Origin of the sequence: Actinoplanes sp. NPDC051343 (assembly GCF_044455125.1) — a bacterium.
Classification (GTDB): domain Bacteria; phylum Actinomycetota; class Actinomycetes; order Mycobacteriales; family Micromonosporaceae; genus Actinoplanes.
The window spans coordinates 57,478-113,180 of record NZ_JBITEL010000014.1; the positions used below are offsets into that span (position 1 = coordinate 57,478).

At 68.7% G+C, this 55,703-nt stretch carries 54 protein-coding genes and 3 pseudogenes; 24 read left to right on the plus strand and 33 right to left on the minus strand.

Features of this window, described 5'->3' with window-relative positions:
- Positions 1-15: 15 nt before the first annotated feature.
- On the minus strand, positions 16-825 hold the full coding sequence (locus ACIA5C_RS37230) for an SDR family oxidoreductase (protein WP_396063621.1): 810 nt from the start codon (positions 823-825) through the stop codon (positions 16-18).
- Between the two features lie 432 nt (positions 826-1,257).
- Between ACIA5C_RS37230 and ligD the strand changes: the two genes are divergently transcribed.
- The gene (gene ligD, locus ACIA5C_RS37235) at positions 1,258-2,475 is read left to right on the plus strand and encodes a non-homologous end-joining DNA ligase (RefSeq protein WP_396063623.1); all 1,218 of its coding nucleotides are present in this window, start codon (positions 1,258-1,260) and stop codon (positions 2,473-2,475) included.
- A gap of 92 nt (positions 2,476-2,567) precedes the next feature.
- Positions 2,568-3,965 (plus strand): MFS transporter, encoded by a 1,398-nt coding sequence (locus ACIA5C_RS37240; RefSeq protein ID WP_396063625.1) that lies wholly within the window; start codon positions 2,568-2,570, stop codon positions 3,963-3,965.
- 215 nt (positions 3,966-4,180) lie between these two features.
- On the opposite strand, the gene ACIA5C_RS37245 is transcribed toward ACIA5C_RS37240, so the two are convergent.
- The 6 genes and pseudogenes from ACIA5C_RS37245 to ACIA5C_RS37270 all read right to left on the minus strand — a co-directional run bounded on the left by ACIA5C_RS37245 (position 4,181) and on the right by ACIA5C_RS37270 (position 10,363).
- Positions 4,181-4,594: an SgcJ/EcaC family oxidoreductase gene (locus tag ACIA5C_RS37245; RefSeq protein ID WP_396063627.1), complete on the minus strand. Its 414-nt coding sequence runs from the start codon at positions 4,592-4,594 to the stop codon at positions 4,181-4,183.
- 337 nt (positions 4,595-4,931) lie between these two features.
- Positions 4,932-5,974 (minus strand): annotated as a pseudogene (locus ACIA5C_RS37250) (M20/M25/M40 family metallo-hydrolase); the annotation flags it as partial.
- 10 nt (positions 5,975-5,984) lie between these two features.
- Positions 5,985-7,445 (minus strand): aldehyde dehydrogenase family protein, encoded by a 1,461-nt coding sequence (locus ACIA5C_RS37255; RefSeq protein ID WP_396063629.1) that lies wholly within the window; start codon positions 7,443-7,445, stop codon positions 5,985-5,987.
- A 38-nt stretch (positions 7,446-7,483) separates the two neighbouring features.
- A complete protein-coding gene (locus tag ACIA5C_RS37260) occupies positions 7,484-8,686 on the minus strand; it encodes a zinc-dependent alcohol dehydrogenase (RefSeq protein WP_396063631.1) in 1,203 nt (400 codons plus the stop codon).
- Positions 8,683-8,895, minus strand: coding sequence for a hypothetical protein (locus ACIA5C_RS37265; protein ID WP_396063633.1), 213 nt, complete (start codon positions 8,893-8,895; stop codon positions 8,683-8,685). The genes ACIA5C_RS37260 and ACIA5C_RS37265 overlap by 4 nt, the downstream gene beginning before the upstream one ends.
- A 58-nt stretch (positions 8,896-8,953) precedes the next feature.
- Positions 8,954-10,363 carry an NADP-dependent succinic semialdehyde dehydrogenase gene (locus tag ACIA5C_RS37270; RefSeq protein WP_396063635.1) on the minus strand — a complete coding sequence of 470 codons (1,410 nt, stop codon included), beginning with the start codon at positions 10,361-10,363 and terminating at the stop codon, positions 8,954-8,956.
- A gap of 333 nt (positions 10,364-10,696) precedes the next feature.
- Between ACIA5C_RS37270 and ACIA5C_RS37275 the strand changes: the two genes are divergently transcribed.
- Positions 10,697-11,095 (plus strand): ChaB family protein, encoded by a 399-nt coding sequence (locus ACIA5C_RS37275; RefSeq protein WP_396063637.1) that lies wholly within the window; start codon positions 10,697-10,699, stop codon positions 11,093-11,095.
- Positions 11,096-11,523: 428 nt separating this feature from the next.
- Here the strand turns inward: ACIA5C_RS37275 and ACIA5C_RS37280 are convergent, their stop codons facing one another.
- Positions 11,524-11,757, minus strand: coding sequence for an alpha/beta fold hydrolase (locus tag ACIA5C_RS37280; protein WP_396063639.1), 234 nt, complete (start codon positions 11,755-11,757; stop codon positions 11,524-11,526).
- A gap of 123 nt (positions 11,758-11,880) precedes the next feature.
- On the opposite strand from ACIA5C_RS37280, the gene ACIA5C_RS37285 reads away from it, so the two are divergent.
- The 5 genes from ACIA5C_RS37285 (at position 11,881) to ACIA5C_RS37305 (ending at position 16,228) form a co-directional block, all read left to right on the plus strand.
- Positions 11,881-14,094 (plus strand): xanthine dehydrogenase family protein molybdopterin-binding subunit, encoded by a 2,214-nt coding sequence (locus ACIA5C_RS37285; protein ID WP_396063641.1) that lies wholly within the window; start codon positions 11,881-11,883, stop codon positions 14,092-14,094.
- On the plus strand, positions 14,091-14,948 hold the full coding sequence (locus ACIA5C_RS37290) for an FAD binding domain-containing protein (protein ID WP_396063643.1): 858 nt from the start codon (positions 14,091-14,093) through the stop codon (positions 14,946-14,948). Before ACIA5C_RS37285 ends, ACIA5C_RS37290 begins: the two co-directional genes overlap by 4 nt.
- A gap of 4 nt (positions 14,949-14,952) precedes the next feature.
- Positions 14,953-15,405, plus strand: coding sequence for a (2Fe-2S)-binding protein (locus tag ACIA5C_RS37295; protein WP_396063645.1), 453 nt, complete (start codon positions 14,953-14,955; stop codon positions 15,403-15,405).
- Between the two features lie 71 nt (positions 15,406-15,476).
- Positions 15,477-15,974 carry a DUF2231 domain-containing protein gene (locus ACIA5C_RS37300; protein ID WP_396063647.1) on the plus strand — a complete coding sequence of 166 codons (498 nt, stop codon included), beginning with the start codon at positions 15,477-15,479 and terminating at the stop codon, positions 15,972-15,974.
- Positions 15,975-16,027: 53 nt separating this feature from the next.
- Positions 16,028-16,228 carry a hypothetical protein gene (locus ACIA5C_RS37305; protein ID WP_396063649.1) on the plus strand — a complete coding sequence of 67 codons (201 nt, stop codon included), beginning with the start codon at positions 16,028-16,030 and terminating at the stop codon, positions 16,226-16,228.
- Between the two features lie 46 nt (positions 16,229-16,274).
- Here ACIA5C_RS37305 and ACIA5C_RS37310 read toward each other — a convergent pair whose 3' ends face one another.
- From ACIA5C_RS37310 to ACIA5C_RS37325, 4 genes and pseudogenes are all read right to left on the minus strand, one after another.
- Positions 16,275-16,463, minus strand: coding sequence for a hypothetical protein (locus tag ACIA5C_RS37310; RefSeq protein ID WP_396063651.1), 189 nt, complete (start codon positions 16,461-16,463; stop codon positions 16,275-16,277).
- Between the two features lie 384 nt (positions 16,464-16,847).
- Positions 16,848-17,552 (minus strand): DUF899 domain-containing protein, encoded by a 705-nt coding sequence (locus ACIA5C_RS37315; protein WP_396063653.1) that lies wholly within the window; start codon positions 17,550-17,552, stop codon positions 16,848-16,850.
- 115 nt (positions 17,553-17,667) lie between these two features.
- A pseudogene (locus ACIA5C_RS37320) lies at positions 17,668-18,129 on the minus strand (DUF5134 domain-containing protein); the annotation flags it as partial.
- A 22-nt stretch (positions 18,130-18,151) separates the two neighbouring features.
- Positions 18,152-18,910 (minus strand): SDR family oxidoreductase, encoded by a 759-nt coding sequence (locus ACIA5C_RS37325; RefSeq protein ID WP_396063655.1) that lies wholly within the window; start codon positions 18,908-18,910, stop codon positions 18,152-18,154.
- A 293-nt stretch (positions 18,911-19,203) separates the two neighbouring features.
- Between ACIA5C_RS37325 and ACIA5C_RS37330 the strand changes: the two genes are divergently transcribed.
- A complete protein-coding gene (locus tag ACIA5C_RS37330) occupies positions 19,204-20,214 on the plus strand; it encodes a sigma-70 family RNA polymerase sigma factor (protein ID WP_396063657.1) in 1,011 nt (336 codons plus the stop codon).
- A gap of 263 nt (positions 20,215-20,477) precedes the next feature.
- Positions 20,478-21,452, plus strand: coding sequence for an alpha/beta hydrolase (locus ACIA5C_RS37335; RefSeq protein ID WP_396063659.1), 975 nt, complete (start codon positions 20,478-20,480; stop codon positions 21,450-21,452).
- Between the two features lie 350 nt (positions 21,453-21,802).
- Here the strand turns inward: ACIA5C_RS37335 and ACIA5C_RS37340 are convergent, their stop codons facing one another.
- From ACIA5C_RS37340 to ACIA5C_RS37370, 7 genes and pseudogenes are all read right to left on the minus strand, one after another.
- A complete protein-coding gene (locus ACIA5C_RS37340) occupies positions 21,803-23,479 on the minus strand; it encodes a hypothetical protein (RefSeq protein ID WP_396063661.1) in 1,677 nt (558 codons plus the stop codon).
- Between the two features lie 162 nt (positions 23,480-23,641).
- Positions 23,642-24,466, minus strand: a complete 825-nt coding sequence (locus ACIA5C_RS37345; RefSeq protein WP_396063663.1) for a GNAT family N-acetyltransferase — start codon at positions 24,464-24,466, stop codon at positions 23,642-23,644.
- Between the two features lie 230 nt (positions 24,467-24,696).
- Complete coding sequence (locus ACIA5C_RS37350) at positions 24,697-25,707, minus strand: hypothetical protein (protein WP_396063665.1); 1,011 nt, start codon at positions 25,705-25,707, stop codon at positions 24,697-24,699.
- Between the two features lie 236 nt (positions 25,708-25,943).
- Positions 25,944-26,798 (minus strand): N-acetyl-1-D-myo-inositol-2-amino-2-deoxy-alpha-D-glucopyranoside deacetylase, encoded by an 855-nt coding sequence (gene mshB / locus ACIA5C_RS37355; RefSeq protein ID WP_396063667.1) that lies wholly within the window; start codon positions 26,796-26,798, stop codon positions 25,944-25,946.
- Positions 26,799-26,960: 162 nt separating this feature from the next.
- Positions 26,961-27,200: pseudogene (locus tag ACIA5C_RS37360) on the minus strand (hypothetical protein); the annotation flags it as partial.
- A gap of 141 nt (positions 27,201-27,341) precedes the next feature.
- On the minus strand, positions 27,342-27,560 hold the full coding sequence (locus tag ACIA5C_RS37365; protein ID WP_396064072.1) for an SDR family oxidoreductase: 219 nt from the start codon (positions 27,558-27,560) through the stop codon (positions 27,342-27,344).
- Positions 27,561-27,575: 15 nt separating this feature from the next.
- The gene (locus ACIA5C_RS37370; protein ID WP_396063669.1) at positions 27,576-28,808 is read right to left on the minus strand and encodes a low temperature requirement protein A; all 1,233 of its coding nucleotides are present in this window, start codon (positions 28,806-28,808) and stop codon (positions 27,576-27,578) included.
- A gap of 131 nt (positions 28,809-28,939) precedes the next feature.
- On the opposite strand from ACIA5C_RS37370, the gene ACIA5C_RS37375 reads away from it, so the two are divergent.
- Positions 28,940-29,278: a hypothetical protein gene (locus tag ACIA5C_RS37375; protein WP_396063671.1), complete on the plus strand. Its 339-nt coding sequence runs from the start codon at positions 28,940-28,942 to the stop codon at positions 29,276-29,278.
- Positions 29,279-29,344: 66 nt separating this feature from the next.
- Positions 29,345-29,746 carry a DUF2690 domain-containing protein gene (locus ACIA5C_RS37380; protein WP_396063673.1) on the plus strand — a complete coding sequence of 134 codons (402 nt, stop codon included), beginning with the start codon at positions 29,345-29,347 and terminating at the stop codon, positions 29,744-29,746.
- 378 nt (positions 29,747-30,124) lie between these two features.
- Here ACIA5C_RS37380 and ACIA5C_RS37385 read toward each other — a convergent pair whose 3' ends face one another.
- Together ACIA5C_RS37385 and ACIA5C_RS37390 are read right to left on the minus strand one after the other, a co-directional pair.
- The gene (locus tag ACIA5C_RS37385) at positions 30,125-31,834 is read right to left on the minus strand and encodes a hypothetical protein (protein ID WP_396063675.1); all 1,710 of its coding nucleotides are present in this window, start codon (positions 31,832-31,834) and stop codon (positions 30,125-30,127) included.
- Between the two features lie 144 nt (positions 31,835-31,978).
- Positions 31,979-33,154, minus strand: coding sequence for an FAD-dependent monooxygenase (locus ACIA5C_RS37390; protein WP_396063677.1), 1,176 nt, complete (start codon positions 33,152-33,154; stop codon positions 31,979-31,981).
- 202 nt (positions 33,155-33,356) lie between these two features.
- On the opposite strand from ACIA5C_RS37390, the gene ACIA5C_RS37395 reads away from it, so the two are divergent.
- Positions 33,357-34,067: a phosphotransferase family protein gene (locus ACIA5C_RS37395; protein ID WP_396063679.1), complete on the plus strand. Its 711-nt coding sequence runs from the start codon at positions 33,357-33,359 to the stop codon at positions 34,065-34,067.
- 153 nt (positions 34,068-34,220) lie between these two features.
- Positions 34,221-34,514 carry a hypothetical protein gene (locus tag ACIA5C_RS37400; RefSeq protein ID WP_396063681.1) on the plus strand — a complete coding sequence of 98 codons (294 nt, stop codon included), beginning with the start codon at positions 34,221-34,223 and terminating at the stop codon, positions 34,512-34,514.
- Between the two features lie 261 nt (positions 34,515-34,775).
- Here ACIA5C_RS37400 and ACIA5C_RS37405 read toward each other — a convergent pair whose 3' ends face one another.
- Entirely contained in the window at positions 34,776-35,705 is a 930-nt protein-coding gene (locus ACIA5C_RS37405; protein WP_396063683.1) for a G5 domain-containing protein, read from the minus strand.
- A gap of 508 nt (positions 35,706-36,213) precedes the next feature.
- On the opposite strand from ACIA5C_RS37405, the gene ACIA5C_RS37410 reads away from it, so the two are divergent.
- On the plus strand, positions 36,214-36,474 hold the full coding sequence (locus ACIA5C_RS37410; RefSeq protein WP_396063685.1) for a hypothetical protein: 261 nt from the start codon (positions 36,214-36,216) through the stop codon (positions 36,472-36,474).
- 623 nt (positions 36,475-37,097) lie between these two features.
- Positions 37,098-37,580 (plus strand): CAP domain-containing protein, encoded by a 483-nt coding sequence (locus ACIA5C_RS37415; RefSeq protein ID WP_396063687.1) that lies wholly within the window; start codon positions 37,098-37,100, stop codon positions 37,578-37,580.
- 416 nt (positions 37,581-37,996) lie between these two features.
- On the opposite strand, the gene ACIA5C_RS37420 is transcribed toward ACIA5C_RS37415, so the two are convergent.
- The 5 genes from ACIA5C_RS37420 to ACIA5C_RS37440 all read right to left on the minus strand — a co-directional run bounded on the left by ACIA5C_RS37420 (position 37,997) and on the right by ACIA5C_RS37440 (position 42,976).
- Positions 37,997-38,449, minus strand: coding sequence for a TetR/AcrR family transcriptional regulator (locus ACIA5C_RS37420; protein WP_396064075.1), 453 nt, complete (start codon positions 38,447-38,449; stop codon positions 37,997-37,999).
- Positions 38,450-38,503: 54 nt separating this feature from the next.
- On the minus strand, positions 38,504-40,963 hold the full coding sequence (locus tag ACIA5C_RS37425) for a hypothetical protein (protein WP_396063689.1): 2,460 nt from the start codon (positions 40,961-40,963) through the stop codon (positions 38,504-38,506).
- Between the two features lie 97 nt (positions 40,964-41,060).
- Positions 41,061-41,648, minus strand: coding sequence for a DUF4360 domain-containing protein (locus ACIA5C_RS37430; protein ID WP_396063691.1), 588 nt, complete (start codon positions 41,646-41,648; stop codon positions 41,061-41,063).
- 121 nt (positions 41,649-41,769) lie between these two features.
- On the minus strand, positions 41,770-42,363 hold the full coding sequence (locus ACIA5C_RS37435) for a DUF4360 domain-containing protein (RefSeq protein ID WP_396063693.1): 594 nt from the start codon (positions 42,361-42,363) through the stop codon (positions 41,770-41,772).
- Between the two features lie 31 nt (positions 42,364-42,394).
- A complete protein-coding gene (locus ACIA5C_RS37440; protein ID WP_396063695.1) occupies positions 42,395-42,976 on the minus strand; it encodes a DUF4360 domain-containing protein in 582 nt (193 codons plus the stop codon).
- A gap of 538 nt (positions 42,977-43,514) precedes the next feature.
- Between ACIA5C_RS37440 and ACIA5C_RS37445 the strand changes: the two genes are divergently transcribed.
- From ACIA5C_RS37445 to ACIA5C_RS37455, 3 genes are all read left to right on the plus strand, one after another.
- Positions 43,515-44,573, plus strand: coding sequence for an ATP-dependent DNA ligase (locus ACIA5C_RS37445; protein ID WP_396063697.1), 1,059 nt, complete (start codon positions 43,515-43,517; stop codon positions 44,571-44,573).
- A 190-nt stretch (positions 44,574-44,763) separates the two neighbouring features.
- The gene (locus tag ACIA5C_RS37450; RefSeq protein WP_396063699.1) at positions 44,764-46,125 is read left to right on the plus strand and encodes a DNA polymerase IV; all 1,362 of its coding nucleotides are present in this window, start codon (positions 44,764-44,766) and stop codon (positions 46,123-46,125) included.
- The gene (locus tag ACIA5C_RS37455) at positions 46,122-46,343 is read left to right on the plus strand and encodes a hypothetical protein (RefSeq protein ID WP_396063701.1); all 222 of its coding nucleotides are present in this window, start codon (positions 46,122-46,124) and stop codon (positions 46,341-46,343) included. Before ACIA5C_RS37450 ends, ACIA5C_RS37455 begins: the two co-directional genes overlap by 4 nt.
- A 298-nt stretch (positions 46,344-46,641) precedes the next feature.
- Here the strand turns inward: ACIA5C_RS37455 and ACIA5C_RS37460 are convergent, their stop codons facing one another.
- The 3 genes from ACIA5C_RS37460 to ACIA5C_RS37470 all read right to left on the minus strand — a co-directional run bounded on the left by ACIA5C_RS37460 (position 46,642) and on the right by ACIA5C_RS37470 (position 49,046).
- Entirely contained in the window at positions 46,642-47,454 is an 813-nt protein-coding gene (locus tag ACIA5C_RS37460) for an SAM-dependent methyltransferase (RefSeq protein WP_396063703.1), read from the minus strand.
- A 177-nt stretch (positions 47,455-47,631) separates the two neighbouring features.
- Positions 47,632-48,030 (minus strand): VOC family protein, encoded by a 399-nt coding sequence (locus ACIA5C_RS37465; RefSeq protein ID WP_396063705.1) that lies wholly within the window; start codon positions 48,028-48,030, stop codon positions 47,632-47,634.
- An 11-nt stretch (positions 48,031-48,041) separates the two neighbouring features.
- A complete protein-coding gene (locus tag ACIA5C_RS37470; RefSeq protein ID WP_396063707.1) occupies positions 48,042-49,046 on the minus strand; it encodes a LysR substrate-binding domain-containing protein in 1,005 nt (334 codons plus the stop codon).
- 38 nt (positions 49,047-49,084) lie between these two features.
- On the opposite strand from ACIA5C_RS37470, the gene ACIA5C_RS37475 reads away from it, so the two are divergent.
- On the plus strand, positions 49,085-50,104 hold the full coding sequence (locus ACIA5C_RS37475; protein WP_396063709.1) for an aldo/keto reductase: 1,020 nt from the start codon (positions 49,085-49,087) through the stop codon (positions 50,102-50,104).
- A 167-nt stretch (positions 50,105-50,271) separates the two neighbouring features.
- Entirely contained in the window at positions 50,272-50,469 is a 198-nt protein-coding gene (locus ACIA5C_RS37480; protein WP_396063711.1) for a zinc-ribbon domain-containing protein, read from the plus strand.
- 378 nt (positions 50,470-50,847) lie between these two features.
- On the opposite strand, the gene ACIA5C_RS37485 is transcribed toward ACIA5C_RS37480, so the two are convergent.
- Complete coding sequence (locus tag ACIA5C_RS37485) at positions 50,848-51,570, minus strand: DinB family protein (protein WP_396063713.1); 723 nt, start codon at positions 51,568-51,570, stop codon at positions 50,848-50,850.
- A 159-nt stretch (positions 51,571-51,729) separates the two neighbouring features.
- Between ACIA5C_RS37485 and ACIA5C_RS37490 the strand changes: the two genes are divergently transcribed.
- A complete protein-coding gene (locus ACIA5C_RS37490) occupies positions 51,730-52,758 on the plus strand; it encodes a PQQ-binding-like beta-propeller repeat protein (RefSeq protein WP_396063715.1) in 1,029 nt (342 codons plus the stop codon).
- 10 nt (positions 52,759-52,768) lie between these two features.
- On the opposite strand, the gene ACIA5C_RS37495 is transcribed toward ACIA5C_RS37490, so the two are convergent.
- Positions 52,769-53,029 carry a YciI family protein gene (locus ACIA5C_RS37495; RefSeq protein ID WP_396063717.1) on the minus strand — a complete coding sequence of 87 codons (261 nt, stop codon included), beginning with the start codon at positions 53,027-53,029 and terminating at the stop codon, positions 52,769-52,771.
- A gap of 99 nt (positions 53,030-53,128) precedes the next feature.
- Here ACIA5C_RS37495 and ACIA5C_RS37500 point away from each other — a divergent pair, with 99 nt between their 5' ends.
- Together ACIA5C_RS37500 and ACIA5C_RS37505 are read left to right on the plus strand one after the other, a co-directional pair.
- The gene (locus ACIA5C_RS37500; protein ID WP_396063719.1) at positions 53,129-53,728 is read left to right on the plus strand and encodes a Crp/Fnr family transcriptional regulator; all 600 of its coding nucleotides are present in this window, start codon (positions 53,129-53,131) and stop codon (positions 53,726-53,728) included.
- Positions 53,729-53,764: 36 nt separating this feature from the next.
- The gene (locus ACIA5C_RS37505; protein ID WP_396063721.1) at positions 53,765-54,610 is read left to right on the plus strand and encodes an aldo/keto reductase; all 846 of its coding nucleotides are present in this window, start codon (positions 53,765-53,767) and stop codon (positions 54,608-54,610) included.
- A gap of 87 nt (positions 54,611-54,697) precedes the next feature.
- Here ACIA5C_RS37505 and ACIA5C_RS37510 read toward each other — a convergent pair whose 3' ends face one another.
- Positions 54,698-55,615: an NADP-dependent oxidoreductase gene (locus ACIA5C_RS37510; protein WP_396063723.1), complete on the minus strand. Its 918-nt coding sequence runs from the start codon at positions 55,613-55,615 to the stop codon at positions 54,698-54,700.
- Positions 55,616-55,703 lie beyond the last annotated feature (88 nt).

Consider the following 55,703-nt stretch of genomic DNA (forward strand, 5'->3'; position numbering starts at 1 on the left):
CGGGGCTGCGTGGCCTCAGCCGTTCCGCCACTCGTCGGAGGTCAGGTGCGAGCCGGCCTGCGGTCCCATCAGCAGCATGCCGCCATCCACCACGTAGGAGGCGCCGGTGACGTAGGCCGCGGCCGGTCCGGCGAGCATGGCCACCACCGCCGCCACCTCGTTGGCGTCGCCCGGCCGGCCGGTCGGGATCCCCGGACGCCGCACGGTGTGCGGGTCGACGTCCTCGTTGCCGGTCATCTCGGTGGCGATCTCGCCCGGCGCGACCGCGTTGACCGTGATCCCGGCGCCGGCCAACTCCTGGGCCACCACCTTGGTGAGCAGCCCGAGGCCGCCTTTCGCCGCGCAGTACGCGCCGGAACCGACCCGGGGGGCGTGCTCGTGCACGCTGGTGATGTTGATGATCCGGCCGCCACGGCCGGTGGCCAGCATCCGCCGGGCAGCGCGCTGGGCGCACAGGAACGGACCGTCCAGGTCGACCGACAGCACCTCGCGCCACTGGGCGTAGTCGGTCTCGACCACCGGCGTCGAGGTGCCGGTGCCCGCGCAGTTGACCAGCACGCCGACACCGCCCAGCGCGTCGGCCAGCTCGTCGACGACCTCGGCGGCCTGCGGCAGGCCGGTCAGGTCCAGCGCGCGTACCTCGCATCGCCGCCCCGCCGCGCGTACCTTCTCCGCCGTACTCTCCGCGCCTGCCTTGTCCGACCGGTAGGTCACGCCGACGTCGAACCCGGCCTCGGCGAGTGCGACCGCGATCGCCTCCCCGATCCCCGAGTCCGAGCCGGTGACGACGGCAACCCGGTCGTAGTCGGTGTATCGCTGGGTCATCCTCGTTGTCCTCCCGTTACTCGGTCCCGGAGGGAGTCTTCCTCCGGGTTCTCCTGTCCGCCGGGCTCGCGCGCCGGCGCCCGCGGGTCGGAGCGGCGCTGGGTGACTGCCCCCGCTCCTCGCTCGGGCGGGCCGTGGCGCGGACACTTGTGGGCGTACCCCTTGATGACACCCGTACCCCCGATGGCCGAACTTTTTCCGACCGGGCCCGCCACGTCGGACCGGCATGATGCGCTCGACGAAGGACCGCGACCTCGGCGGTCCCGCGACGGGTGCCCAGGACCAACAATGAGGGCGGGGGCGGCGGTGAGTCGGTCGCGCCGGTGCCGTACGTCCTCGAGGAGGCCGCCGGTCCGCTGGCGGCCCTAATTACCTTGCTGTAGTTCGTTGACCTGCGGCATTGACGTCCGGGCGGGCGGGTAGCTGGATCGGGTGACGTTGGAACGAGCGATGCCCGAGCTGATACCGCCGATGCTGGCCGCGCTCGGACGGCTGCCGGCCGGCGGTGGCTGGGCGTTCGAGTTCAAGTACGACGGGGTCCGCGCCGTCACCTACGTCGACCGGGGCGCCGTCCGAGTGCTGTCGCGCAACAACAACGACGTCACCGGCAGCTATCCGGAGCTGGCCGCGCTCGGCGAACTGCTGCCGGGCCGCCGGGCGATCCTGGACGGCGAGATCGTCGCTCTGGAGCCGGGTGACCGGCCGTCGTTCGCCCGGCTCGCCGGCCGCATGCACGTCGCCGAACCCTCGGAAATGCTGCTGAACACCGTGCCAGTCGTCTACTACGTGTTCGACCTGCTGTGGCTCGACGGGACAGCACTGCTGGAGGTGCCCTACGAGCAACGCCGGCGGCTGCTCACCGGGCTCGCCCTCGACGACACCGCGGTACGAACCCCACCGAACTTCGTCAACGCCGACGGTCAGGCCGTACTACGCGCGGCCGAGGTCGGCGGCCTCGAGGGCGTGATCGCCAAGCGGCTCGCCGCGCCGTACCGCCCCGGCCGGCGCGCAGGCGACTCGTGGACGAAAGTGCCGCTGATCCGTACTCAGGAAGTCGTGATCCTCGGTTGGAAGCCGGGCGAAGGGCGACGGGCGAGCACCATCGGCTCGCTGCTGCTGGGAGTCCTTGACCAGCACGGTCAGCTTCGCTTCGCCGGTCATGTCGGGACCGGTTTCACCGGTGTCATGCTGCGTCTGCTGCAGGACCAGCTCACACCGCTGCGGCGTGGCACCTCACCGGCGCGGGACGTGCCGCGGGAGCATGCCCGGCACGCCCACTGGGTGGAGCCGGCGCTGGTCGGTGAGGTAGCGTTCCGCAACTGGACTCCCGACGGGCGGCTCCGGCACGCATCCTGGCGCGGCTTACGGCCGGACCGTAGCCCGGGCGAAGCCCGGCGGCAGCCGGCATCCTCGGTCGCGGCCTCGGCCGAGCAGGTCGAAGGGGCGCTGGAAACCTCCGACGGGCGATGGCGGGTCGAGGTGGTCGGCCGCGACGGGCACCGTTCCTACCGGCTGTTGCACGCCGACAACCTGATCGAGGGCCTCGACCTCGATGCGGTGCAGCGGCTCCTGGCCGAACAGCATGTCGACCTCGCCGACCTCGTCGAACCGGCACGCGTCACCGAGAGCGGACGAATCGGCGCGGCGTAGCAGCATCGTCGAATACTCGCCGGCGGCCGGCGACTCCCACCCGGCCGTGCGACACTCGCCGCGGATCGGGTGCCAGCTGTGGGAGGTCGGCCTTGCCCAGTACCAGCTCGCCGGTTCCGGCTGCGGACACCTCGGCAACCGCACCCGATGCTCCGCATGCCCGTACGGTCCTGGCGATCGGGTCGCTGGGGTTCTTCCTGATCACGCTCGACATCTCGATCGTCAACGTCGCGCTGCCGAACATCACCCGGGAACTGGGCGGCGGCACCTCGGGCCAGCAGTGGACGATCGACGGGTACACCCTGGTTTTCGCGTCACTGCTGTTGTTCGCCGGCAATCTGGCCGACCGGATCGGGGCGAAGAGGGCGTTGGGGCTGGGCATCGCCACGTTCACGCTGGCCTCGGCTGCCTGCGCGGCCGCGCCCGGCATCGGGGTGCTCGTCGCCGCCCGCTGCCTGCAAGGTGCCGGGGCCGCGGTCATGCTGCCGGCCTCGATGGCCCTGATCCGGGAAGGCTTCCCGGACACCCGGCGGCGGGCCCGGGCGCTGGGCGTGTGGGCCGTCGGCGGCGCGGTCGCCGCGCTGGTCGGCCAGCCGCTGGGCGGCCTGCTCACCACCCTCGACTGGCGGTGGGTGTTCACCATCAACCTGCCGGTCGGCGTCGGCATGGTGCTGTTCCTGCACACCGTCGCCCGTTCGGCCACCCGCCCGGCGCTGTTCGACTGGGCCGGGCAGATCCTCGCCATAGTCGCCCTGGCCGGACTCGTCTACGGCCTCATCGAGGGCGGCCACGCCGGCTTCACCTCGCCCGGGGTCGTCGTCACGCTGGCGGTCGCCGCTGCCGCGATCGTGGCGTTCCTGATCGTCCAGGCCCGCGGGGAGCATCCGATGATGCCGCTGAAACTTTTCCGGTCGAAGGGTTTCCGGATCGCCTTGTCGGTCGGCTTCGCCTTCATGGTCGGCAACTACGGCAACGTCTTCACCACCAGCCTGTTCCTGCAGCAGTACCTCGGGCTGTCCCCGCTGCGGGCCGGGCTGGTCTACATACCCTCCGCCGTCTTCGCCATCACCGGCAACCTCACCAGCGGCCCGGTCACCAACCGGTTCGGGCCGCGGGTGCCGGTCGTCGCCGGCCAGGCGCTGATGGTGGTCGGCCTGGTCGCCCTGCTGGCCACCGTGCACGTGAGATCGGTTCTTATCGTCGCGCTGTGCCTGATCCCGATCGGCGCCGGCGGCTCCCTGGCCATGCCGGCGGTCACCGGCGTGGTCCTCGACGGCGTCGACCCCGGTCAGGCCGGCACGGCCAGCGCGGTGTTCAACACTTTCCGCCAGGTCGGGGGAGCGGTCGCGATCGCCGTCTTCGGCTCGCTGATCGCCGGCTCGCCGACGTTCCTGCCCGGCATGCGGACCAGCCTGGCCATCGCCGCGACCCTGCTGCTCGGCACGGCCCTGCTCAGCCTGCAGGTCCGCACCAGGGCCGCGACGCCATAAGGGCGGTAACTCCATCTCGATCAGGGTCGCTGACGGCGAACCGGTCGACGAGGAATACCCAATGGTGCCGTTCGATACGGCGGCGGCGGTGACGTGCTGATACCGCCGTCGACGCTAGTCCACTGAGCCCCGCGAACCCGCGGAGGCCGGGCGTCGGCTCGGCAGGACAATTGAACTGTTGTGCGACGCCGCGAGCCTCCAGACGCGGCGGCGGCTCATTGCCCAGGGGCCACCACCGGGCTGTTGTGATAGGCGGCGATCAGCCACTGGCCGTCCCGCTTCTCCAAGACCCAGGTCGCGTTCACCTTACGGAGGTCGTCCGGAATCTCGGTCTCGCCGGCGAACAGGATGGCGGATTCGCTGATGACGATCGCGCCATCCCGGCCGACGAAGCGGATGCTGAGCTGCTTGTTGTAGGTCGAGCTGCCCTTGAGCGGCCCCTCGAAGCCCAGGGTCATGTTCTGACGGATCACCTCACGGCTGTCGCGGAGCGAGCCGGCCATGATGGCGGTCGCGTCCGCGGTGTAGTTGGCGACCATGCCGTCGGCATCGCCGGCCTCCCACGCCTTGTACGAATCGACCAGCACGGCCTGGATAGCTGCCTCGTCTTCGGAACGGCTGTCTGACATCGGGTTCTCCCCCTTTGATCGGCTCGCCCGGGGTATTCCGGTGAACTCGTCACTACATACCGGCGGCGGGGTCGAAACTCATCGCGCCGGCGACAAAGAGATCTGGAGGCACCCGATCGAAGCGCCTGACCGACATACCCGCTGGACGGTGCGGTCACCGCGCTAGCGGCAAAGTGACCAGATAGGCGCCCAGAAGCAGGGCCCCCTCGGCCCGGCTGAACCCGGTGGTGGCGGCGAAGCACGAGCCAGGCGAGCAGCGTAGCGGCGACCATGGCGGTCAGGATCGGATAGTCGAGGCGGCCCGAGGCGCGGCGGCAGTCCGCGTTCGTGCGGGCGTCTACAGCTCGGCCAGGTTGCGCAGCAGGATTGCCTCGGCGAGGCAGGTCCGGGCGAATTCGGCGAGGTGCAGGCTCTCGTTCGGCCCGTGCGCGGCGCAGTACGGGTCTTCGATTCCGGTGACCAGGATCGCCGCCTCGCCGAACAGCTTCTGGAAGGTGGCGACGCAGGGGATCGAGCCGCCGATGCCGATGTCGACCGGGGCGGTTCCGTCCCAGGCGGCGGTCCAGGCGGCGCGCGCCGCGTCGTAAGCCGGCCCGGTTGTGTTGATGACGCACGGTGCGCCGCTGCTTTCCAGGGTCACCGTCAGACGCGCTCCCCAGGGCACATGCTTCTCGAGATGGGCGCGGATGGCCGCGTACGCCGACGACGGGTCGTCGCCCGGTGCCAGCCGTACGCTGATCTTGGCTTTGGCCCCGGCTACGACGGAGTTGGGCGCTTCGCCTGTGCGCGGCGCGTCGATGCCGAGCACCGCGATGGCGGCTCGGGTCCACAGCCGGTCGGTGAGCTGGCCGTTGCCGATCAGCCGGATCCCGTCGAGAACCCCAGCCTCCCGCCGAAAGCGTTCCTCCGGATAGTCGGTCGTGGTGCCGCCGCGGACGGCGACCCCGCCGTCGTCGTCGTGCAGGGTGCTGAGCAGGCAGGCCAGCACGGTGAGTGCATCCGGCACCGGACCGCCGAACATGCCGCTGTGCACGGCGCTGTGCGACGTGCGGACTTCGACGAAACAGCTGACCAGTCCGCGCAGCGACGTCGTCAGGGCCGGCCGGCCGATGTCGAAGTTGTCGGAGTCGGCAATGACGATGACGTCGGAGCGCGGGCATGCCATGTGGTCGGTGATGAGTCGGTCCAGAGATTCGGAGCCGTACTCCTCCTCGCCCTCGACGAAGACCACGACGCCGACGGGCAGGCGTCGCCCAGGGCACGCAGTGCCGCGACGTGGGCCATCACGCCGGCCTTGTCGTCCGCGGCGCCCCGCCCGTAGAGTCGGCCGTCGCGCTCGACGGGCTCGAACGGGTCGCTGTCCCACGGCGCGAGGTCGCCGGATGCCCTCCTAAAAGCTGGGGTGGCTTTGGGCGTCGCGGACGGTGACCCATTGCCAGACGGTGAACTCGTCGAGGTTGGTCAGGGCGCCGAAGCGGCTGCTGCCGCCCGAGTCGCCGAGGCCACCGAACGGGGCCGGTGTCTCGTCGTTGACGGTCTGGTCGTTGATGTGGATCATCCCGGCGCGCAGCCGGTCGCCGATGGCCCGTGCGTGCTCGACCGAGCCGGAGTGCACGCCGGCGACCAGACCGTACGGTGTGCCGTTGGCGAGCCGGACGGCCTCATCGTCGTCGCGGACGGTGGTGATGACGGCGACCGGCCCGAAGATCTCCTCGGTGAACGCCGGCATGTCCGGGGTGACCTCGGCCAGCACGGTCGGGCGCAGGTACAGCCCGTCCGCGGTCCCGCCGGTGACGATCCGGGCGCCGGCGTCGACGCTGCGCCCGACGATGTCGGTGATGTGATCCAGCTGGGACTGGTTGATGATCGGGCCCAGGTCGACGTCGCCGCGCGGGTCACCGACGGTCAGCCCGTCGGCGATCTTGGCGATCGCGTTGGCGTACGTGGCCCCGATCGATTCGGCGACCAGGTGCCGGCCGATGGCCATGCACACCTGCCCCTGATGCGCGAAACTGCCGTACGCCCCCGCGGCCGCGGCCGCCTCCACGTCGGCATCGTCGAGCACCACGAAGGCGTTGTTTCCGCCGAGCTCGGAGACCATTTTCTTGAAGTGCCTGCCGGCCGCCTCGGACAGGGTCCGGCCCACCGGAGTGGAACCGGTGAACGAGATCATGTCGATGTTCGGATCCTCGGCGACCGCATTGCCGAGTTCGCTTCCCTTACCGGGCAGCATGTGCAGCACCCCGGGTGGCAGCCCGGCCTCCTGGAAAAGCCGGGCGATGACCACGCCGCAGCAGATCGCGGTCTCGCTGGCCGGCTTGAGGATCACGGCGTTGCCGGTGGCCAAGGCGGGCGCGACCGAACGCAGCGCCAGGATGAGCGGGAAGTTCCACGGGGCGATGACCGCCACCACGCCGTACGGGATGCGCCGCGCCATGCTGATCCGGCCCGGCTGAGTGGTGGGCAGCAGCGTGCCCCACGGCTGGCTGGGCAGGGCTGTTGCTTCCTGGAGTTCGGTCAGGGCGAGGTCGAAGTCCAGTTTCGCAGCGGGGGACGCCTTGCCGGCTTCCCGGGTCAGCCAGGTGGTGATTTCGTCGCGGTGCTTCTCGAACAGCGCCGCCGCGCTGCGCAGCACGGCGACCCGATCCTGGAATGCCGTCGCGGCCCAGCGGCGTCCGGCGTCGGCGGCCCGTTCCGCGCAGCCGGACAGGACCTCGGCGGTCGCGGTGCCGATTTCGCCCAGGACGTTCCCGGTGGCCGGTTCGGTGGCCTGCGTGGTCGTGCCGGTCGACGTCCATTCCCCGGTGAAGATCCTGCCGCGCCAGATGTCCTCGTCGTCGAGCAGTCCCATGGCGGTTCCTCCTCAGGCCCTCGGGTGTGAGTCAGTCCTCAGGCGGCCGGGTTGAGGGCGACTTTGAGCCAGCCCGGTTGACGTTGGTCGAACTCGCGGTAGGCGGCCATCACATCGGTCATCGGCTCCTGCTCGGTGAGCAGCAGGGCCGGGTCGACACCGCCCTCGGCGACCAGGCGGAGCAGGTCGGGCATGTAATGGCGGTGGTTGCAGTTGCCGGCCTGCACGGTCAGGTTCTTGTTCATCACGACCCCGATCGGATAGGTGCTGATCGTCTGCGGGTAGACGCCGATGATCCCAATCGAGCCCGCCTTGGCCACCACCTCGGCGGCCCACCGTGACACCTGGCTCGGCGCGTCACCCGGCACCCATTGATTACCGGCGGGATTGCCTTCGGGCGCGGCCTGCTGCTGCTCGGAGTCGAATTGCTGGGCCTGCTCGGCCGGCACCCCGGTCAGAGGACGCTCGGCGTCCACTCCGACCGCGTCGATGACCCGGTCGGCGCCGATGCCCCCGGTGAGGTCCTGGATGGCGGCGACGGGTTCCTCGGTGTCGAAGTTGACGATTTCGGCGTGCTGTGCCTGGGCGAGTGCGAGCCGGTCGTCGTTGTGATCGACGGCGATGACTCGGCCGGCGCCCTGCAGATAGGCCGATAGGATCGCCAGTTGTCCGACGGGCCCGGCGCCGAAGACGGCGACGCTGTCACCGTTGCGAATCTGGGCCAGCTTGGCGCCGAACCAGGCGGTGGGGAAGATGTCGGACACCATGATCGCCTGGGCGTCGGATACACCGGGCGGGATCGGGACGAGGCTGGTGTTCGCGTACGGGATGCGGGCGTATTCGGCCTGCAGGCCGTCGAAGCCGCCGGCGGCCTCCGGGCCGCCGAAGAAGGCGGTGCCGGCGAGCTTGCCGCCGGGGTTGGCGTTGTCGCATTGTGCCTGGTAGCCGGCGCGGCAGTAGGAGCAATATCCGCAGGAGATGGTGGAGGGGATCACCACCCGGTCGCCGGGTGAGAAGTTGCGCACCGCGGTGCCGGTTTCGACAACCTCACCGACGCCCTCGTGCCCGATAATGGTGCCTTCCCGCATGCCGGGCATGGTGCCGCGGATGAGATGCAGGTCGGTGCCGCACATCGCACTGGTGGTGATCTTCACGATCGCGTCGGTAGGTGCCTGAATCTTCGGTTCGGGCACATCCTCGAGCCGGATGTCACCGACCGCGTGCCACACCACTGCCTTCATGAGTCAACTCCTCGCTCGATGGACTCGCGACCGTCCGATGTGTCGGTTCCGGTCGGGTAGGGGCCACCGCCGGCCGATCCGACGCGCTGCTTGCGGTGCTCGGCCGCCGCTGCCGGGTCGGCCGCGTCCGTACGGGTGCTGCGCTGCGTCTCGCCGGAGGGTGTGCCCGCGATCGCGGAGTCTCCGGCCGGCGCTTCATGTCGTGTCATCGTTGCCGCCTACCCGCGCACCGGGCGGATACGCCGAAAGGCCGGGACTTTCCGCGCGCTACTCGGTGGCTGCGTCGATGTCGGCTCGGCCGCTCTCACCGATCCAGACCGACTTGAGGTTGCAGAATTCGCGGATCCCGGCGGCGGACAGCTCCCGTCCGTAGCCGGAGTTCTTGACGCCGCCGAACGGGAGCTGCGGATAGGAGGTGACCATCCCGTTGATGAAGACCGCGCCGGCGTCGAGCTCGTTGACGAGCCGCCGTTGCTCCTGCGGGTCGTCGGTCCAGGCGTTCGCACCGAGCCCGTAGGACGTGGCGTTGGCCAGCTCGATCGCCTCGTCCATCGAATCGGCACGGTAGACGGCGGCGACCGGGCCGAAGACCTCCTCGGTGAACATGCGCATGTCGCGGGTGACATCGGTGATCACGGTCGGCGGGTACCACCAGCCGTCGCCCTCGGGAGCTTTTCCGCCGCAGCGTACGGTGGCGCCTTTGCCGACCGCATCGGCGACCTGCGCCTCGACGTCCTCGCGGCCTTGCCGGGTGGCCAGCGGTCCGACGTCGGTGGTGTCCATCATCGGGTCGCCCACGGTGAGCGCCGACATGTGCGTCACGAAGGTGTCGACGAATTGGTCGTAGACGTCGGTGTGCACGATGAAGCGTTTCGCGGCGATGCAGGACTGGCCGTTGTTCTGACACCGGGAGGTGGTGGCGACCTGTGCCGCGCGGTCGAGGTCGGCGGTGGGCAGGACGAGGAACGGGTCGCTGCCGCCCAGCTCCAGCACGGTCTTCTTCAGCTCGCGGCCCGCGATCGCGGCGATCGACCGGCCGGCGTTCTCGCTGCCGGTCAGCGTCGCGGCGCGGACCCGTGGGTCGGACAGGATCGTCTCGACCGCGTCGGAGCCGACCAGCAGGGCCTGGAACGCCCCCGGAGGGAAGCCGGCTCGCGTGAACAGCTCGCCCAGGTAGAGGGCGGTCTGCGGAACGTTCGAGGCGTGCTTGAGCAGGCCGGTGTTGCCGGCCATCAGGGCGGGTGCGGCGAACCGCATCGCCTGCCACAGTGGGAAGTTCCACGGCATCACCGCCAGGACCGGTCCGAGCGGCTGATACCGGGCGTACGCCTGGGCGGCGCCGACGGAGGACGGTTCGACCGGTTCGTCGGCGAGGAACTGTTCGGCGTGTCCGGCGTAGAAGCGGCACCCGTTCGCACACTTGGTGACCTCGGCCTTGGCGGCCGCGAAGGTCTTGCCCATCTCCTGGGTCATCAGGGCGCCCACCTCGTCCTGCTCGGCGTCGAGCAGGTCGGCCGCGGCTCGCATCCAGGTGGCGCGCTGTTCGAACGAGGTGTCGCGCAGCGCGCGGAAACCCGCCACGGACCGGCCGATCGCCTCGTCGATCTGCTGGTCGGTCAGCGGTTCGAACGTCTTGAGCACCTCGCCCGTGACGGGGTTCGTCGTCGCGATCGGCATCGTCGCCTCCTTCTGGCGGCCGCCGCGGTGCGCGGCGACCACTCGGTTGGTGAGCTGCTTCGGAACGGCGTCGCGGGCTAGCGCGAGCGCGAGCGCATAGATAGACCGAGCCGCCTATGCCCTGTAGCGCCCGGCACGCCGGCAGCACCGGAGCGGCCTACCCGGCGGTGACCGCGGCAAACGGTGAGCGTCGCACATGATGGCTCACCTTCCGCTGCAGGCGGGCGTCGACCAGGCTGTCGCCGGCGTCGTGGCGGGCGGCCCTGCCCGCATCGTTTGAGCCGGCCCCTGAGCGGGCACGCCTTGGGCATCGACGTTGGAGAGGAGCTCGCCATGCCGGCGAAGGATGACATGCCGAGCACGTTGAAGCGGTCGCCGAAGAAGGCGCAGGAGACGTACGTCAAGACCCGCGATCACGCGGTCGAGGAGTACGGCGACGGCGAGCGGGCGCACCGGACGGCGTTCGCGTCGCTGAAGCATTCGTTCGAGAAGTCCGGGGATCACTGGGAGCCCAAGGACAAGAAGGGTCCGAGTGACGCCAAAGCGGCCGGTGGCCGGGGCACGAAGGCGAAGACCGCCGGTGGGGTCGATGCGAACGCGAGCAAGAAGCACCTGATGGATCAGGCGAAGAAGCTCGAGATCAGCGGCCGCAGCCGGATGACCAAGGACCAGCTGGTCGACGCGATCCAGAAAGCCAACGCCAGGAGCACCCGCAAAGCCCGCGGTAAGTAGCAGCGGGTTCTTCCTTGCCGTCGCCGATGTTGTCGACGATCGGCGACAGGCCCGCGGACGCCCAAAGCAGGAGGGGATCTTCCAGAAGTCGGAGATTGCGGTCGCCCGTCGCGGTCAGCGCCGTGGAGGTCAAAGCGGCTGATCGCCGATCGGCCGGAGCTGCGTGATGCGGGTGCCCATGGTGCGTACGATGCGCCAGCCACCGGAGACGGTGCCCAGCGCGATGGCCGTCTCAGCGAGCAGCACGACCTACAGCGGAATGGGCAGGGTGTCACCGGAGGCGCCGGCGCCAGCGCCAGGGCGATGAGGCCGATCAGCACGGCCGTCGTCACGTCCATCCTGGACCGTTACTCACACCGGGACGCGGTAACCGTCTTGCCGATTCACACGAGGACACCGTTCCGGGTTCCGGCCGCCCGGGTGGTGCGTCAGACCCGGTCGGCTAACGCCCGGATGGGCGCCGACCAGGCGCCGGGATAGCGCCAGCAGAACGAGTGCCTGCCCGGAACCTCCACGTATTCGCCGACGGCGGCCAGGCCGGCGAGCCGTCGGCCCCACTCCGGCGTGCTGAGCCGGTCCTCGCGGCCCCGGATCACCAGGACCGGCACGGTGAGCGCCGCAACCGGCTGCTCGAGGTCATGCCTCAGGTGTGCGCCCAGCACGTGGAAAACCCGGCGGAACCCGACCGCCTGACGCTCGGGTCCAGCGCCTGTGGATACCCTGCCTCGACGAGAAGATACCGACCCACGGAGTTTGTCCCGGTCGGGTGCGGGTAGCCCGCGCACATGATCGGTGCGAGGCTGCCGCGGCGTGAAGACGCCCGCCTGGTTCGTGGGGCGGGCTGCTACGTGGGTGACCTGAGGATCCAGGACTGCGTGGAAGCGGTGTTCGTCCGCAGCGACGTGGCCCACGGTGTCCTGCGCGAGGTGGAACTCGGCCCTGCGCGGGCCGTGCCCGGTGTGGTGGCGGCCTGGTCGCACGCCGATCTGCCGTTCCTTCCCGAGGCGCCGCCCATGATGGATCCCGAGTCCGTACGCGGCCGACCGTGGCCCGCGCTCGCCACGGATCGGGTCCGCTACACCGGGGAATCGGTGGCGATCGTTCTCGCCCGTGACCGGTACGCGGCCGAGGACGGCCGCGACGCCGCCCGGGTGGACCTCGAAGCGCTGCCCGTGTTGCTCGACCCCACCGAGGCGGCGGGCAGCGACGTGCAGCTGTTCCCCGGCATGGGCAACGTGACGCAGGAGAAGGAGTTCGGTGAGCCGATCGACCCCGACGTCTGGGAAAACGCCGCCGTGGTCGTGGAAGGCAACTACCGGCAGCAGTTGCTCGCCCATACGTACATGGAGACCAGGGCCGTTCTCGTCCGGCCGGAACCCGGTGGAGGCTTGACGGTGTGGGTCTCGCACCAGGCTCCGCACCGGCTGCGCCGGGACCTGGCCGGGGCGTTCGGGTTACGGCCGGAGCAGATCCGGGTGGTCGTACCGGATGTGGGCGGCGCGTTCGGCGGCAAGAGCGAAACCTGGCCGGAGTACCTGGCCGTGACGGCCGCGGCCCGCCGGCTGAACCGCCCGGTGCGCTGGCTGGAGGACCGGGCGGAGTCGCTGACCGGGCCGCCGCACGGGCGCGGTCAGAACCAGCGGGTCCGGATGGCGGCCGGGGCCGACGGGCGGATCCTCGCGTACGAACTGCATGTCGATGCCGACGTGGGTGGCTACCCGCACACCGGCTCGTTCGTGCCCATGGCGACCTCGATGATGGCGACCGGCGCGTACGCGATCCCGCAGGTGCACGTGCGCAGCCGTGCGGTGGTCACCAACACCGCGCCGACGTGCCCGTACCGTGGTGCCGGGCGACCGGAGGCGGCGTCGGCGATCGAGCGGACCGTCGACCTGCTCGCGCACCGGCTGGGCCTCGACCCGGCAGAGATTCGCCGGCGCAACTTCATCCGGCCGGACGCTTTTCCGTACGACACACCGACCGGTTTCACATACGACAGCGGTAACTACTCCGCAGCGCTGGACGTGGCCCTGCGGGAGCTGGACTACCAGGGGTGGCGAACCGAGCAGGTGCGCCGCCGGGAGGCCGGTGAGGCCCCGATCGGCATCGGGCTGTGCACCTACGTGGAACGCTCCGGCGCGGGCGAGGAATTCGGTGCGGTCGAAGCGTGTGCCGACGGTACGTTCGTCGCGCTCTCCGGGTGCTGTTCGACCGGTCAGGGTCACGAGACATCCTTTCCGCAGGTCGTCGCCGCGGTGCTGGACGTGGAACCGGATCGGGTGCGCCTGGTGGAGCGGGACACGGCGGTCGTACCTCAGGGCATCGGCTCGTTCGCGAGCCGCTCCATGCAGACCGGGGGCGCGGCGCTCCACCGGGCTGCGGGCAAGCTGGTCGACAGCGCCCGCAAGCGGATGGCCGAGATCTGCGCGGTCCCCGTCGACGCCGTCCGCTATGAGAGCGGCACGGTCAGCGTGGACAGCCGGTCGATGACCCTGGCCGAGCTGGCCGCCTCGGAACAGCTGCGGGCGGACGAGACGTACGCGCCGCCGGAGAGTTTCCCGTTCGGCGCGTACGCCGCGGTGGTCGAGATCGAGCCGGAACTGGGCGAGTTGACGGTGCTGAAACTCGTCGCGGTCGACGACTACGGCGTGGTGGTGAACCCGCTGATCGTGGACGGGCAGAGCTACGGGTCCATGGTGCAGGGCATCGGCCAGGCACTGTACGAGGACATGCGCTACGACCCGGACGGCCGTCCCGCCACCCGCAGTCTGCTCGACTATCTGATTCCCACTCTGTCCGAGCTGCCGCCGCTCAGTTTCGCCGAGACCTGTACCCCCAACCCCAATACGCCGTTGGGGGCGAAGGGAGCGGGGGAGGCCGGTTGCATCGGCGCACCACCGGCTCTGGTCAACGCCGCCGCCGACGCGGTGAGCCGGGAGCGCCGCGACGCGCTGCAGATGCCGCTCACGCCGTACACCTGCTGGAGTGCCGCCCGATGAAACCCGCACCGTTCGACTATGTCGCCGCGCGCAGCACGGAGGAGGTGCTCGCCGCGCTCGCCGACGGCGACACGCAGGTGCTCGCCGGTGGGCAGAGTCTGGTCCTGGAGATGAACTATCGCGCTGCCCGCCCGCGGCGGCTCGTCGACATCAACCGGGTACCGGAATTCGACCGGCTGGACGCCACCGGGCCGGCGCTGCGGGTGGGGCCGTTGGTGCGGCACCGGGCGTTCGGCTCCGACGTCGTGCCGGGGCCGCTCGGTGACCTGCTGCGTCGGGTGGTGCACCACATCGCCCATCCGCCGATTCGTGCCCGGGGCACCATGCTCGGCAGCATGGCGTACGCGCACCCGGCCGCCGAGTGGCCCACTGTGGTCACCGCGCTGGGCGGCGAGTTGCATCTCGCCGGGCCCGAGGGCGAGCGCACCGTGGCGGCGGAGGATTTCTTCACCGGCCCGTTCACCACCGCGCGTCGCCCGGACGAACTGCTCGCCGAGGTACGCCTGCCCCACTTGCCCCGCAGCACCGCGGTGGGCTTCGCCGAGCATCGCCGTACCCATGCCAGCTTCGCCCAGCTCGCCGCGGTCGCCGCGGTGACCGTGACCGACGGCCGGGTCGTTTCGGCACGGATCGGCCTGGCGAACGCCGCTGACCGGGCGACCCGGGCCCACGCCGCGGAAGCCGTGTTGTCCGGGCAGCCCCTTGACGACGCCCATGTCGCGGCGGCTGCCGAGGCGGCCGCCCGGCAGGACGCCGATCCGCAGCCGCAGCCCTACGCCGACCTCGAATATCAGCGGCACGCCATCGGCGTGCTCGTGCGCCGGGCACTGCGGCAAGCCCGAGACGGAGGATGACGCCATGCGCACGACCCTGACGGTGAACGGGCAACGGTACGACCTGGAGGTGGAGGCGCGCCGCACGCTCGCCGACGCGCTGCGCGAGGACTGCGGTCTCACCGGTACACACCTCGGCTGCGAGCACGGCGTCTGCGGTGCATGCACGGTGCTGGTGAACGGCGACGCGGTGCGCTCGTGCCTGATGTTCGCCGTCCAGTGCGACGGAGCCGCGATCCGTACGGTCGAAGGTCTCGGCGGCGACCATCCGTTGCAGACGGCCTTCTCGGCTGAGCACGCGCTGCAGTGCGGCTTCTGCACGCCGGGCTTCCTGATGCTCGCGGCCGGAGCGCTGGAGGACGATCCCACGTTGAGCGACGATCCGGAGCGCCTGCGCGAGCTGCTGACCTCCAACCTGTGCCGATGCACCGGTTACGAGGCCATCCGGCGCGCCGTCGTCCGCGCCGCGACGGCCTGATCGGAGTTTCTGAGCGCTCCACGATGCGCGCCAAGCCGTTCAAAGAGCTTCGATGCGGGTACCCGGCGCGCATGAAGACCCGAGTACGCGCGCTGGGCCATCCCGTACACCCTATGGTGATCGTCTTCCCGCTTGCCCTGCTCCTGACCGCCACCGTCTTCGACCTCATCGCCCTCGGGCGTGACGACGGGGCGTTCGACGAGGCCGGCTACTGGAACATCGCGGCCGGCATCATCGGCGCCGTCGTGGCGGCCCTGACCGGGCTGCTGGACTGGACCGCCATCCCGGCCGGCACCCGCGCCAAACGGATCGGACTGCTCCACGCCGCGGCGAACACCGTCGTGCTCCTGCTGTTCGTGATCAGCTGGCTGACCCGCATCGACAACACAAACCATGCGGCGAGCGCCGGCTCGCTGGTCGTCCAGGTCCTCGCGGTCCTGATCAGCGGCGTGGCGGCGTGGTTCGGCGGAGAGCTGGTCGACCGGCTCGGCGTCGGTGTCGACGACGACGCCCACCCCGACGCGTCCAGCTCTCTGGCGCGGCGACAAGGACGTGCCGGTCGTCTCTGAGCCCGGGGCGACCCGGCCTGGAGGAGTGCCTGTTCCACCCAGTCGAACGGCGGTTGCGGAGCGCCGCCGAGGTCGTCGGGGCACTGCTCGACACGGTCGCCGACGATCTGCAGACGCAGGGCGAATGGGACGAGGTGGCCGGACTGCTGGCAGCCTCGCCGGCCGGGGGCTCGTCGGCCGGCCGGCAACGAATCCTCGCCCACGCCCACGCCCACGGCGACCTGGCCAAGGTAACGCGCCGGCACCAGCGCTAGTGGCTGACCGGCGGTCAGCCACTAGCGGTAGTGTGGCTGACCGCGGTCAGGATTTGTCGTCGGCTGTCTTGCCGTGCGGACCGTACGGCGACATCTGGGCCTCCGGGACGGGGCGGCCGGCAGAATTTTCGTGGCTTCCGCCGGGTGCGTCGGTCGGGTTCGCGTCCTGGGTGCGCTGTTTCGTCGTGGGCGACTCTTCGCTACGCCGGATCTCTGGCTGCTGAGGGTTGGTCATCGAGCTCTCCTTTCCGGCGCCTGCATACCCTTTTCTGGCCCGCATACGGGTTTCGTCTCAAACTGGGCAGCGGGGCTCAGCGCCGGTCTTCGCCGAGCGCGGCGCTCGGCACCACGGCGGCCGCGACGTTTACAGTTTTTCTGCCAGCACGGCGTTCGCCGTGGTGCTCAGCGAGGTGCCAGCTTCCGCACCTCGCGAGCACAGCTTGGCGTACGCGTCGACGCGCCGGCTTCTGGCCGTTTGTGAGGGGAATGGGTTCGCGCAGGTCCGTGATCGGGCGACATGGCCGGTGAGTCCCGCCTCGGCCGGGAAGCCGGTCGCCGGAGGGGTCGGTCAGGCGCACAGAGGGGAGCGCCGGAGTCGGCCGGCGCCCCCGACCGCTGGTTACGCGTTGTAGGTGTCGTGCAGGGGGAACTGCATTACGTGTGCCTGCCGGCCCAGGGGCGTCAGGTCGAGGTAGCTGTAGGTGTTGACGAGCGGGTCGATGCCACGCTCGTAGGTGGAGTACGTGTGATAGACGTCGTCGCCGTCACGTACAAAGACGCTCAGTCCCTGCCACTCGCCGCTGGTGTACCACGGGGTGCCCTTCGCGATGAGGGTGTCTTTGTCCTTGTAGTTGTACTCGACCGGCGTGACCGACTCGTCAGTGGTGACGTGGAAGTCGTAATTGAAGTCGTTGCCGAACGACGAGTACCACGGAATGGTCCACCCCATTCGCGTCCGGAACGGCGTGAGCTTCGCGATCGGCGCCCGCGAGACGAGCGCGATAGTGGTGTTCTGGGCATGCAGGTGCTCGGGGTGGCTGATGTTGTCCACCAGCAACGAGCAGCTGTTGTGGCCCTCGTCCTCGTCCGGGCCGAACATGAAGTGGTAGATGATCAGCTGCTCGCGGCCCTCGAACAGGTCGACGAGGCGGGCCTTTCCGTCCGGGCCCTCGAAGGTGTAGTCCTTGTCGACCTTCACCATCGGCAGTTCACGCCGCCGGGCGCTCACCGCGTCCTGGGCGAGCATAATATCTTTCTCGGCTTTCAGCAGTTCCTTCCGGGCGGTGAGCCATTCGCCTCGGGATACGACCTGTGGCAGTGTCACGGCATTCCTCCTGGTGGTTTCTTCTTGCTGTAAAGACTTCGTGGCCGGCCCTTTTTCATCGCTTCCCGACGCGATCAGGCCACGGCCGCGAACATGGCGGCCATGCCGATGCTCATCAGGGCGTGGCCTGCCTCGGCCGCTTGACGACGGCTTTGCCGCCTTCCCGCGGTGTCCGAGTTACGGGCGGCCCGGATGGCGGTGAGAACCATGGCCACGCGGCGAAGACGAAGTACGCCGTGAGGCCGAGCGTGGCGATCACGTGGTCCCGGTCGGGCGTAGCGGACGCCGCCAGGTGGTGATGCATCGTCATCATGTCGCTCCGGTCCCCGGCTCCCATGGTGTGGAGGTTGGCCATCGCGGCGATCGACCAGGTGAGGGCGCCGGCCATGGCAGCATGGTGAAAATCGCGCCACCGCGGGCCGTCCGGGTGCGTACCGTCGTGGCGCCCATGCACCGCTTGGATGTAGAACCAGGCGGCGGCCAGGGTGAAGATGGCCTCGAAGGGCCAGGTCGGCAATGTCGATCCCCACCGCCAGGACATCAGGATCATGGTGGCGCAACTCGCGGCGTGGATGCCGCTCCCCGCTCGCCCGGACTACCTACGGCAACGGTTTCAAGCCGTTACCGGTCAGCAGATAGGCGGATTCCGAATGATCAGGCGAGGTGCTCAGCAGCGCGACGGCCTGCCCCACCTGTACGGGGGTCAGCACGGGTCGTAGCGCCTCGACGAAATCGGCTACGTCGATGCCTTGCTGCTCCGCGTACGCCCGGACCCCGAGCTCGCCGAGCGCCGTCTCCGGCGTCAGCTGCGGAAGCACGGCTACGAAACGAACACCGAGCCCGGCGTCCCGTGACTCCTGCCCGGCATATGCGGTGATGAAGCGGACCGCCGCCTTGGCTCCGGCATACCCGCCACTGAGTGGTGAGCCGCGCAACGCGGCCCCGCTCGACATGGTGATGACCGTGCTGCCGGCCGGGAGGCCGATGCGCAACGCCGCCTGGGACCAGTGGAAAGCCTGCCGGGTGTCGACCTCCCAGTTGCGGCTGAAGCTCTCCCATGTCTGCCGGCTCAGCGGACCCATCGGCGGTGCCGCACCGGCGTTGAGCACTGTCGTGCGGGGTCGATACCGCTCGAGAAGCTCCGTCGCCACGGCCTCGTCGGACGCATCCGCCTCGACCGGGACGAAGCCGGCACCGAGCTCGGACCTGACCTCTTCCAGCTCGGAGCCGGTCCGGGCGACGCCGACGACGGTCGCACCCGTCGCCCGGAGGGCCCCCGCGATGGCGCGGCCGAACCCGCGTCCGGCCCCCGTTACGATCGCGGTGGTTCCGGTCAGATCAATCGGTGAAGTAGTCACGCTGATAGAGACTTGACTCCGGCCGAGAATTAATCGGCCCCGTGTTGCCTGGCGGCGGCGACTTACGCACGATCCTGACTGGTCTCGACAGGTGTGTGCCGGACGTACCTGCCATCTCGACGCGCCCCTTCTGCGGGAGCGCAGTCGCTATCTCCGCGTGGAGCAGCCGCAACGGTATGCGGACGCCGCGGACGCAAGGCGTCAAGTCAGTTCAGCTGCGGTCCCGGAGCCGGGGCAACCGCACGGCACGGCGATGAATCTCAGCCGTCGGCCAAGTCTTCATCAGTAGAAGAGTGCACTTCTCGAGGAAAGCGGCGTGCGTCATGCAGCTTGCGCAGGAGGACCCGTTCGTGCGCCTGACCGACCCGTTCCGGCGGGAATTGCTGGCGCATTGCTACCGGATGACCGGTTCGTTGCAGGACGCCGAAGACCTGGTCCAGGAAACCTACATACGGGCCTGGCGCTCGTACGACAGGTTCGAAGGTCGCTCGTCCATGCGCCTGTGGCTCTACCGGATCGCGACCAACGTCTGCCTGACCGCGCTGGAACACCACAGCCGCCGCCTGCTGCCCTCGGGACTCGGCCCACCCAGCGATGACCCGGACCACCCGCTGTCGGCGCTGGAGAAGGACACCTGGATCCAGCCGTTACCGGGCCCACCGATGGACACCGCCGACCCGGCTACGATCGTCGCCGCTCGCGACAGCGTCCGCCTGGCCCTCATCGCCGCCCTGCAACACCTGCCGGCCAAGCAGCGAGTCGCCCTGATCCTGCGGGATGTCCTGGCCTGGCGGGCGAACGAGGTCGCCGATCTGCTCGGCACGACCGGCGCCGCGGTCAACAGCCTGCTGCAACGGGCACGAACTCAGCTGCGGCGCGTCGCCCCCGCCGAGGACCACCCGGCCGAACTGTTTGAGCCTGGCCTGCGCGCCCTGCTCGACCAATACATCACAGCCTTCCAGAACGCCGACATCAACGCGCTCATGGAAGTTCTGCGCGACGATGTCGCACTGGAGATGCCACCGAACATCCAGTGGTTCACCGGCCGGGCAACCGTCGGGCAGTTCCTGCGCAACAACGTGCTCGCCCGGCCAGACATGGCCCGCATGTTCCCCACCACGGCCAACGGCCAACCGGCGGTCGCCGCCTACTGGCGGGGGAACGACGACTCCTACCGGGCGCACGCGCTGCAAGTACTCACCATCACCCACACCGGAATTTCGCGAATCGTCTCCTTCAACGACCCCGAGCTCTTCCCCAATTTCGGACTTGCGAGGGTCCTGACGGCAGAGCAGCCGAGGTGACGCCATGACGATGCTCCGCGGGTGAGGTTCGGCTGCTCCAGAAGGCGATCCACTTCGCGTCTGAGGGCCTCGACGCGGTCGTGCGGGCACCGAGTCGTTGCCGACGCCATGAGAGGCGTGGGATCTGCGGACGTTGCGGCCGCACCTCAGCAGTTCGATCGACGAACTACAACGGAGCATTGCCCCGCGGCCTACGCGGCTCGGCAGGCGGTGGCCGGTCGGTGTAGCGATGAGTTCTTGGCCGCGGCTGAGTCTTATTCATCATGCCAACCATTTTGCCGCCGCCGCCCTTCGACCTCGAGCTCGGCGCCGCGCTGAGCGCCCTCGGCGCCGGAGGTCCCGCCACCTTCAACGACGACACGATCGCCCGGATCCGCTCGCTCGAGCTGATCCCCGCGCCGAGCCTCGACCAGCTCCGAAGCGACAGGCGATTCCGGGTCGAGGAGCGAGTCGTGCCGGGGCTCGGCGACGACCCGGCCATCACGCTGCTGATCTGCACGCCGGCCGCGCCCACCGGCGTACTGGGCTGCGTCTATTACGCCCACGGCGGTGGCATGGTCTTCGGCGATCGGCGGTCCGGGATCGCCGAGCTGCTCGACTGGGCCGAGCGGTTCAACCTCGTCCTGGTGTCGGTCGAATATCGGCTGGCGCCGGAAACCCGGCACCCGGGACCGATCGACGACTGCTACGCCGGGCTCCAGTGGACTGCCGCGCACGCCGCCGAGCTCGGCTTCGACACCGATCGGCTGATCGTGGCCGGCAGCAGCGCGGGCGGCGGCCTGGCCGCGGCGCTCGCCCTGCGCGCCCGCGACCAGGGCGGCCCGGCGCTGCTTGGTCAGATCCTCATGTCTCCGATGCTGGACGACCGCAACGACAGCCCGTCCGCGGTCCAGATGACCGGCCGCGGCATCTGGGATCGCGGCGCGAACGAGTACGGCTGGACTTCGCTGCTGGGCAAATCCTGGGGCGGGACCGAAATCTCGCCGTACGCCGCTCCCGCGCGAGCAGTCGACCTCTCGGGGTTGCCGCCCGCGTTGCTGGATGTCGGCTCGGCCGAAACGTTCCGCGACGAGGGCATCGCGTACGTCAGCCGGATCTGGCAGGCTGGCGGGGTGGCCGAACTGCACGTCTGGCCGGGCGGATTCCATGGCTTCGACGGCCTTGCTCCGGGCGCGCGGCTGAGCCACGACGCCCGCGAGATCCGGCTGCGCTGGCTACACCGGCTGCTGAACAACTGAATGAGGACGGCATACAGTCCCATCCCGGTGTAAGGACTCCAAACTGTTTACGGTTCGGAGGCGGCGGGAGCAGATGAGAGCGCAGCCGAGTTTGAGCAGGCTTCCCGCGCTTGCCGCGGATCGTGGTACCGCCTGCAACAGCGGCAGCAGTTGGGTGACATGAGCGAGGCAGTAACCGCGGTCGTGGCGGGTGGGATGGGCCGCCATAGTGACCGTGGCAATCGACTTCGGCGCCGGCCGCAGATCGGCGCTCTGATCCAGGCTGAGTGCAGCTCGATCGCCATGGGCCCCGACCGGTCCACCATCACCGCCGCCTGCGTCGGGGGCGTGAGGCTTTGGAGGATCCTCCGTTAGGCCGCAGGCCGGATCTGCTCGCGGAACCGCTCGAGTTCGAACGCGTGCCACTTGAGCCGGCCGGCGACGTACACGCCGTGCAGCTCGTCGATCAGCCGCTCGACCAGCTCCAGGTCGCGTTCCGCGCCCAGGCTCGCCCACACCTCCCCCTCGCGGTCGTACGCCACCCCGAAGTTGCTCAGCATGACGAACACCTCCAGGAAGTCCCGCCAGAACCCGGCGGCATCGATGCCCGTGGCCCGCCAGTCCGTGCGGCTGAAGCGCAGCGTGGCATCCGAGGTGTAGTCGCTGACGAAGCCGCCCGAATCGCCGCAGTTATGGTGGGCGATCGAGCTGGCGGTGAGGCCGGCCCTGCGGACGGCGAGCAGGGTGGCCGGGTCGCCGGCGTGGCGGGCCTCCAGCTCCTCCAGGGTCTTGAACAGCGACTGGACGTCCCGGTGCCGCCAGCCCTTTTCCTCAAGGTCGGGTGTCGCCGCCGCGATCAGCTCGTGGTAGAACGGTCGGGGCGAGACCGGGTACGGGTCCCAGCCGCCGAAGTGCGCGCGTTCGGCGAAGCGGTCCTCCGGGGTGTCGCGCATCGCGGGCGATCGGTGCTTGTCATCGATGCCGATCCACTGCACGACCTTCGAGCGGGCCTTCATCATTGTCTTGCGATCGCGGACCAGCGGGCCGGCGAGGTCGGCGGCGCTGATCCCGGCGGCCGCGAGGCGGCGCTCGACGTCGAGGATGTGTGACCACATCCGCGCGCTGAACTCCCGGTACGGGCTCTCGGAGAGTTTCGCGTCGAGGGCGTCCCAGTCGCCGCCGTGGTCCCGGACGCAAACGGCGCAGAACCACAGGTCCCAGTACGTCCACTCGGTGCCGGCGACCGTCTTCCACACCTCCGGCCCGTACACCGTGGGCTGCCGTTGTGCCTTCGCCGTCGCCAAGGCCCGGAACTCGGCGCGGGCGGCGTCCGGGTCCGCCCCGGCCAGCAGTTCGGCGGCGAGGTCGGCGACCGACCAGGTGGCGAGGGTGCCCGTGGCGGCCAGGTAGATCCCGAGCTCGCGGACGCGGTGGCGGTCCTCGACGTCCAGCCAGGCCAGCGCGACGAGCTGGCGCAGCCGCCGGGCCAGCTCCGCATGGTCGCCGAGGGTCACCGCGATCAGGGTGCCGCCGAGCGTGAGGTCGCCCGGCACCCGCCCGGGCCCGAACACCGGCTCGGCGACGCCCAGCGGGCCGGGCGACGGGTTGAGCCGGGCGCCCAGTGCGCCGGGCACCTTCCCGGCAAGGTCGACCAGCTCCAATACGTCATGATCGGGAATGCTGCGGTGGAGCTGCTCGACCGTTGCGCCCCGCCGCAGTGCTCCGTCCGCCTCGAGCCGGGCCAGCAGCAGGCAGAGCCGGGCCAGCCCTTTCTCCGGGCCGGCGGCGCCGACCACGCCGACGGTCGCGTACGCGGCGAAGTAGCGCTGGACGCGGTCGACCAGCTGGGGCCGGCGCCCGCGCAGCACCCGGTACGCCGGCACGGGCTGCACGAGTGCGCCCATCCGCAGGGCGAGGGCCCGCTCGGCGTGCCGGCCGACCGACTCATCCGGCTCGGACGGCAACCGGCCGGCCACCGACGGCGCTCCGGTGAACGCCCGGGCGCACCATTCGCTGAGGACAGCGCCGCCAAATCCATCGTCCGCCATCCCTGCATTCTGGACCATGCCAAACGGCGTTTGGCGGCGGCGCATCCATGGAGCGCCGGCGTTCCCGATGCGGTCGACAGGGTCAGCAATCTCGAGTGCCCCGTCGCGGGCGTTGCTGTGCTGCCTTGCATGACCGGACAGCCCGGAGAACCGGGCCTTTCCTCAAAGGTCGAGCTGGTACTGCAGGGCCTGGTGGGTGGGCAAATATCCGAGTGCGTCGTTTATATGCCGCATGGGAACGTTGTTGTCCGCGGTGTCGGTGACCACACCGGAGAGTTCGGGGTGGTTGATGCGAGCGAGGCGAACCATCTCGGCCTTCATCCAGCGGCCGAGGTCGTGGCCGCGGTGCTCGGGCAGTACACCGGTGCCGTAGTGCTGCCCGTCGCCTCTGCCGTCGCCCGGCACCACGAGCTCCGAGAAACCGACGATGGTGCCGTCCGAGTCGTCGACGGCAACCACCGTGGTGAGCAGGTCACCGCGGTCGGCAACGGCCTGGGCGGCGGCCAGAACTCGATCCACGTCCCAAGCCACGACACCGTAATCCGTGTCGCCCATCGGCATGTCGTCCATCGCCCGGCGGGAGTCGGCGAAGGTCTTGGCCAGTTCCCCGGGGACGGTGCCGCGCCATGACGCGAGACGGTAGCCGTGGTGTGGCAACTCGACGACCGCGCTGATCCGGTCGATCCTGCTGCGATCCATCTCATCCAGCGCAAGCCGAGCATGGATCAAGGTCAGCACCTTACGGAAACCGCTTGCGGCAAGGAATCGATCGCCCGGCGTCTCCGCGTCGGCCTGCGCAATCACAGACCGCCTACCCGCCTCCCGCGCGGCAGCCACCGCCCGGTCGAGAAGCAGTGATCCGACCCCCTTGCGTCGCTCCGCCACATGCACATTCACCTGTACCTCGGCCAGGTGTTCCTGGCCCGTGCGGGTGAACAGCCGCAGAAAAGCCGACCCGAGCGGATCATCGTCCGCACCACTCGCCAACCACGCGAGGCGATAACCGGAAGAGGTACGGTCAGACTCAGTCAGGGCAGTGATACAGAAGGTAGCTCCGGCGGGTCGAGGGGATAGCATCCGGCCCACAGTCGACCACGCATCCGGCCGCCGGGACACCAAGTATTCGGCGGGCGGCAATCGCGAGGCGTGCATATCGGTTGAAGCGGCTCAGCCGAAGCCGGGTTCGCCCCGTTGCTCCGAAGGGGCCTCGCGCGTCCTCAGATGCCCGGCCGGCGCAGGTGATAGCTCAATACCGCGAGGACCAGCAAGTTGAACGGCAGCTCGCCGACCGCGGCGAACTGACTGTCGGTGAAATTGAAGATCTGGCTCACCAGCAGCTCAACCAGCACCGCGACCCGAAACCAGCCGTACGCCGCGCGCTTGTCGGCCCGCCGCCGCAGGAGCCCGGCCACCACGCACGCCAGGGCGACGCTGCGGGACACGGCCCCGCCGGCGATCGCACCGGGTTCAGCGACGGAGCCGAGGTCGTGGCCGGTCGTCTGGGACAGCGCCTGGCTCACGAACACTACCGCCACCACCACCCGCGACAGGATGAACAGGCCCAGAACCGCTGGGGTGAACCAACGCCCGTCGAGCAGCCGTCGCGCGACCGCCTCCGTCCGGTCGAACAGGTCCTGCACCCGTTGCGAGTGCCCGCGGTGCGGCGCGGCGGAGAGCAGCCTGCGCACGGCCTCGGCCGCCTCGCCCTCCTGCCCGGCCAGCAACTCTTCCGCAGCGTGCCGCTGCCGGCTGGTCAACCCCGAGGTCACCCCGGCGGACGCCAGTTGCGCGGCGGTCGCCAACCGGTGCCGGTCCTCGACCACCCGCCGTCTGCGCAGCTGAGAGGCGCACACCAGCAGCGCGGCGAAGACGAGGTAGATGATGGCCGCGGCGGGCCGGTAGAAGTAGTCGTTGCGCCGGGTGATGAACTTGCCGACCTCGTCGACGAACAGACCCAGGCCCACCCCACCCAGTACGGCCGTGGCGGCCCGCGCGCCGACACCGGCGAAGAGCAGGGCGCACAGCAGGCCGGCGAGCATCAGCAGACCGCCCCACAGGACGTGCGCGATGTGCAGGGAGGCGCCGCCCACCTGCGGATAGCCGGCCAGGCCCAGGAAGGCCCGGACGATCAGGACGGTGCCGACGCCGGACAGCGCCAGCAGCTGAAGGTAGGCCGCGCCGTCGGTGACCGTGGTCAGCGGCCGGCCACCGCGGGAAGCGATGAGCACCGGCCCAACATAGTGCTCTCGACCGGGCCGTGTGCTCCGCCGGTGCGATTCACGCAATGCGAGGACTTCGGACGAGACACCGCTGGCGTCTGTCCGCAACTCGGCGGGAATGAGACTGGGCACCACCCATCACCGCGTACAGCGCGGCCATCCGCACGCCAAGTGCCCGGTGCGGTTACGGTTGGGCGTGCCGGACGAGCCGCGCCGGCCAGCGCCGCTCCAGCTGGCGGCGCCGGTCAGCGTACGTTGGCGAACAGGTCGTCCTCCCAGCCGTGCGGGCCGCTGCCGGCGCCCCGCTCGCCCTTGACCAGCACGAAGTATTCGGCGGCGATCCACTCGCCGGCATCGGCGGCCAGGAACGGCGACGCAGCCGGAATCTGGCTGGCGTAGGCGCGCAACGCGTCGATCTTCTGGCCGGCCCAGACGGCGCCGTCCACTCGCGTGGTGACTTCCTCGTCGGGCCGGCCGAACGGGAAGTCCTCCGGCTTCTCGATCGCGTCGAACGGGTTGCCGGGGTCCTGCGCGAACCGTTGAATCATGCTGGTGAGCTGCACGTACGGAATGGCCGTCCAATAGATTTTCTGCGGCCCGAACCCCTGCTCGCCGGCCAGTTCGGCGGCCCGCATCGCCACCCGATGCGCCTGGATGTGGTCGGGGTGGCCGTAGAGGCCCTCCTCGTCATAGGTGACGAGCACCTGCGGGCGCACCTCACGCATCACCTCGAGGCACAGCTGCGCGGCCTCTTCCAGGTCGGCCTGCCAAAACGCCCGGGGGTGCTTGTTGCTGTCCAGCCCCATCATCCCGGAGTCGCGGTAGCGGCCGGCGCCGCCGAGGAACCGCCGGTCGGTCACACCGAGCGCGGTGCAGGCGCGCTCCCACTCCGCCAGCCGCCAGCCGCCCAGCTGATCGGCCTCGCCGGCGGCCAGCTGAGCGAGGGCGGGGACGTGAACTTCGCCCTCTTCGCCCAGCGTGCAGGTGAGCAGCGTGACCTGGGCACCGTCGGCCGCATACCGGGCCATGGTCACCCCGGTGCCGCTGCTCTCATCGTCGGGATGGGCGTGCACCAGCATGAGGCGCCGGTCGATCGTCATGGGGTTGTCACCTCTCGCGAAGTTCGCGACATTGCGGAAGACGTCGGTGGGCAAGGGGTCCGAGTGCGGACGGGAAGGATCACCACGAACAAATCTAACCAAGCAACACAATCCCGTACGCGCTGAGCACGGTCATGTCGGTGAGTTTCAGCGCCACTCAGCTCAGCCCTGGTGGGCGGGGGCCGGCCAGACCGGTTGCAGCACGTGCCAGTCGTGTGGATGCCGGCGGACGGCGTCCGTGAAGACGTCGGTCAACTCCTGCGTCATCGCCGCCACCCGGGCCCGGGTGGCGCCCTCACGGCCCGGGACGATCTCCGGGTGGATCCGGATCCGCAGCCGCGGACCGTCGTACCAGAGCGATGCGGGTAGCAGCGCGGCCCCGCTGGCGCTGGCGCTGGTCGAGCCACCAACAGTTCGACACCCTCATGACGCTCGGGCTGATTGATAGAGGGATGCCGGACCCGGCGCCGACACTTTCCGGCCCGTACAGCTACGACGACGCGGTCGACATATTGCTCGATCCACCACCGGGCAAGCCCGTCTTCACGGCGAGCGATGACCATGGCATCCATTGCGGCTCGGCAATCGTCGAAGTCCACGAGAGCTCGGGTTGGTGTCGCGGAATCGCTCGCAGCGCGTCGGCAACGGCCGCGGGATGGCCTTGTCGAGGATCGGCGTGGCGATCGGGCCGGGGCTGACCGCGTTGACCCGGATGCCCGCCGGCAGCAGGTCGCGGCCGAGCGAGCGCGCCAGGGACGACACCTGCCTGGGCAAACGTCAAACCTTAGCCGTGCGTACCTCGCCGGATCGGTGCAGCAGGAAACCGGTCACCACACCCGCGATCAGGACGGCGGCCAGCAGACCCGTCGTGGCGACCGGGGCGAGGTCGAGGACGGCGATCACCAGGGTCAGAGGGACGCCGACTCCGGGCCACAGCAGCGCTCCGCGAACCCGCCGGCCCAGCTGCGCCTGCATCACCGCGGCGCTGAACAGGTAGCCGGCGACGGCGATCCCGAGCAGCCAGCGGGGGCCCGGGGCGAGGTGGGCGTCGCTGCCGTGCAGCACGGCGTGTTCCAGCCCGACCGCCACGGCGACCAGCGAGATCGTCAACGACAGGTGAACGTACACGTAGAAGTCGTGCACGCCGTGCTTGGTGACGTCCTCACCCTCGCTGGTCAGGCGCCGCTTGGCGGCCCCGCCGGACAGGTCGAAATACACCCACCACAACGCGGCGGCGACCAGGAACGCGGGCAACGCCGTGACGACCACCGACGGCTGCCAGTCGCCGTCGTGCAGACCGGTCACGACCCCGGCGACGGCCTCTCCGAGCACCAGAATGACGAACAGAGCGAAACGTTCCGGCAGGTGCTCCACGTGCAGCGGGACGGCGTCCTTCAACCGGGCGGTGGCGGTCGGCCACACGACGTCCACGAGCACCCCCGCGGCCCACAACCAGTAACGGCCCGGCGCCGAGACGACCACGGACACCAGCCAGATTCCGGCGCCCAAGGTATGCCCGACCAGGTAGAGCCGCACGGTCGAGCGAGCGCCCGGGACGTGCCACCACGCTCGCACATACCCCGCGATCAACGCGAGACGGATCAGCACGTAGCCGAGCGCGAACCACCGTCCGGTCGGGCCGTCGACCTTGTCCACCGCGGCCGCCATCGCCACCACACCGGCCATCGCGGTCAGCGTGAGCAGCCGGAACACTGCGTCGTCGGTGTCGAACCGGTTGGCGTACAGGGTCGTGCTGGTCCATGCCCACCAGCCGATCGTCAGCAGACCGATGAATACCGCCGCGCCGTGCCAGCTCTGGTCCTTGGCCAGCATCTCGGCGCAGCGGGCCACGAAGAACACGAACGCCAGATCGAAGAAGAGCTCCAGCCGGGTCGCCGAGCGGTCGGACTGCTGGTTGAGGTCCGGTGGCCGGACCGGGTCGACCTGCTCGGCCTCCTCCTCGTCGAGCTCCTCGTGGCGATCGCCGAGCCGGTCGTGTCCGTGGGTCATGGCATCTCCCGATCCGCCGTGGCGTGTTCCAGCGACGAAGTACCCGGGACGCACCGCCTAACCCGCGCCGGCATCGCCTACAGCGCAGTTCATCGTCAGGTTTGGTTCAGGTCGACCCGATAAAACGTGAGATGGCTGAGGCGGAGCTGCAAAGAATGGGCGGGCTGACCGGCTGGGTGGCCTCGGTCATCGAGTCGCTCGGCGAGCCGGGTGTCGGCCTGCTCGTCGCAAGCACGTCAACCTGCACTCCCCGGGTGCGGCTGGCCGACGCTGGGATCGCCGGCAAGTTCCCCGATCGCCGGGTGGGTGGTGCCGTCGAAGGTGGCGGCGACGGTCTGGCGGGCCGGGCGGCATGGTTCCGGTCTGCGGGTCGTCCGTGCGCCGAGCTCTACATGGACGGTCCCTGTTCGTGCGGACACCCGTTCCGTTCCCTGAACGGGTGTCGTGACCGGCAGTGGCTGCGGTCCTAGCCTGAAAACACGAGCCGCCGATCAATGCATATCGATGGCAATGGTCAGGAACGGGGAGGAACGGCAATGCGTAAATTTGTGGGAACGGTCGCCGCCGCCGGGACGGCACTGGTCACGTTGTTCGTCACACCGACGGCGGCCCACGCGGCCACCTGTTACGGAAGTTCCTGCACGTACGAGGACCCGCAGACCACCGGGTGTGCTGCCGACGCCATCACGGCGAAGAGCGTGGTCGCGCTGGGCCGGACGATCGAGCTGCGCTACAGCCGGACCTGCCGTGCGGCGTGGGCGCGCGTCCGCAACGGCGCCGAAGGCGACTACGCCTATATCTACAACAACATCGGCTACGAAGCCGCCGACCGCGTCGCCGCCGGGACCACCAGCGTCTACACGGTAATGGTGAACGATGCGGGCTACCTCGCACGGGCCTGTCTGGATGGCGCGAACTACTGCACCGCCTGGTACTAGGGGGTCATTGCGCCCTCTCGACGTCCCACCAGCGGTACACAAGATTTCCGTCCGCACTCGAGCCGTGGCTGTTCGCGCCGATACCAGCGAACTACGCACCGTAACCACCCGCTGCCGCGCAGGACCCGACCGTGGTGACGAAAGCGCACGTGGAGTCGAACGCGGTCGGCGCCGGCCGGGAACACCGGCGCGCAGCCGCTGTCCGCGAGCGGATCCGCCAGGAAGAAGACGGCTGACCCCCGGCCGGGCTGAGGTCGTCCAGCCTGTTCAGAGGCACGTCACTCACCCGCCACACGGGAACCCATCCCACCTCAGCTGTCGTCCCGCCGGACCGCCTACATAGGAGCTCCGGAACGCGTACCCAGTGCCAGGCGGTGATCAGATTTTGCGAACTGCGCTCGTGAAACCGGCGATGAAAAGGGTGGCGAAGGTCCAGGCCAGCAGTTGCAGGACCCAGCCGATGACGGTGAGCGTTTGACCGATGGGAGTGTGGGTGGATTGGCAACCCTCGTGGGCACCGGTTTTGATCAGCGGGGTGCCCAGGTCGAGGCCGATGCCGATCTGGTCGATGGTGGTGCATGAGGCTGTGACCGTACCGGCGGCGGATTTGGGGGCAAGGCCACCGTGGTTGCCGCCGATGATGCTCAGCGTGACGGCGGCGGCAAGCGTGGCGAAGAGCAGGAGCAGTGCGCGCCAAGGCTGGTAGCCGTACCCGAGGGTGATGCCGGTGAGGCGTCCCCAAGCGCGTTCGGAGGCGGCCAGTCCTGCGCGCTGGATCTGGTCTCGGCGTTGGGCAATGAGGACCGTGCGGGCATCTCGATCATGGCCCGCCGCGCGGTAAGCGGCCGCGAGGTGCTGATAGGGCTGCGAGGTGTAGCGGGGGGTGTGCTCACGCAGCAGAGCTAGCCAACTCCGCAGGCAAGCAGGCCGTGGTAATCCAGGGTAGGTAAGTCCGTCCAACTCGATCAGCGATTCATGGGTCGGTGCCGCGCGCATCGCCGAGGCCGTGTCGAAACGGAAAGCCGCACCGATCCGCATACCAGCCAGCATCAGCACGACGGGAGAACCAGCGCTGGTCGCGACGAACCCACCGTCAAAGATGGCGTCCTGGTCAACCTGGAGGCCGGTCGCGACGAAGGCCGGGCCAGTCGTATTACCCATGCGCGCCCCGTTGCAGGCCAGAAGGCCGCGGATGTGGGCACCGGTCAGCAGGACCGTGCCCTCGGCACTGGCACTGGTAGCGGTGAACCCGTCGTCGAGACCAACGTCCCGGTCGGCTTGGAGGCCGTCGGCGTCGAAGGCCGGTCCAACGGTGTTCTCCAGGTGGGCTCCGCCGCAATCCAATGTGCCGACGTGGGCGCCCAGCAGGCGGATCGTCCCCTGCTCGCTCGCGCTGGCAGCGGTGAACCCGCCGCGAAGCATCACGTTCTGTTTCACCTGGAGGTTGTCGGCGTTGAGGGCTGGCCCGGTGGTGTTCCTCAGCCGCGCCCTGCTGCAGTTCAGCTGGCCACCGATATGGGCGCCGAGCAGTCGGATCGTGCCTTGCTCGCTGGCGCTGCTAGCAGCGAAACCGTCGTGCAGGAACATGCTCTGATCGACCTGGATGCCGTCAGCATCCAAAGCCGGCCCGGTCGTGTTCTCCAGCATCGCTCCGCGGCAGTCCACCGTGCCGACGCGGGCAGCAGCCAGACGAACGGCACCGACGACAGATGCAGCGGTGACTGTGCTTCCGGCCAGTGAGAACACGCGCGCGGCGAAGCGTGTGGCGTCGACTGGCGCCCCAGAACTTGCGGACTGCTCGATCCGGCATCCCGTTAGGACAACCGACAGCAGTTGGGCGTTGCGGAGGTTCAGGCCACCGGACAGCAGACAGTCCCGCAGGTCCAGTGCCAGATCACTGGTGATGTTCTCCAGGTCGATCTGACCGGTGATCCGGGCTCCGCGTAGCCGCAGGCCGCGCGGATCGGGCTCGCCGGCCACACGGCCACGGACAATCTCACGGATGAGTGATGCCGAGATCGTCCGGTCATCGCCCCACGACCGCATTGCTGCCTCGTCGACGGGCCCCTCACCGGCCAGATCAAGCACACGACCGTCAGTGACAGATTTGATCAGCCGACGCTCCAGCGGACTGTGTACCCGGTCGTCCGCACCACTTGCTCGCCGGCCGCGTACTAGCCTCATGACCCCAATATATGGACAGAGCTGGTGCCCATCGGCACAGCGGGGTGGTCATCGAGGGTCCGAGGCCGAGGACTCCGGCACCCCCGCGTAGTCGGGCAGCTCGACTCCGTTGATCGCACGCTCGATCAGGTCGACGGGCCACTCTTCCGGGCTGGGCGCGGCGTCCGCCCCGCCGACGTCGAGACTGCGAGCGTGCAACCGGCCGATCTGCTGGTTGGCCTCGACGAACGGGCGCATCCGCCGCTCGTAGGCGGCGAACCCGGCCTCCGGGTCCCAGCCGGCGGCGGCCAGCTCTCCGGCCAGCAGGTATGCGCCGACCAGGGCCAGCCCGGTGCCCGCCCCGGACAGCGGCGACGAGCTGAACGCCGCGTCCCCGATCAGCCCGACCCGTCCGCTTGACCAGCGGTCCATCACCACCTGGGCGACCTGGTCCAGGTAGAAGTCCGGGGTGTCGTCCAGGTGCGCGAGAATGCGCGGGGTCAACCAGCCCAGGTCGGCCATCCGCCCGCGCAGCAGACGCTTCTGGGCCGCGACGTCGCGGTAGTCGACGTCGAGATCGGCCGCGGGGAAGGAGAACATGGCCATCGCCCGGGTGGCGTCCTGGATGGGCCGCAGGCCGGCGGAGCGCCCGGTGCCGGACTCCTGGTAGTCGATCAGCCAGCGGTCCAGCCCGAACTCGTTGGGCACGGTGTAGAAGGCCATCATGCGCCCGAGGTGGCGAACGAAGCGCTCGTGCGGGCCGAAGACCATTGCGCGCAGTGCCGAGTGCAGCCCGTCCGCACCGATCACCAGGTCGAAGCGCCGCCGGCCGCTGCCCTCGAAGGCCACGTCGACCCCGTCAGCGTCCGGGGTGAGCTGGACGATCCGGTCAGCGAAGAGGTACTCCACGCCGTCGCGGGTGTCGTCGTACAGCACCCGGGACAGGTCCCCGCGCAGGATCTCGATCTCCGCGATGTACCCGTCGCCGCCGTCGTCGTCCGCACGGAAGGTCTCCAGCACGTTCCCGTCCACGTCGACGTTGTACGCGCCGGCAGTGTCGGTCCGGGCCGCGCGTACGGCCGCGTCCAGCCCCATCCGCCGAATCACCTCCTTGGCCACCCCACGCGCGTCCACCGCCTGGCCACCGGGACGCAACTCGGGTGCCCGCTCCACCACGGTCACCTCGGCCCCGCGCCGGCGCAGCCAGTGCGCGAGAGCCGGCCCCGCGATGCTTGCCCCTGACACCAACACCCTGCTGCTCAACACGCCCCCCGCTCACCCGTCCGGACAACTGCCCCGATCGTACGGTCGCCAGCTGGACCGACCGGTCCGTGACAAGCGATTCCGGCCCGCCGTTCCGCCGTAAGCCGGCCAGCCTCTTCCGCCCCAGGCGAACCAATCCCTTGCCCGGCCAGTGCGCATAGGCTGAGCGAGTGGTCGCGGATAGGTGATTCTGGGCGGCGGGCGCTTGACCGCCGGAGTCGTCAAGATCGGTGAAACGGTAAGACGACCGAAGTCGCCTTTCACGAGGACGCTGTTGTTGCATCTGGCTGAGGCTGGCTTCGACGGTGCCCCGAAGTACCTGGGCCGCGACGAGCTTGACCGCGACATCCTGACCTTCCTGCGAGGGGATGTGCCCGCGAAGTGGGGCGCGCTGACAGATGACCAGGTCGCGGCCGCCGGAGCCCTGTTGCGCCGCTTCCACGAGGCAAGCCGAGCCCTCGCCCAACGTCTCGGCGACGGGCCGGTGATCTGCCACAACGACCCGGGTCCGAACAACACCGTCTTTCATCACGGTCGACCGATCGCCTTCATCGACTGGGACTTCGCCGCCGTCGGTGACCCACTCGAAGACGTCGCCTATGTGGCCTGGTCATGGTGCATCTCGTCAAAGCCAGCCCGGGGAGATCCGACCAGTCAAGCGCATCAGGTCCGGGTCTTGGCCGACGCCTACGGACTTTCCACAGATCAACGCAATGACCTGATGGACGCCGTCCAGGAACGTCTCGTACGCAACGAGCGATTCTGGACCGGACGCGCCTCCAACGGGCCGCCCGTGATCGCCGGGCCCCCACCGGCCGAGGTGTTGGCGTGGACATCTACGGAGAAGGCTTTCGTGACCCGCTTCGAACGCGTATTCACCGCCGCCCTGGCGTAGGAACTCAGCCCGACCGCCGCAGACCTCACCACCACGCCACCGTCCACCAGCGTCCGCATGGTCGCTCGCTGTTTCCCGGCACGGTTGCCTCCGCGCCTGGGTTGAGCCGCCGCCCGCGCGTGTAGGAGGCCGCTGAACGGGAACGCCGGGAGGATGGCACCAGTGAGAGGCGCGGCCACGGCCGCTTCCAGCCAGGCTTCCGGGCCGGACGGCGTACGCGTGCCGGCCGGCGAGGTGCATGCCTGGCTGCCGGGCACCAATCAGACGGTGTGCGGTCTGGCGTTGAGCCGGACGAGACTGGTGCGCTTCCCGCACGTGCCGTTCGACTTCCGGGCGACGGACGTCCTCACCGACCGGGACGAGATCGGCTGGATCTGTCCCCGGTGCGTGGCCGCGACCACTCGGCGCGACGAGCGCGGATGGCGGCGGGTCTCGCCTCGTCCGTGACCGGCCTCGCCGTACTCGCGTGCCGTACGGTCGCCCCCCGCTGCTGGTGATCGAGAAGGCCGAGGACGCCGGCGACAGGTTTGCGGTGCGAGCACGTACGCCTTGGGTAGCGGCGGCGTGCCCGAATTGATCAACGCCGCCGGCTCCGCAGCCCCCGGGGTGGCTGCGAAGCCCGGGATGTGCCGGGGTCAGGCGACTGCTGTCTACCTCGATGACTTCGGCGCCGCCGTCGGGCTGGATCGGGCTCGCGCTTGCGGCCGGTTAGGGTCGCTCGCTCGAATAGGACGCGCTGCGTCCCCATGGTGTGCACAGCAGGCCGCAGAGTCCATCGTAGTCGGCGCCATCCCGGTGGCGGTCTTGCCAGGATTCGTGTCCCCAACCGAAGCCGGCGCCAGGTGTTTGATCGTCAAACTGGTTGAGGTTCCGGTCACCGAGCGCGATGATCCTTTGCCGTGGCTCGCGGGTGACGATCGAGCTCACCACGCGACGTCCCGTCTGATGTCCATTAGTCAGCGTCACGAGAAAGCGCACAGTTCGCCGCCCGGCGGTCCCCGAGGACCGCACCCACCTGACCCCGATCGGCAGCTTGGGGTCGTGTACGAACCGGGTCGTGTAAGGGATCTTGTGGACCTCGGTCTCGGCCTTGGTGGTGATCACCGGATCGGCGGATACCTTGGTGGCCGGGCCGCTTTGTGTCGCCGGTGGAGTCGTTCGTGCAGCGGCCGGGTTGTCGGCGACTCGAGACCCGCTTGAGTGGACGTGTGGGGTCGCGCGTTCGGGCGCCGGATCCGCAGTTGATCGAGCTAGGTGCGTGATCCGGTTGTCCGTGGCCAGCGGCACTGGCACCGTGGGCGCGGTCGCGGTCGCGGTCGCGGTCGCCGTTGCCCTCGCCGTCGCCTCGAGGCTGGCCGGGTCGTCGGGCGCTGCGCTGCTACTCGCCGATTCGTCGACTGCCGCGACGCCACCCGCCGCGCCGTCTTTAGGGGCTCCATTCTCCGCCGTGACGAAATGCGACTCGGGAGCGCCGGTGCCGGTCATCGTTGCCATGCCGGCCGCTATGCCGCCGACCGCAAGCATCGGGACCGTAGCGCCTATCGCCACCCGAAGGCCGAAAGGTAGTCCCGCCCAGCGCGACTTCTCAGGTACGTCAGGCAAATCGTATCTCAAGTTGCTTATCAGGTATTTCTCCACGCCAACATTGTGCTGCCTCCGCGGCACTGGGCAAGTACCGGTGCGGGCCGTGTCGGATTGCGGGCTTGCGTCGGAGAATGTTTACGACGGGCAGGTGTTGACGATCGCGGCATACAGCTCGTCCTGAAACATCGAATTAGACCGTCAGCATCGGACATCGGCCGGGGCCGGCAATCGGGCGACGTCGTCTCGACGATGTCGCCATGATCAATTTAGTGACCTGCAACTCATTATCCGCGCCAGCAATGACGGTGCAGAACGCCCAGCCGCCTGCGGAGCAATGTCCTCCACGTACGCAATCTACCATCGAGGATCGCAGATGAATGGCTCAGTTTCGCTGTCGGAGCCCTCCCGCCGCATCCGTACCGTCGGGCTCAGGAGCGCTGGACCACATTTTTTGCCGTCCGTATGGACGACCACATTCCGGTGATCCATAAAGGCGGGCTTGAGGAAGATCAGCGGAGTGCCTAAGTTGTATGGGCCAGGTCGGCTTTGACAGGGAGTTCACGTGAAGATCACTCACGCTATCGGGATTATCGTTGGTGCTGGCACCGCTATCACGAGCCTTGCTGTAGACGGGACCAAGGTCAAGGTCGGCGTGAAAGCCGAGCACATGACAGCCAAGCTGGGGGTACTCCGGACCCGGATCAGCATCAAGCCGGTGCTACCTGCCGCAAAGTCGACTTTGCAAGGCCGACATCAGGCCGGCTTCGCCAACTTGCACGCCGACCTGGCGGCCGCCATGGGCACGAAAATGGCGCCCAGCTGAGCTCACCTGATTTTCCTCGCCCCAAAACCCCGCGCCCACGTCTTGGCGTCGCGCGCCAGCCAAGAGGCAGCTACTGCTAATTACGGTGGCGCAACCATCAAAGCCACTGTACTGCACTGCATCCTACTCACGGCGGTTCCAAAACATTATCCATCATAGGGGTGGGCACCACCAGCGCCGCTGAGGTCCCGCGTCGGTGAATACTCGCGTTCTACCTCCGACACTTCTCTGCCTGCACCGCCGGGTTGGCGAAGCTTATGACGAATCTGTCGTCGCCCATCGCTTACCGCACCATTCACAGTTGCCGCCCGCTGTTTTGGGTGGAGCAGCTGGACATAGCGTCGGTGGCGGCGCACGACGCTCACTACAGACGCCCATTCTCGCCGCCATCCGTTCACGGCGGCAGGCCGGCTTCGGTGAAGGAGTGCGGCCACTTCGGTCAAACATGCGTCGTGCCCGTTTGTTGGCGCCCCGAAACGGCCTATCCGCCGGCCTGAAATGCTGCCCGTTGACCGCTGGGGGCTTCCGCTTCCTTTTCATCCGCGACTTCACGGGCCGGTTCATCGAATCCAATCCCTTTCTCGCCGGTGCACCCGTGCGAACCGAAGAGAGGCTCGCGAAACATGCGCTTCCCCATCGTCCGCCGTTTCGTCTTGATCACCGCCGTTTGTACCAGCTCGCTGTTTTCTATCATGATCGCCGCACCGGCGCAGGCGGTGGTTGACACGACGCAACTGGAGGGTGACATCGTCTACCTGACCAACAAACAGCGAGAGCTGCACGGCTGCAAGGCAGTGCACATCGACGCCCGGCTCGCCGCGGCCGCGGCCGCCCACTCCGCCTACATGGCACAGAAGGGCGTGTTGCGCCACACCGGCGCCAACGGTGCGAGCTTCATCTCCCGCGACCAAGCCGCGCGCTATCCGCACCCGCTGTCCGAAAACATCGCCTTCGACTACCGCACCGGCGTAGACGTCGTGAAGGCCTGGCTGGACAGCCCGCCGCACCGGGCCAACCTTCTCAACTGCGATGCGACCACGGTCGGGGTCGGAGTCACTCTGGCCGCCGACGGCACCCCCTATATCGTCCAGGACTTCGGTGCCTGAAACGGTTCTGTTGAAGAACCGGGTAGGAGGGCTCCGGCGGCTGCTGTTCACCTTGGACGATGGTCGGGCTGGTTCTACTCCGGTGCTCAACCCGCCCGCGGCTACGGGCCCGTCAGCGTTAATCACGTGACGAAGAAGCTGTTCTCCAGGTAGACCACGGTGCCCTCGGCCCGGGCCCGCCGCGCTGGACGCGTACCAGCGCAGGCAGCTGTGGGTGGCTAGCCACCGACCCGGTCCGCATCGTCCACGTCCGCTCCGAAGGCAGCACCAGCTCGCACTGAGCCCCTGTCCATCTGAGTTTCTCTTCCACGCCATGAGGTGTCTCTCCGCAGATGAGACTGGTCGATCAAATGTGATAGACGCGTCCTATCAGGACGGTGCGGTGGTCCAGATCACCGCTGCCAGCGCATCCGGGTCTATATCTCGCGGCAGTTCACCGGCATCGGCCGCCGCGCGCGTCTCGCGTCGCAGCCGCTCTTGCACGGACGACCGCAACTCGGCTCGCCGGTCGGCGCCGCCACGGTGTTCACCATGCAACCCCTCGGCAGTCCGGGCGTCGAGTAGAACCGCGCGATGCCCAGCAGCATCGCTGCGATCGCGTCCCGTCTGGCACCCGGCACCTCCAGCGTCTGGTCGAGGAACTGGACGAGGCGGTCGTAGTACAGGTTCAGCACCTCGAGAAACAGGGCGCGCTTGTCCCCGAACGCCGCGTACAGGCTGGGCGGTCCGATGCCCAGGCGGCGGGTCAGATCGGCGATCGACGTCGAGTCCAACCCCTGCTCGGATGTCGCCCGGATCGCGCCGGCCCTTGAGGGGTTCCTGCCGATTGAGGGTGTGGGCCATTGGCCACAGCTCGAGGCGTCGGAGATCGTGAACGAGGCGCTTGTCGACTTCCTCGGGAGGAGGAAGGGCTGAGGAGGGCGTCAGGCTCCGCTCTCGACCGGCTCGTCCGATGGGGCAGGGGGGCCGGCAGCGCCCGCGGTGGCTCGGCCGCGACGCCGTTCGGCTTTCTCCTGTTTCTCGATGACGGCCTTCAAGATGCCGTCCCATCCCGGGTCGTCCGGATACGACGAGTGCCCGAGCGTGTCCGGATAGGCGATGTTGCCGGGCTGTTTGGCGAACATCGGGTCGAGCAGGAGCACGTCGGCCGGGTCGGCGCCGGACGGGGTTCCGGCGAACACCGCGCCGCCGATCGGGTCGCTGTGCCGGAACAGGTTGCGCCACGGAGTGAGCTCGTGGGTCGGGTCGGGTGAGTCACTCAGGAGCAGATCCGCGGTGCGGGAGAGCACCTGCGGGCCGAAATAGGCCGGGAAGAAGCGGGCATAGAGGCGGCGCAGCGGGGCGCCGTAGGTGAGGAACGCGATGCGCGAGCTCTGGGCGTACGTCAGCTGGTTGACCACGGCCGCGCCGATAACGGCGCCCTGGGAGTGACACGACAGGACGACCCGGCCTCGGTCGGCGGTGAGGAAGGCGACCCGGTTGATGAGCTCCGGCACTGCACGCTCGGCGTAGCACGGCGGGGCCAGCGGATGCGCGGCCCGCGGCCAGAACGTACCGAGGTCCCAGATCACGCCGACCAGCCGCCGGGTACTGACGTTCTGGAAGGTCTGCCGACCGACGTAGACCAGCCCGGCGGCGAACAAGCCGACCAGCCAGTCCCCGATGTTGGCCAGCGCCCGTGGAATGAACGTGTCGGTGATCGCGGTCTGATCGATGAAGAATCCGACGGCCGCGGCGACGATGAGCAAAATGGTCACGCCGACGAACCAGGCGACGAACAAGCGGACGGTGTCGTCGAGGGTGGCCGTCGCCCAACTTCGGGAGATGGCCGTGGCCCGGGCGGCTGCCGCATTTTTGGCCCGTCGCTGATCAGGATCGAGATCGACGGCCGGCGTTTTCGGGTACGGGATGTGGTTCTCGTAGGTCTTCTCCACAATGGGCAGCAGCGTTGTTCGGGCTGAGCGCCGCAGCCGCCAGAAGCCGATACCGCCGACCACCAGCGCGGCCAGGGAGATCGGCACCGCGAGAGCGGCCGCCCAGAAGTACGGCATCGAGGTGACCAGCGGGTCGATGCCCTGCTGGCGGGGCTGAGGCTTGCCGATCAGGTGGGCCACCGCGAGGACCAGCGCGGCGGCGTAGGTGCCGCTGAGAGCCGAGCCGAACAGCATCAGCACCGCCGCGGCGAATCCGCCCCAGGCCGGCGGTACGGCCGGGTCCGGCTTCTTCGGCCGCATGGCGATCAGCGCGCCGACCATCGCGACGAGCAGGACACCTTGCGCGGCGATGCTGACGTCGATGGCCATCGACAGCCAGGGCAGCACCGTCCGCTTGTCGCCTGGGGTGCCGGTGACTGTGGGCCGGGCGACGAAGAGCCAGACGAGTGAGACGACAAGGACACCGAGCACGACCCAGGGCAGCGCCGCGATCAGCCGACTGCGACGCTGGTCGGCCGGGGTGTCGCCGACATCCGCGGGGGAGTCGTCGACGTCCTGATTCGCAGCGGGCAGTTCCGAACCCGGACGGTCCGACATGCTGGGCAGACAGGCGAGCGCGAGGCTGACCAGGGCCAGTAACAGCGTCAGCGCAAGTAAGACCTCGGCGCCGCGTTTCGGCCACGGCACGGCGCCGCCGGCGTGCAGCGACGGCCAGTCCCGTGCGAACGGCGCGAGGGCGAACATGCCGACCAGACAGAGAGCGGCGCTGATGTGGACAGCCCGCAGCCGCCGCACCGGGCGAGCGCTGTTCCACATGCGCCGGTTCTCGAGCAGCGACTGCTGGCCGTCCGGGTCGGCCTGCGGTACGGGGGTGGCCTCGGTGTCGCACCAGGTGCGCTGCGCCAGCCGCCACAACAGCGCGATGACCGCGAGCGGGGCCAGAGCCAGGACCGCGATCCGCCGGTCGGGGCCGTCCAGCCATTTCCAGGACAGGAAGCCGAGCCAGCTGGTGTGGCAGGACGCCCCGCACTGCCAGCCGCCGAAGTCCATTGACACGTTCACGAGCGCCATCACCAGGGTGGCGGTAACGCTCAGCGCGAACAGGCGCTGGACCAGATCGCCGGCTCTCTTGAGCCGACCACGGCGGTCCGCGGGCCGGGCGTAAAACGCTACGTTCACCAGCAGGAACGGAACCAGTAGCAGCCAGAGCGCACGCAGTTTCGTGCCCGAGGTCAGACCACCCCATGAGTACGCCTCAAGCGTCCTGGTCGCGTTGTCAGCCGAGACCATCCTGGCCGGCCACACCCGCCGGTAGAAGCCACTCGTCGCGTCGCCGGAGACGCGGTGCACCTCCGGCTGTTCCAGAATGCCTTGCGGCGGCGTGCCGGACACCCCGTGCACTCGAAGCTCGGTCCACGCGGAGGTCTCGGTGCGGAAGTATCCGGTCATGGCTGTCTCCTGCCGACGGTTCGGTGTACCACGGCGGCAGGCCCGGGTCAGTCAGAGACCCGATGTTTCGCGACGCTGCGCGCAACCTGGTTCCGGGTCAGCATCGCCGCCACTTCGGGGGGCCGAAGGTCGTCGCCACCAGGCTGGCGGTGCTCGCGGGGCTTCCGGCGACGCGCATCGTTTCGGCGATCGCCAGGTTCACCGACGTGCCGCACGGGGCCCACGCCGCCTGGCGGGGGACGACGCTGGTGTTCCAGACGCCGGCCTGCGGGCCCGTCGCCTTCTTGGTCTCGCGTACGGTCCAGTCGACGCCGGTGAACCACATGGCTGTCGAAAGGCTCGCGGTTGCAGTCGCGTCGAGGGTGACCGCGGCCTGATTGGACACCGAGGGGATCAGGTAGGTCCAGCCGGCCGGGGTCGCCACGCTCGCGAAGAGAACACAGCTCTTGTAGTCGTTACCGGAGACCGCAAAACCCCGATACCGTACGGCGACCGCCCCGGACGGCAGCACGAGCGCGTCGACCGGCGGCGCGGTGGTACCGCGGCGGCAGCCGCTGCCGTTCGCGCTGAGCAGCTTCACGGTGAGCTGCGGTTGTGTCCGCGGTGGGTGGGGACGCGTCGAGGTGGACGGCACGAGTAGGGAAGTGCCGACGAGCGTCGCCACGATGATTTTCAATCCAGACACGGGAACCCCTTGTTGTTTCTCGGCGCTTGCCGGACGGCTCACTATCCACAACGGAAACCCCGGCGGTAAGTCACCGGCCGGCCACAGGAAGCCCTGTTGCCGGCCGGTAGGCGTTCGAATGTCAGCAGTGCTTCCAGGACAGGTTGAAAATCGTCGACGCGTGCGTGTCGGTGTCGACGAGTTCGGCGGAACTCGAGGCGTTCCCGTTGACCCGCAGCGTGTTGTTGACGTTCAGGTCGAACGACTGGTTACACGGCGCGTAAACCAGCGTGCCGGCGGTGCTCGTCGTGGTCCAGAGATTGGTGTCCGGACCGCTGATGGAATTGTCGGCCGATGCGTTCCACGGGCTCCCGGTGAACCACGCGTTCATCTGCAACTTGGCCGACGAGTGGTTGTCCAGGTTGGGCGTCACGCGGTTGATCACCGAGGTGACCGCATAGGTCCAGCCCTGGGGTACGGCCACCCGGACCGACACCTTGCAGCTCTTGTAGTCGTTGCCGGACACCCGGAACGCGCTGTAGGCCAGGCTGAACGCGGTGTTGTCCGCGGTGGGCTGTGCGTCGGTGGTGTCCTTGGGGCAGCCGCTGCCGAAGGCGCCAAGGACCTTGAGGGTGATCGCGGGCGCCGGCGCCGGCGCAGCCTGGGCCGCCGCCGGGAGAAGCGGCCCGAGCAGGGCCCCCGCGAGCAATGCCGCCGCCTTCTTCGTACGGAACATGAGAACTCCTTTTACAGTAGTGGTGCCGGAATTAGCACTGCTTCCATTTCAGAAGGAAGGTGGTCGATACGCGGGCGTCCTGCGCGAACAGTTCCATCGAACTCGTCGCGGGCCCGGCGACCCGCAGCGTGTCGTTGAGAATCAAATTGGCCGACGCGCCGCAGGGGGCGAAGGTCAGCGCACTGGCGGCGCTGTCCGTCTGCCAGAAGTCGTCGTACGGCCCGTTGAACGTCTTGTCCGCGCGCAGCGTCCACGGGAAACCGGTGAACCACGAGTTCATCAGGATTCGGCCGGCCGCGCCGTTGTCGAGAACGCCGTAGCCGCGATTGACGACCTCGTACACCGAATACGTCCAGCCCGCAGGAATGCCGACGCTGATCGTGAGCGTGCAGTTCTTGTAGCTGCCGCCGGTCGCCTTGAACTGGCTGAAACTCACCGAGAACGCCGTCTTGTCCGGCACGTCGGTGGTAACGCTCGAATTGGCCGGGCAACCGCTGCCGTTGACAGCCACGACCCGCAGCGTGACGGCGGGGTCCATCAGTCGCGGCCGCGCCTGCGCCGCCGATGGGATCAGCGGCACGATCAGCGATGCTCCGACGACTGCGGCCATCATCCGCCTCAACCTGGACATGGGGATCCTCTCATTCACATGTGACGCATGGGGATTGCGAAATTGTCGGACACTTGCTGTCTCGCCACGAATACGGCGGTCACGCGCAATTAGGTGGCAGCGGCAAACGTCGCTGTCACCCGAATTCGGCGCCCCGCAGAGCCACGTCGACCTGTCGCCGCCAGACCGCAATCGCCGTCAGAAGAATGAGTAGCAGGCTGCTTGTCGGCCGTGCAGGCAATCCGTGATCTTCTACACGATCCGGTGGTTTAGCTCGCGTCCCCGCATCGCTCCGCCGAGCCCACCCGTGCCGTGGCCGCGACCGCTTCTTCCGGGTGGTGCACGGCGAGAACATCGTCGACGCTGCGTAGCCGAGCTTCGGTTGCTCCGGACGTTCGTCCCCGGATGGGCGTCGCCCGAACCGAACGCGCTCAAATCACCTTCCTGGGCGGGTTCTCAACTCTCGCCAAAACGGTGTTTTCCCAGGTCAAGCTCGCGATGGCTCGGTTAGCGTCGGGTGTCCGACCGTGGAGGGACTCCGATGCTGCGCTGGCCTGTCCGCCCGGTCAGCGCGACTCCGGCCCGCCAGCTGCCCGAGCCCAGACGAATTCCACTGGCATATGAGATGAAGTGGGACGGCTTCCGAGCGATCATCTGGCGCACCGACGACGGAATACGCGTTCAGTCGCGTCACGGTGCTGATCTCACGGCGGTCTTCCCCGATCTGGTCGAGCCGTTGACCGCGGTGCTGCCGCCGAGAGCCGTCATCGACGGCGAAATCATCGTCTGGGACTCTGTCCGCGGTCGCTGTGACTTCTCGAGCCTGCAACGCCGCCTGATCGCGGGCCGTGCGCTCGACCAGCAGATCCGACGCCACCCCGCTCATTACGTCGCGTTCGACCTGCTACGTGACGGCGGCGGCGCCGAGCTTGTCGACCAGCCGCTGTCGCAGCGACGCGGCAAACTGGAACGGCTGCTCGCCGGCGCCCCGGCCCAGATCGCCGTCTGCCCGCAGACCGGGTCCCTCGCGGTCGCGCAGGACTGGATGTCGCAGACCGCGGTCGCCGGCATCGAAGGCGTCGTCGCGAAACCGGTCAACGGCCGCTACCAGTCCCGCCGGGCCGGATGGACGAAGACTCGAGCCCGTACCACCGCTGAGTACGTGATCGGTGGCATCACCGGCTCCCTGGCCCGGCCGACCTCGCTCCTGCTCGGGCGGTTCGACGGACGCCAGGTGTTGCGATACCTCGGACAAACGCATCCGATCACGGCCGATCAACGGCGAGAGCTCACCGAGGTGCTGCGCGGGATGACCTTTCAGGGCGGTGGCTCAGGCCACCCGTGGCCGCGCCCGTTGCCCGCCAGTTGGTCGGCCGGCAGGCCCGGCTCGCCGACGTCGACCTACATCCCGGTCGAGCCGGCCGTCGTCGCCGAGGTGGAGGTGGACACCGCGCTCGACGGCACCTTGGGGAAGATCCGGCATGGCTGCCGGTACGTCCGTACCCGACTCGACCTGCGCCCCGACGACATCCGGGTGAGCGCCTCGGGCACGTCTTCACCCACGAATCGGCTGGCGGACGACGTCGCCGCCTCGAGGTAAGCGACCCGAAAGCACGGCCTCGGTCCCTGCGTCGGCCCCGGCCACGGCGCGTCCGGCGGGGTACTCGAATCTTTGGTTGCGTAGCGTTGGGCTCGGCGGCCACCGCACGGTGTCAGCGCCCATGACCTGGATCTCGGGTTGTCCATCGGGTGCTTGCGCGGACACTGGAGTTGCTCGAGGACACGGCACGGTGGTGGAGGTGGCGGTGCGGCGGGAGGCGAGTATCGCGCATGTCGACCTTGACGCGATGTTCGCCGCGGTCGAACAACGCGACAAGCCGTCGCTGCGAGGTAGGCCGGTCATCGTCGGCGGGGTCGCCGGCCGCGGTGTCGTGGCGACCGCTTCCTACGAGGCCCGCCGGTTCGGGGCCCGTTCGGCGATGCCGACGGCGGAGGCCCGGCGCCGCTGCCCGCCCGGCACCGCGTTCCTGACGCCCCGCTTCCCGGCTTATCGCAAGACCAGCGAGGTCGTCATGGCATTGCTGGGCGAGTTGTCGCCGCTGGTCGAACAGGTGTCGATCGACGAGGCGTACGTTGACCTCGCCGCCGGTGGCCACGAGCTGTCGTCGGCCGGGATAAGAGCGCTGGGCGAGCAGATCAAGACGTCCATCGCCGCGGCCACGGGCGGGGTGACGGCGTCGGTGGGCGTCGGCACCTCCAAACTCGTGGCGAAGATCAGCTCGGACCTGGACAAGCCGAACGGGCTCACCATCGCCGCCGCCGGGCAAGAAAACGCGCTGCTGCACCCGCTGCCCGTGACCCGGCTGCCCGGTGTCGGGCCCGCCACCGCCGACCGGCTGCACCGTAGCGGCATCCACACCATCGGCCAGCTCGCCGGGGCGTCGCTGCCGCAGCTGCTCGACTGGTTCGGACAAGCTCACGGCGCGGGCTTGTACCGGCTGGCCCGCGCCGACGACGACCGGCCGATCGTCAGCGAACGCGAAGCGAAATCGGTGTCGGCGGAGGAAACCTTCGACGCCGACCTGACCGACCGGGCCCGCCTGGGCACCGAGATCGACCTGCTCGCCACCAAGGTCGGCGGCCGCCTGCGCGACGGCGGGATGTCGGCCCGAACGGTCACCATCAAAGTCCGCCATCACGACTTCACCACCATCACCCGCTCGACCACCCGGGCCCAGCCCACCGACCAGCCGCGCCTGATCGCCCAACTCGCCCGCCGGCTGCTGGCCGATGTCGACACCTCCGCCGGGATCCGGCTGCTCGGCGTCGGTGTCACCGCCCTGGCCGACTTCGTCCAGGACGACCTGTTCGGCACACCCGAGCCCGACGAAACCAGCAAAGAACCTGCCACGGTCCCGGGCAGAGAGCCGGGCGATCAGCACACCGCGGCGACGGTGGGGCTCTGGAGGCCGGGGCAGGATGTACGCCACGACGTCCACGGGCCCGGATGGGTCTGGGGCAGCGGCCGCGGCCTGGTCAGCGTCCGCTTCGAAGGGCCCACCACAGGACCCGGCCCGGTCCGTACCCTTGCCGCCGACGACCCGGCGCTGCACGCGGCCGAACCACCTGATTGGACATCGCCCGGCAAGTGAAGGCACCGGTCAGCGGCGAACCACGCGTGAACGATGACGAATCAACCGAGGTCGGCTGGTTTGATCCGGACGGCCTTCCGGAACTCGACGCCATGTCGAAGCTGCGAATCGACACCACTCTTCCCGCTGATGCCCCGGCTTGGTTTGCCAAGCCCGGAGAACAACCTCCCGCGCTCAAGCAGCCCCAGAGCGTTGAGGCGAGGCATGTTCATGGCTAGCCGGGGTAACCGGTACTGATGCGTATCGGGAACACGAACGTCAGGTTCCTTGGCGGCCCGTTCGGCTGCCTCGGGATGATCATGGTGTCGGTGTTGTTGTCGGTCGGGTTGACCCTCTTGATCAATCTCGTCCTGCGATGAGCCGTTCCGCTGCCGCCGGTGGTCGCCCGCGCCATCGACCAGGCGGTCGACGGCCTGATCCAGCGTGACATCGTCGGCCGGCGCATGGACCGGGATTCGGATGTCGCGAATCCTGTCCCGGTTTACTTCCGTCGACCGCTTGGGTGTTCGGGGACGCTCAGCTGCGGCTTCCGACCCCGGCTACCTGCCAGCGCAGTTCCTTTGAACCGTCCGGCCGCGTTTCGGTCGGTTCGGCGCCCGGTGCCTGCCAGCGCGGCAGCAGAGCCAGACCCGGCCCGATCAGCTCGAAGCCCTCGAAGAACGGAAGAATCTCCTCGCGCGTACGCGGAAACCATCGGGGCGCGCCGGCGGCGTTGAGAATCCGGCCGATCTCGTGGGGGCGAGGGTCGTCGAGGATGTGGGAGATCACGAGGTAGCTGCCCGGCGCCATGCGCTCTCGCAGCAGGCCCAGGATGCGCGCGGGGTCATCGTGATCACCTATGAAGTGAAGGACCGCGACGAGCAGGACCGCTACCGGCTGGTCGAAGTCGATCAGTGCGCGTACCTGGGGTTCGTCCAGGATCTTCGGTGGCTCGCGTAGGTCGCCCTGGACGTAGCGGGTGTTCTCGTTGATCGCCAGCAACGCCTGGCCGTGCGCCACGGCAAGGGGGTCGTGGTCGACGTACACGACTCGGCTGTGCGGGGCGGCGGCCTGCGCTACTTCGTGGACGTTGCGGCGGGTCGGCAGGCCTGAGCCGATGTCGAGGAACTGCCGGATCCCCGCCTGTGCGGCCAGGTGATGCACGGCCCGGACGAGGAACTCCCGATTGGACGCGACCATCTGCACTGATTCGGGGACCGAGGTCATCATCGAGTCGGCGGCCGTGCGGTCGACGGCGAAGTTGTCCTTGCCGCCGAGATAGTAGTCGTACATCCGGGCGACGCTCGGCCGGCTCGTGTCAACGCCGGGGACCTTCGTCTCCTCTGACATGACCCCAACCCTCTCGATCCGGAACCGCATCCACATGGACCATATCGATGCCCGCAACCCCGGTCGTCCTCGTTGTTCGGGCGTCAACCAGACGACATGACCGCGAAACGGAAGGACTCCGCTCAGGCGCACGTGCGAAGTGTCCCGCTTGGCGGTTGCCGGGAGAGGTCAGGGGGTTCAGGCCGCGGCATTGCCGTGGGTGATCCGAAGGTAATAGCCGTCAGGATCGGTGAGCCGGAAGTCGTACAGGCCCCACGGCCGCATCTGGAGGGGTTCACTGATCACCGCCCGCCGCCGGCAGTCCTCGTAGAGCGCTCGAAGCGCGTCCAAGTCGTCGAGTTCCAGCACGATCTCTACCCCGGCGCCCCTGGCGCCCTTGAGCAGGTGCCGAGTGAAGCCTTGCCCGGCGGCCTGCTCCGGCAGCTTCGCCACCGGGCCGAGTCCGAGTACGACAAGGCCCCGGTGGAGGCTCGTGTAGTCGTCGGCTCGACGCTCCACCCGAAACCCGAGCAGATCTCGGTAGAACGTGACGCTGACATCCATGTCCTCGACGAACAGTTCCATTCGAAGTCGCATCGGTCGATGATTCACCACGTTCTCCCAACCCACGCGTGGTGTCTGACCCGCCGGCGTCGTTCGTCGCCATGTGGCGAGCCGTCCTCGGTGACGGCAAGGAATCTGGCCAAGGTCGGGGATTGGTTGCTCGCCGACCAGGCGAGTGCCATGTCCCAGAGCGGGAGGTCGTCCTGGATCGGACGGTAGACGACCTGGCTCGGATTGTGCGGTGGCGTTGGCGAGATGAGAAGGGAGACACCTAGACCGGCGGCGACGAGTGCGGGGATCGTCTGGACCTGCGCCTCCTGCACGATCCGTGGGCTGAAGCCTGCGGCCAGACAGCAGCCGATGATCGTGTCATGGACGACCGGCGCCGAATCTCTGAAATAGAGCACGAACGACTCGTCGGCCAGCGCGGCGAGAGGAACTCCTTCGTACCGCGCGAGTCGGTGGGTGGCCGGGAGGGCTGCTACGAGCGGGTCGCGCGAGATCACCCTCGTCGTCAATCCGTGCAGCGCTGTGACGGGCCGGACGAGACCGGCATCGAGGTGACCGGTGCGCAGGGCCTCGCTTTGTTCCAGGGTCGTCATGGCGCGTGCGTTGACGACGACATCTGGATATGCGGCGCGGAATGCGCTGATGAGTCGCGGGATCACTTCGTAGGTTGCCGACTGGACGAATCCCAGCCGAACAGATCCGATCTCGCCGGCGTGGGCGCGTTTGGCGTCGCGTACGACTTCGTCGCCCCGGCGAAGCAACTCGCGGGCCCCGGCGACCACGATCTCACCAGCCGGGGTCAGGGCGAATCGCCTTCGTGCCCGGGAGAAGAGCGGCATGCCGAGATCCTTCTCGATGGCGGCGATCTGCCGGCTGAGCGAGGGTTGGGTAACGCCGAGCCGCTCGGCCGCACGGCCCACGTGCAGTTCATCCGCAACCATCAGCAGGGCCTTCAACTGGCGCCGTGACGTCGACATCATGCGCATGACGATATGAGACGACAACAATTTGCGCATTGGACGCATCAACGGCTGGTTCATAGCCTTTTCTGCAGGACAACGGAAAGGCGGCATCCCCTATGGACACCAGGAATCTTGGCCCGCTGCAGGTGACCCGGCTGGGCCTCGGCACAATGCTCATGGGCGGCCGGACACCGCGCGACGAGTCGTACCGGATTCTGGACCGCTACCTCGAGGCCGGCGGCAACTTCCTCGACACCGCGGACGTGTACGGCGACGGGGAGTCCGAGCGCACGCTTGCGCCGTGGCTGGCCTCGCACCGCGATGAGGTCGTTGTGGCTACGAAGGTCGGCCGGCCAGTCTCCGACCCTCCCGGGAAAGGCCTCGCGCCCGACCGGGTACGCGCTGCGTGCGACGCGAGCCTGAGGCGGATGGGCATCGACGTGATCGACCTCTACCAGGTCCACGTACCGGATCCTGACACGCCACTCCAGGACACGCTGGAAGCGCTCGACGGACTTGTGCGCGCCGGCAAGGTACGGGCGCTCGGCGCCTCGAACTTCCCGGCGTGGCTGCTCGCCTGGGCGGTCGGGCTGCAGGACCGCAACGGCTGGGCGCCGTTCGTCTCACTGCAGCCGCAGTACTCGCTCGTGGAGCGCTCGATCGAGGTGGAGATCTTGCCGTTCTGCCGTGCCGCCGGCATCGGCGTGATTCCGTGGGGGCCGCTCGGGGCCGGCTTCCTGACCGGGAAGTACTCGCGCGACGCCGAACCACCGGCAGGCTCGCGGATGGCGGGCGCCGGGGACAGTCTCGAGGAGGCGCGCCACCGCCGCGCCATCGAGCGCAACTTCCGCGTGGTCGATGAGGCGGAGGCGATCGCGTACGACAAGGGTGCGACGATCGCGCAGGTTGCGCTCGCCTGGATCCTCGGCGTCGAGGGCGTCGTCGCGCCGATCGTCGGCCCCCGCACCTTGAGCCAGCTCGAGGGCCTGCTCGGAGCGACGGACGTCACGCTGACGGAAGCGGAGCACGTACGGCTGGCCGCCCACACGCCGCCGCCGGAGATGTACCCCTACCGGATGCTTTCGCAGCAGCTCGATCTGGGGAAGCTTGCGCAGCTGAACCGCAGCCGCTCTTAGTACCGCGACGAGGTCTCCGACGCCGCAGCCCGGCTGCGCCATGACGAGGCGGTTGAGTCGGTCAGATCAGGGAAAGCCGGGGGACATGCCATTCGACATCCTCGAGCCAGCCCCGCCCGGGCGCTGATGCCATGTTTCTCCTACTCGGCTTCCGTACCCGTGACACCGTGGCTTTCCGCCGGTGGCTGTTGTGCGAGGTCTGCCGGATTGAGGCCGAGCAGACCATGATCAAGCGGTCGACCCGGTTCACGCTGTTCTTCGTTCCGCTCTTCCCCGTCAAACCGAGCACCTACTACGTGCAGTGCGCCAACTGCAACGCCTTCCGGCGGATGGATTCCCGCGCGGTCGCCCGTCTGGCCGCCTGAAGCACGCCCGCCGGCTGACGGCCTGGTCAGCCGGTCGCCAAGTGGCCGCCCACTACACGTCCCTGGTTCGTCAGCTCCCGCAGAATTGCCACTCGCGGACCGTAGATCAACACTTCGGCCCCACGCAGTCAGGACTTCGGCCCGACGTACTGACCGCCCGGGTCGGTCGCGCCCATCACCTCGCCGGTTTCCGGTACGGCGGAAGGCCCGGTCATATTGGCGGACCTCTCGTATCGCGGTCAGCCGATGAAGGACAAGGCAAGCTGGGCGGTTGTCATCCTGGGTTTGGTCATCTGGCCCGGGCTTGGCTACTACTGGGCGATCGGCTCGGCGGTCAAGGTGCATCAGGCGCAGGAGCACCGGAACTCATCACCATTCCTACGGAGTCCTCCGACGCGACAGCTTGTCCAGGTCGCGCTCGCAGAAACCGTGGTGTTCCCGTTCCTCGTTGAGCACAGTGCCGAGGCATTGCCGCACGCTGCGGCCCTTGGCGTACGGGGGCCATCTGTCGTCGTCCGGCACCGGCGCGGGCTTTGCGAGCTGCTCCGGTGTGACCTCGGCCAGCCACGCCTCAATCTCCGACGCCTGCCGACCGCGTACGGTCAGCACTTCGTCGAGACCCGGCCGGGCCGACGTGTCCAGCCCCAGCCTCTCCTGATCCGGCACGAACGGCGTTGCCAGTCCCAGCGCCGTGAACGGCTCGGTCAGCCCGAGTACGCAGCGCCGAAACCACGAATCGTGCACGAAGACGAGATGACGCAAAGTCTCGACCATCGACCACTCGCCGTCGACGCCGACATCCTCACTGCCCTCGGGCATCGACCCGACCCGGTCGGTAGTCGCCGCCCACGCCTTCCGCAGCTGTCGCCAGGCCTCGCGCAGGTCGGCCGGTTCATCGGAACGGATCAGCAGCCGCACCGGGTGCCGGCGGTCGAGCTCCGCCTCGACGTACGGCATCACCTCCACGCCGTTGACGACCAGGTCGGTGACCAGACCGTCGATCTCAACGTCCTGCATGACCACACCGATCAGCCGCGCCCTGCTCAGGTCGCACTCGCGGAACTCCGCACCCGTGAGGTCTTCGTCGTCGAAGCGTCGCATGCGAACAGACTAAGCCGCACCGCACGGTCGTCAGCAGTGTCGGCTTGGTCGGCCACACCGTCGAGCTCGGTCTTTCATCGGCCGACGCTGCTCGTGCCGATGGGCGGGTAGTCGTCCCGGGTCGACGCGGTTCAAACGTCGCATGGCGCATAGCCTTGGATGGTGGTTCAGCCCGTGGAGATCGTGTGGTCGCGTTCGTTGTGCATACGGTCGAGCGCGACGACCGTGGCGGCGTCCGATGTCCTCGTCGTGGCGGAACGACACTCACGCCTGGTTCGGCTCGAGCCCAGGACCGGGGCGCTGATGTGGGAGCAGCGCGTCGAGGACTGCTGGGGCACGACCGCCGTCGCGCAGGGGCGATGCCTCTACCTGAGCCAGCGCGGAGTCCTGCACTGCTTCGAGCTGCACAGCGGCCGCCCGATATGGTCGCGACCCGGTCTGCCGTTGCACCGATACCTGAGTATCAGCGGGTCCGTCATCGTCCTGGGCGGTTGGCGCGGCTATCACCCCTTGACGCGAATCGACCTCGCCACGGGTACCCCCAGCCCGTTCGATTCCCCGTACGCTGCGGGCGAACCGCTGGCCTGGCCAACTACCGTCCAGCTCCGACCAGATACCGATTCTGCCGTCGACGCGGTGCTGCTGGCCAGCGCAAGCCGGGCGGAGCTCCGGCTCGAGGACCCGCAGACCGGGACCGTTCTAGGAACGTGGCTGCTGCCGGCACCGGTACAGTTCCCGGACTCGGGCAACGCCTTCAGCCACAGCGACGACGGCCGCGTGGTGTTCGTCAGCGGCCGACGCACGGTCATGTCCTTCCACCCCTCTATCGGAGTGGAGACGCTCTGGGAACACGAACGAGACCTCCCGCCCCAGACCCCCGTGCTGACCGGCGGAAAGCTCATGCTGGCCGAAGACTCCCGCATCACGGTGGTCGACCTGACCGGTGGCGGCCGCACGGACATCACATCCCTGGCGCCCGGTACGGTATGCGCTGCCGTTCCCACCGTAAATGGAGCGCTGTTCGTACGCTCTGACCGCAGCGTCGTCGTGGTCGACCAGGGGGGCGTCCGCGCCGGCGTGCGGCTGCCAACACCCGTCGAGCAATCGTTCACCGGCGCCGGCACGCTGGCGTACGTGATCGGCAAGGGACACCTCACCGCGCTCAACGTACCGACCAGCAAACGATGACCGACCCCTGTTAGTGCAGGAATGGGCGCCACTCTCGGACTTGTGTCGTCTCCACTCCGGACGTCGCGAAATAGGGGTCCGCGGCGATCAGCGAGTCGACGGCCGCGCGGTCGGGAGCGTCCACGACGATCACCGCTCCGGAGTCGTCGCCCAGCGGGCCGGCCATTCGGACGATGCCCGCACGGTGCAGCTCAGTCAGACGGGCTCGGTGTGCCGGACGTGCTGCCAGACGTTGAGGAGTTGGTAGCAGACGAAGCTCAATGATCCACATACTGGCACGCTAGGTCGCCGAGCTGCTCGACGCTGTATCAGTTGATACATGGGTCCTTTGGCCGCTATCCCGGCACTGCGGATGCTCACACCGGCTGCGATGAAGGCCCTGACCGAGCGGACGCGGAACGCACATATCGCCGCCGGTACGGTGCTGCGGCCAGCCGGTGAGGTGCCTCAATCGGTGATGTTCCTGCTGTCGGGAACGGTGGTGGCAACGCACAGCACGTCCGCCGGCGTCGAGATCTGGCCCGCACGGTGGCGCGGTCCGACGATCGTTGACAAGGCGGCCGTACTCGACGGAACTCCACCCGCGACCGGCTTGAAAACGCTGACCGACGTTTCCGCACGACTGCTGCCCTCCGCCGTCTTTGTGCGGCTACTGGAGGAGGAGCAGTCGGTACGTAAACACGTTCTCGCACAACTCGCGCGAGACGCCATGAGCGGTCGACGCAGATTGGTGCAAGTCGCGACTTTGCCCGCCGTCGCGCGGATTGCTACATGGCTGAGCGAGCAAAATCCGGATCAGCCGATTGCCTGGCGCGGGTCGCAAGACCAGTTGGCTCGCGTGCCCGGTCTCAGCCGCGTCACCGTGAACCGCGCATTGGCACGACTCAGCCAGGCTGGTGCCGTCGAACTGACCCCGTACGGCATCCTCATTGCCGACCGAACCCGGCTGAACACTTTCGCGGCTGATTGACCAGTAACGGGTTAGGCTCGCGGGATGATTCCTCGGATGCCGTTCGGATCGACCGGCCAAGAGTCGAGCCGTGTGATCTTCGGGGCGGCGGCCCTCGGCAGCGTTACCAAGGCGGACGCGGACCGGGCATTTGACCTGCTGGTGCGCCACGGGGTCAACCACATCGACGTCGCCGCGAGTTACGGTGACGCTGAACTGCGGGTGGCCACCTGGTTGCGGCGCAACCCCGGCATGTTCTTCCTGGCGACCAAGACCGGTGAGCGGACCTACCGGGGCGCGCGCGAGGAGATCCGCCGGTCGCTGGACCGTCTCGGCGTCGACCGGATCGACTCCATCCAGCTGCACAACCTCGTCGACGTCATCGAGTGGGAGACCGCTCTGGGGCCGAACGGCGCTCTCGAGGCGGCCATCGAGGCGCGTGAGGAGGGTCTGGTGCGCTTCATCGGCGTGACCGGGCACGGGCTGTCGGTGCCCGAGATGCATCGCCGGAGTCTGGAGCGGTTCCCGTTCGACTCGGTGCTCGCACCGTACAACTTTGTGCAGATGCGCGATCCTCGGTACGCGCAGACGTTCGAGGCGCTTGCCACGGTGTGCGCCGAGCGGCGCGTCGCCCTGCAGACGATCAAGAGCCTGGCGCTGCGCCGCTGGGAAGGTCGCCCGAAGTCGGCGGCCACCTGGTACGAGCCGCTGCGCGATCAGGCCGACATCGACCTGGGGGTGCACTGGGTGCTCGGCCGTCCGGAGGCGTTCCTGCTGACGACCGGCGACGTCGAGGTCCTGCCGCGGCTGCTCGACGCGGCGGAGCGTTTCGGACAGCGACCGTCGGACGAGGCGATGGCCGAGCTGGCGGCGCGGCGCCAGTTGGAGCCACTGTTCGTATGACCTCGCCGGGCTGAACAGACCCACTCCAGGCGCCACACTGCCGCGCCGGCTGACCTCGGGCACGACCCGCTCGCTGTCGGCGAGTCCTCACGGACGAACGGAGATGATCGTCTTTCCCTTGTTCCGCTCGGTCGGATTGAGGGCGGCGACGGCGTCGTCGAGTGTCGCGACGTTGCCGATGTTCGTCCGCAGCCGTCCGTCACGCACGCGCTGGACGACCTCACGCAGTTCGGCACGATCGGCCTCGACAACGAAGTCGACTGCCAGGCCGTCTGTGGGCCGCGCCTCGGGCGGCCCAACGATGGACACCAGCGTTCCTCCGGGTCGAACCAGACGCGCGGACCGCTCCTGGATGTCTCCGCCGATGACGTCGAATACCAGATCGACGCCGCCGACGTCTTCCAGAGCGTCGTTCTCAAGGTCGACGAACTCCTGCGCGCCGAAGTCCAGCGTCTTCTGGCGGTCGGCGGCGCGTCCGGTGCCGATGACGTACGCGCCGAACTCACGCGCGAGCTGCGTCACCATCGTCCCGACTGCGCCGGCCGCGCCGTGCACGAGCACGCTCTGCCCCGCCTGAAGGCGGCCGTGCTCGAACAGTCCCTGCCACGCGGTCAGACCCGAGATCGGCAGGCTCGCACCCACCGTGAAGTCGACGTCGCCCGGCAACGGCGCGAGGTTGCGTGCCTCGACGGCGACATATTCCGCCAGGGTGCCGTCGCGATGCCAGTCCGCGAGGCCGAACACCCGCTGTCCCACCGACAGCCCCGTCGTGCCATAGCCGAGGGCGGTGACCACTCCGGCCAGCTCGTGGCCGGGGATCGATGGTGTCCGGTCACGGTCGCGGCGATCGGTCCAGGTCGACGGCCACGCCATCTCGGTCGGTACGAATCCCGACGCGTGAACCTCGACGATGACGTCGTTTATCGCTGCCGGCGGCTCGGGCCGCTCGACCAGCGTCATCCCGGCCGTTCCTGCAGCCTGGTCCGTCACCACGATCGCTTTCATGGGAATCATCTCTCCGTCAGGTGTAAATGTTGCTGGAGTGGAACACCCGTTCGACCCGTTGACAGGAAGGCCTCGTCGTACTGTATTC

What these genes read in the sequence shown, in the direction of transcription:
- ACIA5C_RS37275 (WP_396063637.1), top strand. Translation starts at nt 10,697, where the DNA reads ATGCCGGCGAAGGATGACATGCCGAGCACGTTGAAGCGGTCGCCGAAG.
- ACIA5C_RS37435 (WP_396063693.1), bottom strand. Translation starts at nt 42,363, where the DNA reads ATGTTCCGTACGAAGAAGGCGGCGGCATTGCTCGCGGGGGCCCTGCTC.
- ACIA5C_RS37490 (WP_396063715.1), top strand. Translation starts at nt 51,730, where the DNA reads ATGGTGGTTCAGCCCGTGGAGATCGTGTGGTCGCGTTCGTTGTGCATA.
- ACIA5C_RS37415 (WP_396063687.1), top strand. Translation starts at nt 37,098, where the DNA reads ATGCGCTTCCCCATCGTCCGCCGTTTCGTCTTGATCACCGCCGTTTGT.
- ACIA5C_RS37400 (WP_396063681.1), top strand. Translation starts at nt 34,221, where the DNA reads ATGGCACCAGTGAGAGGCGCGGCCACGGCCGCTTCCAGCCAGGCTTCC.
- ACIA5C_RS37505 (WP_396063721.1), top strand. Translation starts at nt 53,765, where the DNA reads ATGCCGTTCGGATCGACCGGCCAAGAGTCGAGCCGTGTGATCTTCGGG.
- ACIA5C_RS37500 (WP_396063719.1), top strand. Translation starts at nt 53,129, where the DNA reads ATGAAGGCCCTGACCGAGCGGACGCGGAACGCACATATCGCCGCCGGT.
- ACIA5C_RS37380 (WP_396063673.1), top strand. Translation starts at nt 29,345, where the DNA reads ATGCGTAAATTTGTGGGAACGGTCGCCGCCGCCGGGACGGCACTGGTC.
- ACIA5C_RS37255 (WP_396063629.1), bottom strand. Translation starts at nt 7,445, where the DNA reads ATGGGACTGCTCGACGACGAGGACATCTGGCGCGGCAGGATCTTCACC.
- ACIA5C_RS37295 (WP_396063645.1), top strand. Translation starts at nt 14,953, where the DNA reads ATGCGCACGACCCTGACGGTGAACGGGCAACGGTACGACCTGGAGGTG.
- ACIA5C_RS37510 (WP_396063723.1), bottom strand. Translation starts at nt 55,615, where the DNA reads ATGAAAGCGATCGTGGTGACGGACCAGGCTGCAGGAACGGCCGGGATG.
- ACIA5C_RS37440 (WP_396063695.1), bottom strand. Translation starts at nt 42,976, where the DNA reads ATGATGGCCGCAGTCGTCGGAGCATCGCTGATCGTGCCGCTGATCCCA.
- ACIA5C_RS37340 (WP_396063661.1), bottom strand. Translation starts at nt 23,479, where the DNA reads ATGGCGGACGATGGATTTGGCGGCGCTGTCCTCAGCGAATGGTGCGCC.
- ACIA5C_RS37245 (WP_396063627.1), bottom strand. Translation starts at nt 4,594, where the DNA reads ATGTCAGACAGCCGTTCCGAAGACGAGGCAGCTATCCAGGCCGTGCTG.
- ACIA5C_RS37300 (WP_396063647.1), top strand. Translation starts at nt 15,477, where the DNA reads ATGAAGACCCGAGTACGCGCGCTGGGCCATCCCGTACACCCTATGGTG.
- ACIA5C_RS37485 (WP_396063713.1), bottom strand. Translation starts at nt 51,570, where the DNA reads ATGCGACGCTTCGACGACGAAGACCTCACGGGTGCGGAGTTCCGCGAG.
- ACIA5C_RS37475 (WP_396063709.1), top strand. Translation starts at nt 49,085, where the DNA reads ATGGACACCAGGAATCTTGGCCCGCTGCAGGTGACCCGGCTGGGCCTC.
- ACIA5C_RS37425 (WP_396063689.1), bottom strand. Translation starts at nt 40,963, where the DNA reads ATGACCGGATACTTCCGCACCGAGACCTCCGCGTGGACCGAGCTTCGA.
- ACIA5C_RS37495 (WP_396063717.1), bottom strand. Translation starts at nt 53,029, where the DNA reads ATGTGGATCATTGAGCTTCGTCTGCTACCAACTCCTCAACGTCTGGCA.
- ACIA5C_RS37230 (WP_396063621.1), bottom strand. Translation starts at nt 825, where the DNA reads ATGACCCAGCGATACACCGACTACGACCGGGTTGCCGTCGTCACCGGC.
- ACIA5C_RS37285 (WP_396063641.1), top strand. Translation starts at nt 11,881, where the DNA reads ATGATCGGTGCGAGGCTGCCGCGGCGTGAAGACGCCCGCCTGGTTCGT.
- ACIA5C_RS37270 (WP_396063635.1), bottom strand. Translation starts at nt 10,363, where the DNA reads ATGCCGATCGCGACGACGAACCCCGTCACGGGCGAGGTGCTCAAGACG.
- ACIA5C_RS37265 (WP_396063633.1), bottom strand. Translation starts at nt 8,895, where the DNA reads ATGACACGACATGAAGCGCCGGCCGGAGACTCCGCGATCGCGGGCACA.
- ACIA5C_RS37465 (WP_396063705.1), bottom strand. Translation starts at nt 48,030, where the DNA reads ATGCGACTTCGAATGGAACTGTTCGTCGAGGACATGGATGTCAGCGTC.
- ACIA5C_RS37310 (WP_396063651.1), bottom strand. Translation starts at nt 16,463, where the DNA reads ATGACCAACCCTCAGCAGCCAGAGATCCGGCGTAGCGAAGAGTCGCCC.
- ACIA5C_RS37375 (WP_396063671.1), top strand. Translation starts at nt 28,940, where the DNA reads ATGGCTGAGGCGGAGCTGCAAAGAATGGGCGGGCTGACCGGCTGGGTG.
- ACIA5C_RS37470 (WP_396063707.1), bottom strand. Translation starts at nt 49,046, where the DNA reads ATGAACCAGCCGTTGATGCGTCCAATGCGCAAATTGTTGTCGTCTCAT.
- mshB (WP_396063667.1), bottom strand. Translation starts at nt 26,798, where the DNA reads ATGACGATCGACCGGCGCCTCATGCTGGTGCACGCCCATCCCGACGAT.
- ACIA5C_RS37460 (WP_396063703.1), bottom strand. Translation starts at nt 47,454, where the DNA reads ATGTCAGAGGAGACGAAGGTCCCCGGCGTTGACACGAGCCGGCCGAGC.
- ACIA5C_RS37370 (WP_396063669.1), bottom strand. Translation starts at nt 28,808, where the DNA reads ATGACCCACGGACACGACCGGCTCGGCGATCGCCACGAGGAGCTCGAC.
- ACIA5C_RS37445 (WP_396063697.1), top strand. Translation starts at nt 43,515, where the DNA reads ATGCTGCGCTGGCCTGTCCGCCCGGTCAGCGCGACTCCGGCCCGCCAG.
- ACIA5C_RS37335 (WP_396063659.1), top strand. Translation starts at nt 20,478, where the DNA reads ATGCCAACCATTTTGCCGCCGCCGCCCTTCGACCTCGAGCTCGGCGCC.
- ACIA5C_RS37290 (WP_396063643.1), top strand. Translation starts at nt 14,091, where the DNA reads ATGAAACCCGCACCGTTCGACTATGTCGCCGCGCGCAGCACGGAGGAG.
- ACIA5C_RS37260 (WP_396063631.1), bottom strand. Translation starts at nt 8,686, where the DNA reads ATGAAGGCAGTGGTGTGGCACGCGGTCGGTGACATCCGGCTCGAGGAT.